The organism is Vibrio sp. 10N.222.55.B11 (assembly GCF_041473705.1).
Lineage (GTDB): Bacteria > Pseudomonadota > Gammaproteobacteria > Enterobacterales > Vibrionaceae > Vibrio > Vibrio crassostreae_C.
Window position 1 is genome coordinate 52218 of the sequence record NZ_JBFRST010000018.1, and the last position, 57671, is coordinate 109888.

The following is a 57671-nucleotide window of genomic DNA, read 5'->3' on the forward strand; positions in this document are numbered from 1 at the left end:
TAGAGCTTAGAGCTTAGAGCGATGAAGGCCATAAATAGCGTGATCAATGATGCGACCATTCAAGTTTTCGTTACGCGTGATGATACCTTCTAACGTGAAATGTAAGCGCTCACAAACCTTACGGCTGCTTTGGTTACCGGTTGCGGCTGATATCTCTACCTTTTCCATATCTAACTCATTGAAAGCAATATCAATCAGCTTCTGGACAACGCGCGTCACAATCCCCTTTCCTTGGTATGTCTCAGATAACCAATAACCTATCGTCACCTTTTGCTTATCATGATCAATAGTATTGAAACTGCAGTTACCGACGACCTTGTCTTGATACACGATCGCACAGGTCATGCTTTTCCCTTCCGCATAATCGTGTAGCGAGCGTTGGATGAAGATCCTAAAGTCTTGCTCGGTTTTACAATGTGGCGGCCACACGAGCCATTGACTTAGGTACTCATTCTGGCTTTGTGAGATTTCCGCGTAGTGAGAAGCGAAGCTCTCTTCAACCAATGCGATGGAGAGTGCGTTGTCGATAACCGTTTTAAACATGTCTTTCCTTTTCTTATGGCTGCTTATTTAAGCGAATCTTAGTCGGCAGGCTATAATGTCGCATGATTTTTAATATGCAACCATTTGTATCACGGGTTTTTCGTGATACGTTGGTTCTATCACGAAACTCATTAAACCATACAATAGTTGTGTATATGATCATTAGCTATGCATTAGTATTAGCGGCCTAAATATATAAAAAATATAAAAATGCTAGGCTTAAATAATGAATCAACATTGCCAGGACGTGACCGTGGACTTAAGGAAGGCTCTATTCGGTATTGCTAAGGCGCTTGATAACGTCGGTTTCGAAAGTAAAAATCATGGACAGAGAGTGGGCTATATCGCGTATCGATGTGCTCTGAGTGTGGGGTGGGAAGAAGAGCAAGCGCAGCTCGCGTTTTCGTTAGGCTTGATTCACGACTGTGGTGTCTCGCAAATTGATGAACAGCTCAGTTTAACGTCTGGGTTTGTACCTGACTCAAGCTATCACCATTGTCAAAAGGGCTACCAAATCTTAAAAGAGTGCCCAGTTCTTTCTATATTTGCTAAGCCGGTTCTTTATCACCATACTCCGTGGTCTGAGCTAAGGGCTATTCATATCAGCGAGTTAGAAAGAGAACTAGCTGCCATCGTGATGCTTGCCGATAGAGTCGATTATCTATACGGCATAACCTCTTCTGATCGTTATGGAAACCTAACACCAGATGGCAAAGCGAGCATCATTGAACGTTTGACTGAACAAGCGGATGAGATGTTCGAAACCAACCTTGTGCAACACATGTGCGAGTTGGTTGATTTGGATGACTTCTGGTTTTCTATGGAGATTCCATACATCGAGAACATGAGGGATAACTTTGAACCTGTGCCATTTTTCTCCCAGCAAATGTCGCTGGATGAGACGGTGGCCTTTGCCGAGTTTATCGCCAATGTTGTTGATACCAAAAGTTCGTTTACCTTTAAGCACTCTTTAAAGGTTGGGCAGCTTTCAGAATACCTCGCCAAACAGCTGGGTTATTCCTACACCACTCAGCGCAAACTCTATCTGGCTGGGTTAGTCCATGATATCGGTAAACTGCAAACCCCTAATGACATTCTGCATAAGCCGGATTTACTCACTGAAGAAGAGTATTGCTGTATTAAACGCCATGCAACGGACACTCGATTCGCATTGCAGGAGTTGTTCAGTTCACCTCAGGTTTGTCAGTGGGCATCTAATCATCATGAAAGGTTAGATGGTTCGGGTTACCCAATGGGAAAAACGGCGGAAGAGTTGGATCAACCCAGTCGAATTGTTGCTGTGGTGGATGTGTTTCAAGCGCTAACTCAGTCTCGACCTTATCGTGGAGGCATGACGTTAGAAGAGACTCTCGCTATTTTGACGGACCACGTTGATAACTTTAAGTTGGATCGAGAAGTGTTTGAGTGCCTTAATAAACACGCGCAATATTGCTTTGAATTATCAACAGATAAAAGAATGTACGCGTTTTAACGCCACTGAATGCTTTAGAGGTGTGATGCCTAAACTCATACTCGGTCGAAATGACTAAACACCAGAAACAGAAAAGCGATAGCCGAGGCTCTCGCTTTTTTAATGGGGGCTTATCAGGATCTTTAGATCGAGATTAGTATCGCTTTAAGATCTCGATGATCGCTTGCTCAGTTTCCGCTGCGATGATGGCATCAATGTCATCATCATTTTGGAGCAACTCTGATAGCGCCATAATCGTATGGATGTGGCTATCTGAGTCCATCGCCGCCAGAGTAATCGAAAGGTAAACGTCACCGTTGTCTTCTGACTCTAAATCAACACCCTTTTTGAATACCGTTACTTGCAGTGATGCTTCGTTCACACCATCTTCAGGGCGAGCATGAGGCATCGCAATTTTTGGTGCCAGAACATAGTACGCGCCGATGTCCTTGTGCTTTTGCTTGATAGCTTGAACATAATCTGTTCATTTCATAACGTTCCGTTACAAACCCTTTTTATTGACTGATGACTCAATAAATTTAACCCGATGTGTGAGCGAATTTATATAAATAACAATTATGTAAAATATTGATTTTATGAATGTTTACTCATTAAGTCGATTTTTGTTAGAACAGCCTATTCAAAACAATAAGATAGGTAAATCTATGAAAAAACTCGTCAGTTTACTGCTCGCTGCAGTATCGTTAGGGCTTTCTGGTTGTGCAACGGTATTAACAGCAGAACAAAGTGCGCCTCAACTCAATGAAGTTCCACAGGAAAAAGCGTTGACCGTCGCTGTAATCGATAAGAGACCATACGTTCTCGATCATGATAAAGAGCCAAAATTTGAGGGAATTATTCGCAGTTCGTTAGGTATTCCTTATACCTACAACACGGCGACACAGCAGCCAATGTCTCAATTTTTGACTGACAGATTGGTCGCAGGCTTGAAAAAACAGCAAGTAGCTGTTGAGTCGGTTGAGACGACGCCTGAAGAGGATATCACCAAGGTTGCTGAGCAGATGAAAGCATTCGACAACAAATCGATGATGTTTGTCTTGAATGAGTGGAAGTATGACTTCCACGCATTTACGGATAACTCTTGGTACAACGTTAATGTGATTATCTATGATGAAGCTGGTAATAAGCTACTCAGCAAAAATTTCCAAGGCGAGAATGATGTACCTGATGGTGGTGCAATCATCAATGAGATGCAACTGATCTACAAACAGCGTTTTGAAGAGATATTCCGAGATGCTGAAGTGAAAAGTGCCCTGCTAAACTAGTTATTCCCACTTTGATCTCATATTTTGAAAAAGCCACACTCTGTGGCTTTTTATTTTAATGATGGTTTTTTTTTGCATTATTTCTTGCTGGAAAAATTAATTATTGCGAGAAGTAGTTCGATTTGTACGCTTTATGACCGCGCGATCGTTTGCGTCAAAAAATGTGATGAAAGTCTCACTTAACTGTTTATACTTCTTTTCCGGTTTTAAGCCGGTGCTTAGCCAATACAAGCCGTCACATGGATATGTGAATGACCCCACGGACCGGACCAGCTACGTTCCACTGCTTGTATAAGGTGATTTTTTACATGAACAACTCGTTGTTACATTCGCTAACCCTGTTAGCTCCTTCATCGCGTAGCGTTTTGCTTGCGGTTCTTTGTCCTGTTCCTTTGATGTCATTTGCTTGGCTCATGTTCACTCTTTAAGGATTACTAGGACACATTATGAATATTCTATTTGGTTTTGTCGGTGTTCTTGCACTGATTGCTTGCGCGTACCTGTTATCTGAAAGTCGTTCTTCAATTAACTGGAAAACGGTCTCTCGTGCACTATTACTTCAAATCGGTTTTGCAGCCTTAGTATTGTATTTCCCTTGGGGACAACTGGCGTTAACAAGCCTAAGCAATGGCGTTTCGAGTTTGCTTGGTTTTGCAGACGTTGGTATCGCTTTCCTATTTGGTGATCTGGCTACTGAAGGTTTCATTTTCGCGATTCGCGTACTTCCAATCATTATCTTCTTCAGTGCTTTGATCTCTGCGCTCTATTATTTAGGCGTTATGCAGAAAGTGATTCAAATCTTGGGCGGAGCGGTGCAAAAACTGCTGGGTACAAGTAAAGCTGAATCTCTGGTTGCTACAGGTAATATCTTCCTTTCTCAGGGTGAGTCTCCTCTTCTTATTCGTCCCTTTTTAAAGTCTATGACTCGTTCGGAACTGTTTGCTGTAATGGCAGGTGGTATGGCGTCGGTAGCGGGTAGTGTACTTGGTGGTTATGCTGGCCTTGGTGTTGAGCTTAAATACCTTATCGCTGCAAGCTTTATGGCGGCTCCGGGCAGTCTGTTAATGGCGAAGATCATTGTTCCTGAGCGCAGCACACCAAGTGATTACGACCATATCGAACTAGATAAAGCTGACCAAAGCAACGTGATTGATGCATTGGCAAGCGGCGCGATGAACGGTATGAAGGTTGCGGTAGCGGTTGGTACTATGTTGGTTGCATTCGTGAGTGTGATTGCGATGGTCAACACTGGCCTAGAAAGCCTAGGTGAAACGTTCGGTTTTGCGGGTATTACGCTACAAGCTATCTTTGGTTACCTGTTCTCGCCTCTTGCATGGCTGATCGGTATCCCAAGTGACGAAGTATTGATGGCGGGTTCTTACATCGGTCAGAAGATCGTTATGAACGAGTTTGTTGCTTTCATCGACTTCGTTGAGAACAAAGCTCTGTTATCTGAACACAGCCAAGTGATCGTGACTTTTGCTCTATGTGGCTTTGCTAACATTGGTTCTATCGCGATTCAGTTAGGTTCAATCGGTGTTATGGCACCAGAGCGCCGTGCTGAAGTTGCAAACTTAGGTTTGAAAGCTGTAGCTGCTGGTACGCTAGCAAACCTAATGAGTGCATGCTTAGCGGGTATTTTCATCCTGCTTTAAGCTATATTCAGTTAAAGCGGACACTTTACTTACGGAGTTAACGTAAGGAGGGTGTCCGCTTTTTTGTGCCTGTTAATCAGGCGAAATCAGGTTTTGGCCGTCGACTGTGATTTGTCTATCGTGAGTAAAAGCTCACTCGGAAGAGTAATAGAGCCAGTTCCTTTTATCCGATATACTTGAATATCATCAGGTTGCGATTAATAACATTCGGCTTCGATTAAGAACATTCGATTTCGATTGAGAATATTCGGTTCCGACTAAGCATATCCGCTTTCGATTAGGAACAATGGCAACCAAGCTAAATTAATCAAGGGTCTCTCCATGAACATTCGCGTTCTCATCGGTCTTATTGTTACCTTCATTGGCTTGTTTGCGATGGTTTACCTAATTGCTGGCGGCGCTCAGTTTCCTATCTACCAGTGGCCAAAAGAGGCTTATCTCGGTTTGGTGTTCAGCGTGGTGTGGGGGGCTGGTGTCGCAGCGTCTGTAGCGTATTTCTTCTCGGCATTGGTGTTTGTTACTGTCGCCGTGGTTTGCTATGCGATCGGTTATAAAATCGGTGGGCTCTTTTCTTCAAGTTCTAAAGCTTAATCTTATCAAGGTGTGCTGATGTTCATTGAAGTAGGGCTGATTTGAATGCACTGGCTCGATCGTTGGAAGGTGTATCGCTATCATCGGAAACAAACTAACCGCTCGAATGGCGACAAGGCTAAAGCTTTAGGTTGGACTAGCGAAGAGAGTCAATTGTGTCGCTTTGAAGTAATCGCTCGTGCGGCGGACTTCGAAAAGAAGAGTGTTTTAGATTTGGGTTGCGGCTATGGCGAGCTGTTTGAACTGCTCGACAGCATCTATCGTATTCAATCTTATACCGGCGTTGACCAACACGCAGGCTTTCTTAAGAAGGCGAAGCAAAACTACACAGAAGATCGTTGTCAGTTTTTGGCGGGTGATATGAGCAAAATGAACCTTGAGGCGCACGACATTGTCATCGCTAGTGGTTCACTGAACTACATCTCTCGTGATTCTGATTATCTGACAAACATGATTACTCGCATGTATGAACTGGCGAATCAGACGGTGATTTTTAATCTTCTCAACTCAAGCCAGTATCCTTCGCGTAATACCTTGATGAGTTATCACCCTCAAGGTGTCTATCGTTTCTGTAAAACGCTCTGCGATGATGTCTCTTTAACGGAGGGCTACGCAGAAGGGGATTTTACGATAGTGATGAACAAAGCCGTGTCAGGAGCTTGATGTCGTCTTTGTTTTTATCTTTACGCAGGTTTTGATATTAACAACTTTTGATACGAGTACTGACGTAGTAAACAGCAAAAAGCCGCAGCCTTGAAAGGTATGAGGCTTTTTGGGTTCTATGATGAACCTAGGCTAGGTATGTTGCTAGTTCTTCGGTGGTTGGTTTTTAATGAGTCCGTAAGGGATGTTAGTAAACACCTTAGGGTTGCCTTCATAAGTCGGCGCTTCATTCACTTGCTGCCAATCGAGTAGCATGATTGCTAACACGTTGCGGTGTTCACCGTACTCAAGATCAAAATCACCAGTGATAGAAGGGATCATGCCTTGTTTCTCATCGATTGAAGCTTGAATCGCGAGTCGAGTTTTCTCTAGAACTGGGTCATCTTCTAAACCTGCCAATAAGAAGGTTAATCCAACCTCAGCAATCACATCTTCTTTCGCACGCAGCAGAATCGTATCGATGTTTTCTCTGAAGTAATCGTAGATCCATTGATGGTCTTGTTCGCTTACTTGATGTTGGTAATATTCTGAATCACCAAAGATCACATGGGTCATACCATAGATCTTATTGCCGTATTGCTGGCTTGAAAGCTTCCTGTCTTGCGAATCTGGGTAGGCTTTTTTGAAGGTATCGACAAACTCATCAACGACATCCTGCTCACCCAGTTGGCGCAACCAGTAAACCTGATTCGCTAATTGAGCGGCCCACGCTTTCACCATGTCTTCATTGGTCACGTATCGTGAGAAGTCATAGCGACGAATGATTTCGCGTAGCTTGGCATCGTTCTTGTGTTCTAAACCGTATTCGTTAGCACGAGCCATAGAGCCTAGAAGGTCAACACCAAGGTAAAGGTATTCAGGCATGTGCTTGGTGATGTTGTAGCGTCGAATACTGCGCTCATCGTTATCACCAATATAAGATGCAACTCGCTTCTCTGAGTAGAGTACGATTTGTTCCATGGTTTGAACGTCATTCGACAGGGTGCTGAGCTTGCTTGCCACTCGAGCCATGTCGCTCCACACCGCCGCTGAATACTTATCGTCTAATGTTTGACGATACATGCGCAGCCCGTAGTGACCTTCTTTGAATGCAGGCAGGGTGTAAAGCTGGCTTTCGTAGGTGGTGCGAATTAGGTCTGCAGATTGCTTGAAAGATTGTTCTTGAGAATTGAGCGAATCTGCTTGGGATTGAACGTTCACTGCGGTTGGCGCTTGAACGTTTTCTTGTGCGTGAACGGCAACCGAGGCTGATAGCAATGTACACAGTGTGATAGTTTTTAACTTCATGTCGTGAGGTACCAAGCTGATTATTAGTCTATGTAAAATAACATTGATGAATCCTTCAATGTAAGCGTTGAGTCAATACAATGTAAGCTTTATAAGGTTCACTAACCCTTTTTGATTAAACCATTCGTTTAGTAAAGAAGTTTGAAGTGATGGATCACTCAATATTTGATAGATAGTCGACGTCAGTATGGATTTTTAATGACTTAGCGGCATACTGGGGCAATAAGCCAGAAATGAGCCGTTATAAGGCAGTATATAGAACAATAGTGTTAGAGGTTCGTAAATGCCAAGTGGTTCTAGCAAGCAGTGGTCTGCCAGAGTAGTAGCTTTTCTTTTTTTTCTTGCGATAGTAAGCGCAATTGAGTTCTTTCATGCCAAGCAATTAACTTTTCTTAAAAACGAATCGTATTCAGAGGCAAAAAAGCAACTATCCATTATTCGTTCTCGGATCGAAGCCGCGATCGTGTCAGATATGTATATCCTCAATAATTTCTCGACCTTAGTGACCATCAACCCCGATGGAGAGGTAAAAAATTGGGATAAGATTGCAGAGAATATCATTCAAGATGGCTTCCATATTCGACTTATCGGACTCGCCAAAGACGACATTCTAAATTTTGTTTACCCGATGGAAGGTAATGAGCAGATTCTCGGTATTAATTATCGTGATCACCCAAATCAATGGGAGTCTGTTGAGATAGCCCGTAATTTTGGCAACACCTTTATTGCTGGTCCTTTTGAGCTGTTTCAAGGTGGGCAAGCCCTTATTACACGTACTCCGATCTTCCGAGATCCGCCTTTTAATCAAGATTATTGGGGTGTCTCCAGTGCTGTTATCGGTTTAGATGAGCTGTTTGAAGATGTTGGAATCGGCAAGATAGAGAACAAGTATGAATTAGCAATTCGTGGTGCAAACAGTTCAGGGAAAGATGGCGCTGTCTTTTATGGTACTCAGGATGTGTTCGATAATGCGTTTGCCACTGAACAGGTGAGTTTTCCATGCGGGGGTTGGTACCTTGCTCTCTCCGGTAACGAACATGTATTGATGGATGAGCCTTGGTATCGCATCCAAGCGGTAAGGCTGGTGGGCTACTCCATAATATTAGTGCTGGCGTTTGCTTTCTTTACTATTTATCGCCTTTACCGCATTGCAGATAGCCGCTCTATGCATGATGAGTTAACGATGTTGCCGAATCGTCGATACTTCATGTATAGCCTCAAGCAGGCCTTCAAAACCACTCAAAAACAGAGAGCGAGAACCTTTGCTGTTGTAAATATCGACCTCGATGGGTTTAAAGCAATCAACGACACTTATGGTCACGCGGCAGGCGATCAGGTATTGATCGAGTGTGCTAACCGCATAAGAAGTGAGCTGCGTGTTTCAGATATCGTTGCAAGGATAGGCGGTGATGAGTTCTTGGTCTTGTTGCCACGCATCATCGATGATCAACACGTATCTTCAATCGTGACTAAACTACGAAAGGCGATATGCTCGGCGCCAGTTGTGTACGAAGCGCACTCTATTTATCTCAGAATCAGTGTGGGTTGGGTTATTCACAATAGTAACTACAATGATGTCGATGCGCTCTTGAAAGCCGCTGATGAAAAAATGTACGAACAGAAGCGACAAGTTATCTAGGTTGAATTTTAGCTGCGATTAGAATTTAGTTGCTGAATGGGGGGAAAAGCCTCAGAATACCGCGCTTTGCTCCGTATCAATGTATTTGATGAGCAAAAGCTGAAGCAACGCACTTTTTAACGTGTTGCTCATACTAAATGTTATTCAACTGAGAAAATAATCTATGAGTTTTACCTCCCTTGGCCTTTCTGAACCGATCCTTAAAGCTATTGAAGCACAAGGTTACGATAAGCCATCACCAATACAAGAGAAAGCCGTGCCAGCTGTCCTAACGGGCAAAGATGTTATGGCCGCTGCTCAAACAGGTACAGGTAAAACTGCAGGCTTCACGCTACCTATTCTTGAAATGTTATCGAAAGGTACTCGCGTACGTCAGAACCAAGTTCGTGCGCTCGTGCTAACGCCAACTCGTGAGCTTGCTGCGCAAGTGAATGGCAGCGTAGTGAAGTACGGTATTAACTTACCGCTGACTTCGACGGTAGTGTTTGGTGGTGTGAAGATTAACCCTCAGATGCAAAAACTGCGTAAAGGTAGTGACGTGTTGGTGGCAACACCTGGTCGTCTACTTGACCTATACAACCAAAATGCAGTGCGTTTTGACCAACTAGAAATCCTAGTGCTAGATGAAGCGGACCGCATGCTAGACATGGGTTTCATCCGCGATATTCGTAAGATCTTAGCTTTCTTGCCTAAGAAGCGTCAGAACCTACTGTTCTCAGCGACGTTCTCTGATGATATCCGCAGCTTAGCGAAAGGCTTAGTGAACAATCCTGTTGAGATTTCAGTAAGCCCTGCAAACTCGACGGCAAAAACGGTTGAGCAAAGCATCTACCCAGTAGACAAAAAGAAAAAGAGCGCAATGCTAGCGAAGCTAATCAAAGATAACGATTGGCAACAAGTGTTGGTGTTCAGCAAGACGAAACATGGTGCGAACAAGCTTGCTCGCTTCCTTGAAGAGCAAGACATCACTGCTGCACCTATCCATGGTAACAAGAGCCAAGGTGCACGTACTAAAGCCTTAGAGAACTTCAAAACAGGTAAGGTACGAGTACTTGTTGCAACTGATATCGCCGCTCGTGGTATCGATATCCCGCAACTGCCTCAAGTAGTTAACTTCGATCTTCCTCATGTATCAGAAGACTATGTACACCGTATCGGTCGTACTGGCCGTGCAGGTGAAGTAGGTAAAGCGATTTCATTGGTTTGTGCTGATGAAGTGGGTGAGCTGTTCGGTATTGAACGCCTGATTCAACAAGTGCTAGAGCGTCGTGAACTGGAAGGTTTCTCTCCAGTAAATAAGTTACCTGAGTCTCGCTTGGATTCACGTCCAATCAAGCCTAAGAAACCGAAGAAAGCAAAACAGCCACGTGAACATGCTGATGGTCAACGCTCTGGTGATAACGCTCGCGGGCACAAGCCAGCAGGTAAGAACAAGCGTCATGTAGCTGGTAATGGTTCGGCTCCAAAGCGTAAGCCGACATCTGGTAAGAAACCTGCTGAAAACAACTCAGCTGCGACAACTGAAGATAAATCAGTAAGAAACAACGGCAGCAACTTTAAACGCGGTAGTGCGGGCAATAAACCTGCTGCAAATAACGCAGGTGCTCAGAACACTCTGAGCAAACCAAGCGGTGCGGGTAAATCTAACGGTACTGGTAAGCCAAACAACGCAGGTAAACCTGCAGGCAAACCTAAGAAGTCTGGTTACGGCGGTAGCTACGGCCCAAGCAAGTCGTCAAATAAGCCGACAAGCAACAAACCTTCGACAAACAAACCGTCTCGAAGCCGTTCTAAGCCAGCTCCTCAGAAGTAATCTTTTCTGAGATATTGAAAGAGCAACGAACATGAGTCGCTTTATAAAAAGGCGTCTCGTGGGTTAAGTTCTTTCTGTCATAGAAATCGAATAAGCGCGAATATTGAATCTCAATGTTCGCGTTTTTTTATGGGCGTTGTTTATGTTGAGTAACCGTATAGCTTGAGTAAGCTAGGGGAGGTTTATTGCTGTTTAAAGTGATTGAATCTAAGGGAAATATGATATTTTTGGGAAGGGTAATGAATCTCTAATTAGTCATTAATAATAACATAATCACTAGCGTTTTTGTTGAATTTTGCAATTTGCAATTCCAGTTTGCAAAACAAACAAGGATATCCGGCCAATACGTGTCCAGATGCGTAGTAAATGCGTGTTTTAAAAGTTGGCACGCATGCTGCATTAGTAATGGTGACCCTTCTTAAGCCGAGGGTCACCTAGCCAACTGACGTTGTTAGTGAACCTTTTTTGTTCACACAAAATATATGACCAATCACCCTTATTGTGATTGGTTTTTTTTGCCTGAAATTTAGGTTCTATTTTTTGTTATTACTTTTTTACTCACCACACTTAGAGTAACAGCTTGGTTGGCGTGGGCATTCTCCACCTCTGGAGCAGATAAGCCTCGCCTCTGTCTCAATCCCACGTTCAATCCAATTTATATTTAGAATCTTGGCTATTGTCGTGAGATCTTTTTTGATGTTACGCGGAATTGCCACAGAGCCACCATTGTTAACGCATGACGCTTTAAGCTGCTCTGCTATGTCTCTTGAATTACCGCCTTGAGCATCAATCGCAGGGTTGAGATCTATACCAGCACACAACACACGATTGTTACCCGCAGGATCCGTCATATTGATGGATTCACAGCAGTAGATTCTTGGCTCATCACCCACGTTCAAAATGGAGATTTGAGCCGAGCTTCCCGCTCGAGGTTCTGATAATCGACGGAACACCGCCCAATGTTGACATGGGTCAGCGACCGTTCTCATATTTCCCCAAGGTAGCGGAATCCCGTTCCCGCGATATACCGCCTTGAGTTTCCCCGGCCCATAAGCATCAAAGTAGTGCCAGTGAGGGTAGGGCGATACTACAGTCATTCGACGCATCGCAACAGAGGGGGAAACCCCTGCTCTTTTGTGAACGTCGATTTCGTAACCAGTGCGGTCAAGTAGCTGCCTAAACGGGACTTTCGGGCACAGAAGTGCGCCAGCAAAGAAGCTGGATTCAAAGTCTCGCCATGCTTGAAGAATATCTTGGGAGTTGAGCTGTGAAGAGCCTGATACCTGGTTGTCGTCCCACGTGTTGTTGTTACCGACCGACAACACACTCTTTAGGCCTTCTTTGCTGTGCAGAATGCAATGACCGATATAAACCGAAAGGTCGTATTTCAGACGAGTTGGATACTCTTTAAGAATCTCGTTTAAGAAGATAGTACCGGGAGGCTCAAAGAAGGAGGTCACTAACTGCTTAGCGTTAATTCCGAGCTCATCGACGACGTCTTGCGGCGTGCGCGTCACCCAGCGGATGTTGATTCCTAGGCTTCTAGCGATGTCTATCAGGTCTTCTACGCTGAGGTTAAGACGTTTTAAGCCTACTTCTTCCGCAGCGCGCTCAAGGTCAGGGAAGTGGTTCTGGTTGCTCTCTTGGTGTGCTCGAATCAAGAGGTGCGCAAACTGGCGGCCTGAAATGCCCGTTTGTGACAGCATCTCAGGAATCGCAATTTGCAGGATGTCGTTTGAGAATAGGAAGCTCGGCTCGAGCGCCATGCCACTTATCCCACCACGATTCCCCTTATCAGGAGCAATGGCTTGTTGTTCAGATTCGTCGTCGAGGAACCACGTCGGATTCTTCTGAAAGACCTGTGCAATCACTTCCAGCATATCGATGCTCGGAACCCGCTTTCCACGTTCAATCATTGAAAGGTAAGAAACGGAAGGAGCACATTCTGGGTCGATTCTAATACAACGCGCAGACAGGTCTTCCATCGTTAAATGGTTACGTTTTCTTAGGTTACGTATTTTCGTACCTAGGAAATGTGACTGACGAACTAAACTTTTTGACAAGGCCATATTTGTAAAATTCACATTGTAAAATTTTTGTTGTGAAATTGTATGTAAAAAAGCGCTAATCTACAAACTAAGCAATTCACAAAATGACAAATAAATTAAACGTTAGTTTGGAATAATTGCTCTAGGACACATTTTTGCTGTAGAAATCGGTGGTTATCACCGGACTGGTCAAGAGGGAAAGACTATGAATATGCTTACATTCGATAAAACAGAAATCCAAAAACAATCAAAGCCATTTATCGCTGAAGCTGTCTTTGCCGTGGAGACAATCAATGCTAATCAGCAAACTGAAAAGCAAGTGAAAGCAAAGCAGCTGCTTGATCGACTATTCCCACTAGAGAATGGCTCACATCAAGACGTAACCAGCTACGTAGTCGATTACCGCCATATTATGGCTTACTTTAAAGACGGTCAGCACAGCGGTCTGAAGCACCCTAAGCAGTTTGTAGCGTACATGGGTGAGAAGAACGACCCAGACTCTATCTTGTTTCGAGATGGCAGTGGCAGCCACCTAGAGGTGATGTTTGGTTGCCACAAAGGGACAGGTTGTATTGAGCTAGTAGAAATTGATGATATTCAGTTGGAATCATGCACCACGTTTGGCCAATCACCAATGGAAGCAACAACCACAATGCGTGAAGAGACCATTGCAGCGATGCGCCACTGGATCAGTTTGATTCAAGGTGACGCAAAGGGTAAACCAAAGGCATGCAGTGAAGATAAAGAGTTCAGAGCAAAGAGTGGTGAAGACTACTGCTTGAATTATTGCTTCCAGATCTAACGGTGAATCCTAGTTAGCTAAAGTAATTTATACAACTAAAGAAAAAAAGCCCCGAAGATAATGAACTTTGGGGCTTTCTAGTCTCAATACGAGCCGACTAATATGTCGATAAGAGCATTGTTGGTGTGTTTTACAAAGGCATGACTCGGTTACGGCCAAGTGATTTCGCTTCATAAAGTAGCTTATCAGCACGTTCAATCAGCGATTGAGCTGATTCGCCGGGTTCAAGTTCAGCGACACCAAACGATGCAGTGATACTGCCGACTTGTTGACCACTGCGGCGATCTTTAATCGACAGCTTTTCTAGAGAGCGACGATTGGTATCAGCGAGTTGACGAGCAATACGCAAAGACTTGTTAGGCACAATCAGCGCGAACTCTTCACCACCAAATCGATAGGCAGAAATACCTTCACGGCAACTTAACTTCAGCTTGCGAGCGATCGCTTTAAGCACCATATCGCCAAACAAGTGGCCATAGGTGTCGTTGAAATTTTTAAAGTGGTCGATATCGAGAAGAATCAGACACAAAGATTGTTGTGCTTCACACAGGGTTTCTATGTCACGGTCGAAAGAGCGACGGTTATAGAGTGTGGTTGTACTATCGAAAAGCGCATCTTTCTGAACTTCTACTAACTGGGTTTTTAGCTTGGTGATCTCTGAGGTTGCAGAGTTTAGCTGAGAGTTTAAAAACTGAGTAGAGTGACGAATATGACGGGATTCAGACACCAGCTGTCGAACTAAGGACATGACTTCATCAATAGATAGGCTTTCATTATCAACACGAGCCAAGTCCTCGAAGCTTTTATCGATCATGTCAGAAAAAGCGGAGGTGTCGGTCAGGGTGTCATTCATTGAATTGGAAACTTCAGAAACTAACAGTTCCAAATTAGCGCGAAGGTCATTGATATTGGTTTCGGATTTGCTGGCAACATAATTGTTGTATAGCTGCTCACCAACGGCAGGAGGACAAATACCGTAGTGTTCTAAAACACCATCCATGTCTTGAGTTAGCTGGGGAATAGCGTTATCGACATAGGTGTACCAAAGTGCGTAATTTGCAGGTGTCGTTGACACCCTGTTCTTCATCATAAGAGGCACCGCTTTTTTTAGATTTGCGGTGGATTTCTGAAATTCGTCTTTGTTCATTATTTTTACTGCAGATACCAAAACAACTAAGCCACTTGCGAACAAGGTTAGCGGATTTCGAAGGTCTTTGCTTTAAAAATTATATAATTAGTGGATGAGGATTGGATAAATAACTCATTTTTATTATGAATATCGATTGCGTATTCATAAGTACAATCTAATGGATTGTTCTTTAACCATATTTGGGCTTATCAAACTTTCGGCGTAGCGTGAGTTAGTATCAAAAGATTGCTGAGAAATGAGTGTTGTTGTCTCTGGAAGTGCATACAAAAAGTGAAGTTATTTGGGCGTCGAGCTTTAACTGAGAGTGGTTAGATTGGGAGGCTTGGCTGGTGATTTGTATTTGTTCAGAGTTAACGGGTGAAGCTTGCATCAAGAGGGGAAATGTTTATGAGCAGGCATAAAAAAGCGCCGATAAAAATCAGCGCTTTAAAATTCTTTTTAGCTATAAGAGCTAATTATTGAGCAACAACGTTTGCTGCTTGTAGGCCTTTTTGACCGTTTTCAACTTCGAAAGAAACCTTTTGGCCTTCTTTCAGAGTTTTGAAGCCTTCAGAAACGATTGCACGGAAGTGTACGAATACGTCAGCGCCGCCGTTGTCTTGAGAAATGAAGCCGAAACCTTTCTCTTCGTTAAACCATTTTACAGTGCCAGTATTTGTGTTAGACATAATTTGTCCCTTATTCATAAATTTTCTAAGTTGTTGATTGCATTTAATGCAATGCGCTGATAATTGAATTATTTAATATTGCTAAGAAATAAGGAAAAACTACTTACAAAAACGGGTAACGATTTTACATGTCAATTTTTTACTATTCATCTAACTTAAATAACTCCGGCTAACAGAGCGAAAGCATGTTAACACAGTCTTTTGAGATGTACACGCATTGCTTAAGAAATTTGTGCTTTTTTTGTCATACCGTGCGAATGTACAAGATTTACACTGATTTAGTGATAGTTTTGTCGCTTCGTCCAACACAACAAAAGGAAGCATCTCAGCTTCCTTTTGATCATTAGTATAGACGATATTAACGCTTAAAGTTGATATCTTCAGTTTGATCTAAATTTATTTTTGTTTTCGCTGGTTGAGTCTCTGCAATCACCTTACCGTGTCGTATTGAGTACTGCACTGGTACTTGGCGGCGCACTGCATCAAAGCCATTGTCAGCAGGAAGAATCAGTAAGCTACCTGGCTTACCTTCTTCGATGCCGAAGTTGTCTTGTATGTTCAATGTGCGAGCAGAGTTCTTGCTGATCAAATCAAGTGAGTTGTTGATTTGATCGTAGCCCATAACCTGTGTCACATGCAGCCCCATGTGCAGAACTTGAAGCATGTTCGCTGTGCCCAGTGGGTACCATGGGTCAAACACATCATCGTGGCCAAAACAAACGTTGATGTTTGCTGCTAGCATCTCTTTAACGCGCGTTACACCGCGGCGTTTCGGGTAATCGTCGAAACGGCCCTGTAAGTGAATGTTCACTAACGGGTTTGCCACGAAGTTGATACCAGACATCTTCAATAGACGGAATAGGCGAGATGCGTAAGCACCGTTGTAAGAGCCCATTGCAGTCGTGTGGCTAGCGGTTACTTTCTCGCCCATTTCAAACTTATGAGCAAGAGCTGCTAATGTTTCCACAAAGCGAGACTGTTCGTCGTCGATTTCATCACAGTGAACGTCGATCAGACAGTCGTACTTACGTGCAAGCTCGAACACGTAATGCAGAGATTCAACACCGTATTCACGAGTGAATTCGAAGTGAGGGATAGCACCGATAACGTCAGCGCCGATCTTCACTGCTTCTTCAAGCAACTCTTTGCCGTTAGGGTATGAAAGGATGCCTTCTTGAGGGAATGCAACGATCTGGATGTCGACCCACTCTTTCATCTCTTCACGAACTTCAACCATCGCTCTTAACGCAACGAGTGTTGGGTCTGACACATCAACGTGCGTACGAACGTGTTGAACACCGTTAGCTATCTGCCATTTCAGTGTTTGCTTAGCACGAGACTTTACGTCTTCGATTGATAGCAGTTCTTTACGCTCAGCCCAACGCTCAATACCTTCAAACAAAGTGCCAGAGATGTTCCAGTTAGGCTCACCAGCAGTTTGAGTAGTATCTAGGTGGATGTGCGGTTCACAGAAAGGAGTAACTGCAATGCCACCTTCAGCATCAAGGATGTCGCCTTGATGATTGATTTGCGCGTCATTATCGAGAATGCGAGAAAATTGACCATTTTCAATCAGAATCTGTTTCAAGCCCTCTTGGTCTTGAAGTTTCGCGTTCTTGATTAATAAGGTTGTCATAGTGTGTCCTTAAGCGGCCTGAGATTTCAGAGCTTTTTTGTTCAATAGAGGATTAAGCACGAGGTAACTGATTGCACCACCTAACACTGCGTTCAAAGGAACAACGCCAGGTAGGAAGTGACCAGCGGCTACGCCTGTTGCTACCGCGATAATGCCAGCCCAGTTAACGGTTTGGAACTCTGCATTTGCAAAATCTTTGTAACGTTTACGGTTCGCGAAGAAGTCGGCGATGATTACACCACCAATTGGTGGAATCGCCAGCGAAAGGAAGGTTAACCAACCAACGAAGTTGTTGTATAACCAAAGTGCGAAAATCGTACCGATAATGCCGTTAATGATTGACATTGTAGTACTTGAGCGACCAGTGATGTTAGATAAACCCAAACCGGATGCATAAAGTGCATTTTCATTGGTTGTCCAGATATTCAAGCCAAGCACGATGATGGCTGGAAGCAGCAGACCTTGCGCGATCATCACATCTGAAATATCAGCCTGACCGGTTGCTGCTGCGCCTGCTGCGCCGAAGATAAACATCAGCGAGTTACCGATGAAGAATGCAACCATAGTAATCAATACTGCGCTTGCTGGCTTTTTACCAAAGCGAACGAAATCGGCAGTTAACGTCCCCGCACTTACAAACGAACCTACAACCATTGCTAGCGCCATTGAGAAGTCCATTGGCGTCTCCGGTTTAATTAGTTGCAGTTGCTCTAGTCCACCAACACTGTCTACGGCAGTCAGTACTGAGTAACCACCCAAAATCGCAATCGCAGGTACTGCAATCGCTGAAAGTACCATTAGTGCTTTAATGCCGAAGTACACTGTCCCCGTCATCAACAAGCCAGATACGATAATCAAGGTGTTGGTATCAATGCCCGTTGCTTTTTGTACTGGAATAGCAAACATCGCAACACCCACACCAAACCAACCGACTTGTGTACCACCAAGTAAAGCAGAAGGAAGCCATGAGCCTTTAGTACCGAAAGAGAAACGAGCAAGAAGGTGGGTAGAGAGGCCAGTAGATGAGCCGATGTAGCCAAGAAAAGAAGTGTAAATACCGAGGATTAGGTTACCGATGAGAACGGCGAGGAAGAAATCGTTGAATGAAAGACCTGTCCCGAGTGAACCACCTGTCCACATACTTGCAGAGAAGAAAGTGAGTCCAAGCATTACCATGGTGAGTGAAGCGACTCCTTTCCTAGCCGATGTAGGAACCGGCCCTAGACTGTAGTTATTATCAGCAGCCATTTTTTACCTCCGCAAATGATCAAAATTAAAATTAACGGTCGCCGTATTACAGGCAAACTTGCGCATTATGGTGATATAAATCACATAGTCAATGCTAATTTTGTTAATAATTGCCCATAAAAACCAGTTATTGCAGTAATTATCTTGTAAAACATAGGGTTATTTTCTGTCTTTATTTAAAAAAACAAATAGAAAACGTTTTCTATAATGCGTTGGTTATCTGCTGTTCTTGGTTGGCTATGAATGCTTATTATTATACGTCTGAATGGGTGTCTGTATCGAAAAAGAGGGCGGTTGGCCAAACTGCAGGCAAAAAAATAGCCAATCGCAATAATCGCAATTGGCCTATATATTTTGTGAACAAGAATAGGTTCACTAACAACGTCAGTTGGCTAGGTGACCCTCGGCTTAAGAAGGGTCAATATATACATTGCAGTTAGTGTGCCAACTTTTAAAACCACGTAAAACGGCAGTTTTATAGCAATCTGGTGCGTATTTGAGCGTTTAATTTGCGTTTTTGAAATATCCAATTGCAAAATGCAATTGCGATTTGCAACTTTAGCGTGTTTATTCGTTTTTCGGGTTTGTGTTCTTTCTGGCGACGAATGGTGAAATAAACAAAAAGCCCGTGCGATCTAAGAGCGCACGGGCTTGGGTATTGTTTCACCAATAGGAAGTATTAGATGGAGTAGAAGAAGTACAGTTGAGACTTCATTCTAATGATGATCCCGCGTATTACGTCTAGGAACGCCATAAAGCTGATAGGCTTCTCACCGCTTACCCACGCTAATCCGACAGAGCCAACAGGAATATCGTAACCCTCTGCCTCATCAATTTTTAAACGAACAAAGTGGTGCTTGTTCTGAAGGTTTTTGCCTGTGGTAACACGAACCTGCTCATCGATACCCAGCAAACTTGCTTGCGCTTCACCAGTGGCTTCTACAATGCCTTCTACGGTTGCAGAGAACACTTTTCCTGGGTATACCGCTGTCGCAAATTCCGCAGGTTGACCGACCTTAATATTACGAATCGCTTGGTGGTTAACTCGCATCAGCACGTACTTCTCTTCGGTATACATCTGGATACGAGGCATCATTGAAACACGCTGACCTTCACGAAGAATAAAGTTCGTTACAAAGCCGTCAGTCGGTGCCGTGACTTTGGTGCTGTTCAAGTCCCATTGTGCTTGTGCCAGTGTTGCCTTTGCTGAATCGACCTCAGTTTGCTTCTTGCTCACATTGGTTTCAGCTTTGTGGATGTTCAACTTCGCATTCTCGGCATCGACTTCTTTCTTGCTAAGCTGAGATTCCAATGTCGTAACGTTATACGTCGCTAAGTCTACCTTTGCTGTTTGTTGGTCGATGTCAGTTTCAGTGATCGTATGTTCTACCACTTTGTTTTGCTTCTGGTAACGATCAAGCGTCTTTGACTGCAGTACTAAGTCTGTTTTAGCCGAATCTATTTGTGCGACTGAAGCTTTGATGTCTTCAAGCGCCGATTGATAGCTGACTTTTGCAATGCTCACTTCTTGACGAGCTGTGTCTAAAGCGACCTCTGTAGACTCAAGTTGAACACTGGCTTTGTCTCTTGCGATGACATATTTGGTGTCATCAATTTCGTAAATTAGTTGTCCTTCAGTCACATCCTGGTTCGGGTGGATGTAGACTTTAGAAGTTTTTCCCGACACATTAGTTGAATCGGGACGCAGCTGAATATGTGGAGACTGAACCACTGAGCCTCCCGATAGATCCATCGGAGTAAAATTGAGTAGGCCAACCCATACAAACAGCAACCAAGATGTACCCCCTAGGTACGCAAACGCCTTGGTGCCTTTGTTCCAAGGCATACCAACAAGTCTGAGTAAGTAAATGAACAGTGCCCAAATTGCCAAGCCTTCTAACATGTTTGGCTCTCCTCATCTTGCTTGTCGGAAGTTGTTTGCTCCTTGGTTGTGGTCGGTGACTTCCATGTGTCTCTTAGATTGATGATGGCTTTTTCCATATCAACGAAGGCCAAAATTACTGCTAGTACCCATACCCAGTGCCATACAAAACCAATCCATGTTAATGCGGTGATCAAACCGAGTTGTTGATGCTCTTTACTGTGAGCCTTGTTGATTGGTAATTCATGCACACGCCAGAAGCCGTAACATGCAGCAGCGATGGTTGCGACTAACACTACGCCTGCAACTACGTGTAGTGCGGTATCTGCGCCGGTTCCGACAAATGGGACACTAACTAAACTCATTGATATACCCTAGGTTAAATTGAGCACCGAGTGTTATTGATATCAGATTTAGAAGTTGATAATTTACCAATTACTTTAATAATGATGTCATTATGATTTGATCTGTAATAGTGACTTCTAAGTATGGTGGCTAATGAACAATTGTAACTTCTTAAGAGCATTGGGTATTTTGGGTATTTACCAATACGCAACGACTAATAAGGCTGTGAATACTGAGCAATTAGGTATTCCTAAATCGGTGTTTAATAACCCGATGAACCTTATCCCCGTAAGTGAAGTGGACAAATGGTATGGCTTACTTGAACAACAAACCGGTGATTCCGATATTATCTTGAAGCTGGCTGATAGAGTGGATATTGAAAGGCTAGGTCCTCTCTCTAACTGGTTTTTCTCGGGGCACGATCTGGCGTCGTCTATACGCCGAGTTAACATCGGGTTGCACTGTTTGCAGTCCGGGGCTTTTCTATATGGCGCTCAAGTCGGTAATTTCATCAAATGGTGCTACGACAATCCTGCTTATACTGAGGTGGGTAAAGTTCATGACTCAATTCGAGTTGCCATCTTTATGATGAAGATATTAAGGCGTTACTTGGGAGACGACTTTACTCCCGCAGCCGTCTCTATCGCAGGTTATCGCGAGAACACTCAACTCTATCAAGAGTATTTTGGGTGCAATATTCAGTGGGGCCAGCCACGAACTGAAATCTGGATACCAAGCCAGTCGAGGTTATCGAGCAATCAAGCCCCTTCTAGCGGCAAGATGAGCTTGGCAATGAACTTTCATGACTTAGATAATTACCTCAACATGCCTGATGCCGCGGATGAGCATAAGGTGACCTATGAGATGATCAATTACAGTCGCCATTTCGGCCTGCCAACACTGCATAAAGTGTCGAGTTTGCTTGGGTTATCTGAACAGCAATTTCAACGTCGATTGCATAACTTAGGCATCAACTTTTCTACCATTATGGGCTATGCGTTAAGTAATGTGGCGGTGGAGTTGTTGATGTATTCAGTGCCAATAGATAAAGTCGCGACGAGGCTCGGCTATACCAATGTCGCGAGCTTTAATCGGATGTTTAAGAAACATCGAGGTTTGACACCCAAGCAATATGTTGAGCGCCTAAAAACTGGCCTGTAACTATTCAGAGCTAACTTATGGTTCGTTTATGGATCAGGCTGGACAAGTAAACCATCCCCCAAGTACTCAAAATGAAAGGGGCGGTGAGTGGTAACAGTGACAGTTCATGAAAACCAAGTGTGATGAGACAGCTTAACAGCATGCCTAATAGGATTAACGGCCAACGGATTCGCGGATAGGGCACAAGTGCTAAAGTGGCAAGAATGGCGTTGTACCCGTAAAGACCTTGGGCTACCAGTTCGTTAGAAGCGCCAATCAACCCGCTAAATACGGTGCTAATTATTACTGCGAGCATAACCCAAATGGCATGCTTGATATTGTTGAGTGCGATGGCGACTAAGATAACGAGCCCCGACAACGCATTTTCGATGAAGCTGACTTGGCTTATCCCTTTTAACAACGGGATCACCACTGTCGGCAGGTTGAACCACGAGTTAGCCTCAATACTGATGAGTGGCATCAGTGCGGAATCAGGTGCAGAAAACGCTGACAGCTCAAAGGTTGATTGGATAATATAAATCAGCCAAGTGGTGAGGATAAAGGCGCTAGTGTAACCGCGATATTTCTCAAAACTGAATACGATGTGGGCAATCGGCACCGTGAGTAATGCACCTAACGCAGTCACTAAAGCCAATAATGGTGTCACACCAAAAAAGTTACCGATAAATAAACCAATCAAAGCGCCATTTAGCGCGTACATTCCACTATCAATGTCGTCAACTGACTTGTTGGTGTTGGTGTTGGTGTACATATAGCCATAGAAAGCTAATGCATAGCTGCAACTGGCGCCAAGTAAGGTAAGAAAAGCCAGCGCCAGTGACTCAATAGAAATGGCAAGCAACAGCAAAGTCGACGTCATGATAGACGGTGTGAAATAGACTTGCCCAATGCCATTGAGCAAGCCTTGAAACGGCAGAATATCCTTGTTCGTTTTCATCGTCTGATTACATTATTGAGTCATGTTAAATTTTTGTAATTCAGATTGTATACAATTTTATCAAGTTCACCATCTTCGAGTGTTAATTCTGATACCAGCGTTCACCATAAGCTTGTTGGTAATCTGGTGTTTCAATGATGCCTTCTTGTTCTGGAACGGTTTCTAACGGCCCAACAACAGTTCTATAGGGTAATACGCCAGCCCAAACTGGAATGCCCATATCGGCTTTATCATCATTCACTCCATGTTTACCAATCTTCACGGAAGCTTCTGTTAAAGGTATCGCCAACAACTCGGTCGCAGTGAGTTCTTTTTCATTACTGAGCCTCACTTCATCGGTTCTGCCCGGTGCGATTTGCTCAATAAAGATATTCAACAAGCGATCCTTTTCTTGATTGTCATCGATGACTGAAAATGACCCCAATACCACAGCAGAACGATAATGCGCACTATGATGAAATGCCGAACGAGCCAGCACCCAACCATCGAACAAGGTGAACGTTAAACAGGTTGGTTCTCCCTTTTTTAGTCCTTTTAGTAGGCGACTGTTTTTAGCTCCATGAATGTAGACTATATCACCCACTCGCCACGCGAGCATCGGGATGACCATTGGTCCTTGTTCGCCCTGCAATGCAATGTGTGCGATTAAGCTCTCATCAATAATTTGGTGCAGTTTCTCTTGTTCAAATACGGCTTTGTGAGCCCCTTTTTTAATCGTGGTTCTTTTCGTGTTAGATAACATAATCGCTCCTTAATCATTGCCTTTTGATTAATGTAGCGATTAACTGGTCTATTAAATAGGGCCACTTTTAAACACTATTTGGATCCAGTTATGCAGCCTATCGATGTCGGTGATCTACAGTTAGACGAACAACACGGCACGCGTCAAACCGCCTTGTTCCACGCGATAAGAGAGAAGATCGTTCAAGATTTATGGAGCAAGGGAAGTAAGTTACCTTCAACACGTAAGTTGGCTGTCGAGTTATCGGTGAGTCGAAATACGGTGATTTATGCGTACGAACAACTGGTTACTGAAGGCTATATCGAGAGTAAGCAAGGCTCAGGGTTTTATGTCTCGGTTGAACAACCAGAACACTTTCTAAGTTTGTCTAAGCCAAACAGTGTTCAGGATCCGAAGGTCAAACAAACAGTCAGTAAACCGAGTACAAACATAGCGACACCTAACGACATTAACCGCAGCTTTGCCCCAGGAGTTCCTGACTTAGATGCGTTCCCTTTTGCGAAATGGCAGAGGTTGCTGCAACGTCACTCTACACGTCAGAACATTGCGGGCAATCAAGAGGTTCAGGGAAGCTCAGCCTTGAGGGAAGCGTTGAGTGGGTATCTTGCAAGCAGTCGTTCCGTTCATTGTAATGCCGACAGAATCATCATCACCGCAGGTGCGCAGCAAGCCATCTCAATCGGATTAATGGCAACTTTAGCGATGGGCGACAAAATCCTCGTGGAAGAGCCCGGTTATCGACAAGTACATAAAATTATCGATCTGTTGAGACTAGAGTTAGAAGGTGTAAGTGTGCGTGAAAAGGTGGGGTTGGATATTGAGAAAGTGTTGGCCAGTAATGCTAAGGCTCTGTATGTCACACCGAGTAACCAATACCCAATGGGCACGACTTTAAATACTGAGCAACGCCTTAAACTGATCGACTGGGCCAATCAACATCAGTCATGGATCATTGAAGATGACTATGACAGTGAGTTCCAGTTTGCTCATCGCCCTTACACCAGTATGCAAGGCTTAGCGGGTAAACTCGGGTTTGATGAACGAATCATTTATGTTGGTTCGCTGAGTAAAGTCATGTTCAACGGACTCCGCTTAGGTTACTTAGTGGTGCCAGAAAGTCTGGTGGCGAAGTGTCTTGAGATCAAAGACGCGCTCACTGGAGACACGGCGTCCCACACACAGGAAGCTTTGGCGGATTTTGTTCGAGAAGGCGACTTGCTGCGTCATATTAGAAAGATGCGTCGGTCATACAAACTCAAGTATGAAGCGATGATAGAAGCGATTGAAAGCGAGTTTAACGGTGATCTTGAAGTGATCAGTCAGGCGGCAGGGCTACATGTGACCGTGAAGTGGTATCAAGGTATATCTGAACATGAGTGGAGCCGACGAGCTGATCTTCAAAATATCATCATTCGTCCGTTTGATTTTTATGAGTACGGTTCGAGTGATGCTCGTGATTGGAGTGGGGCGGTGCTAGGGTTTGGAAATATCCGTCTGGCTGAGATAAAGCCGAAGATCAAACAGATCGCTCGGCTTTTTTATCAGTAATATTGGTAGGGCTTGTTTACCATTTTCTGATTCATCACGAATCGAGTTACAACTTGTCGATAGAGACGGTGGGTTTACCTTTACCTAGCCACTTCCGCCAAGGGAGTGACAATGTCACAAAAACAGTCACAGCATAGAGCATCGACCAACTTAAACAGATAAACACCAAGGTACAGATGACCAATGAAAGCATGGCAGTGTATCTAGATGCGCCTGTTAGTAATCGGCAAGCGGCTAACATTGCGAGCAGATAAACCAGAACAAAAATACCGTTGGCGAGCTTGAGAAAGAACTCAAGGTCTAAATTAGACAGCTCACCAATCACACACGAAATAAGCACGACAAAGCCAATTGCTAACGTTGGGTAGAGCGGTACGCCGCGGCTGTTCAGTTGAGCCATTCGACTTGCAGGGCTGTGTTGGCGGGCCTGAGCCCAGATCATCCGAGACAGGCTTTGTGTGTAAAGGTTTAGGCTGGCAAAGCAAGCAAAGAACCCCAGCACGCTGATGACGGTTTTGAAGCCATTACCAAACAGTTGTTCTGTTACCCAAGGGATGGATGCGGCATCGAATTCAGATGAACCGAAAGCACCCAGCTTAAGAATCACTACTGAACAAGCCCAGTACACTAGCCCCGCAACAAAACAGCCTGCAATGATGGCGATTGGGAAGTCACGTTGTGGATTTTTGAATTCCTCTCCCATGTGAGCAAAAGCTTCTATTCCGACAAAGCACCAAAACATGACAGCTAAAGCAGCGCCGATAGACCACATTGAATTGGATGAGATGGCAGGAAGAGCAACATCGGTTGCCGTGATGTCGGCTTTCCAAACAAAAGCGCTGACTAAGGCAAAAATCGACAATGCGATCACGGTTTGCAGTCGGCCAGAAGATTTACTGCCCATCAAATTGACGGCAATAAGCAGGGCGACGGTAAAGGATTGAGCACCAAGTGGTGTATCGAGAGGTGCGGGTAACAATTGTTGAGCAAAACCACCAGCCAGTGCAATGGCCGCTGGAATACCGACAGGAATAACACTCACAAACAACCACGCCACGCTTGTTTCTAATCGCTCGCTAAACGCCTGGCGCACAAAATAGGCAGTACCACCTGCATTCGGGTAGCGTTTTCCTAATGATGCGAAGGTCAGTGCAATCGGGCAAATAGCGATAAACAGGATTAACCAAGCGAGAAGAGACAACTGTCCTGCAATGCCTGCTGCGATCGCAGGGATCATAAATAATCCAGTGCCTAGCAAGGTCGTCGAGAGTTGTCCGATTCCTGAAATAAGCGTGATTTCTTGTTTGAGTTGTGTCATTCGCTCTCCTAGCTATTTGATTCTGGTCACGGTCTTCCAGTAACTTTCTTCTGGTGTGTGAGAAGTTATGATTGAGAGCATACATTGTTGACATCAATAATACAGCTAGCGAAACGTCGTAAGACACCGTCATTTTAACGGTATTAATCCGATTCAGTGTGAAAGTGTCGGCTGTCAGAATGGCTGTTATAAGTAGGAAAGTTGTGTCAAATTAGGCGTTATAAATAGAACAATAAATGAAAAGAATCAGAAGCATGGATAAATTTGATCGCCAGATTTTGGATATTCTCAAAACCAATGCACGATGCTCAGTGAGCGATATCGCCCGAGATGTCAGCCTCTCGCGCTCAGCGGTGAACGCCAGAATCAAGAAACTGGAAAGCGACAAAGTGATTACGGGCTACTGCGCTCAAGTGGCAGAACCCAACCAAACGAAGAATGTGTGCGCTTATATCTTGTTGAAGTTCGACATGTCGAGTAGTGACCATAGTTGTGAGTCTTACGCGAAACAAATCCAGAGTATTGATGAGGTGCAATGGTGCCACTCTATTAGCGGTGAGACAGATATGATGTTGTACGTGGAAGTGGAAAGCATGGAGAGCTTGAACCGAGTTCGCGATCAGCTGCAAAGTTACCCGGATCTTCGCCACTTAATGACTCATACGGTTTTGACCGAGTTTTTCAACAAACAGAATGCGACGGTGCATTCATGTTAGGCAATATCAACTTAAACCTACTGCGTTCACTGCATGTACTTCTTGAAGAGTGTCATGTGAGCCGTGCCGCCCAACGTTTGCATATCACACAATCCGCGGTGAGCCGTCAGCTCAGCCAGTTACGTGATTTGTGTGGCGACCCTTTGCTGGTCCGTGACGGCAACAAACTGGTGCCGACCAACCGTGCATTGCTACTCAAAGGTAAACTCGACGACCTGCTTGGCGAGTTTGACCACCTGTTAGATGATAAACCCTTCGAGCCGCAAGACTGGCAGGGTGAATTGGTGTTGTCTTCGAGTGATTATGTCGCTCAGTATATTCTTCCTGTGATTGTGGCAGAGGTGTCTGCTGAAGCGCCGAACATTAATTTGGCTTATCGATTGTGGCAGCCAAACTACCTTGAAGCACTGAACGAGTCTGGGATTCATTTGGCTTCCAGTATGTTTCCCACAAAGCCAGAACATGTCTCAAGTATCAAACTTGGTGAAGATAAGTCGGTGTGTTTGATGCGAAAGTCGCACCCGCTGGCTCAACAAGCGGTTTTGAGTGCAGAAGATATTGTTCACTACTCTCACATCAAAGTGACGGGTGGTGGAGATAAAGACAGTTACGCGGACATAGCATTGAAGAAGCAAGGGCTGAAGCGAAGAGTGGCTTTACAGGTTCCGTTCTTTTCATCTGCTGGTACTGTGTTATTGCAAGACGACTATCTGATGATCGTGCCAGAACATATCGCCTATAACCTAGGTCGACACCTCGATACTACCTACTTTTCTTTGCCGTTTGATACGGAAATGCATACCTATTGGTTAATGTGGCACCCTAAATATGACAACGACTCTGCCCACAAATGGGCGCGAGAAAAGGCATTCCAAGCCATGAAAAAGTCGAGTTACAATATCAGTATGATTTGAAATCATAAGTGTAATGATAACCTTTGATTTCAAATGATACGTTCTGCGGATTATGGTAAGTGCCAAGTATTGAGTATTAAGCGTAGAGTGTTCAGCTGGAACGCTTTATTTTACTAGGAATGGAATGATGACAGTAACAATTTGGTTTTCTTTATTAGCGATTTGCTTGTTGGGTGCAATGTCTCCGGGCCCGAGTTTGGCGATGATCGCTAAGCACAGCTTGGCTGGTGGCCGCATGAACGGACTTATCGCAGCTTGGTCGCATGCTGCTGGTATCGGTATTTATGCGTTCGCAACCATTGTTGGTTTGGCCGTTGTGCTTGAGCAATCACCCATGTTGTTCAAAGGTATTAGTTTAGCGGGTGCTGCGTATCTGCTTTATCTCGGCGTAAACGCGTTACGTTCGAAAGGTGGTGTTGCCGCGAAATTAGAGGCGGGGGAAAAGATGAGTTACATGCAGTCTGCTCGCGAGGCTTTCTTGATCTCTATCTTAAGCCCAAAGATTGCGCTGTTCTTCATCGCTCTGTTCAGCCAATTTGTTGCATTAGGTAATGAACTGACCAATCAAGTGATCATTGTCTCAACGCCGTTGATTGTCGACGGCCTTTGGTACACTTTTATCACCTTGGTGCTATCTAGCCCGTTGATTGTTGAACGTATTCGCTCAAAGGCGCAGCTGATTGACCGACTATCAGGTTTGGTGTTGATCCTGCTTGCTGTTCGTGTGGTGTGGACGATATAGCAGTAAGCGATAAGAGTTAGTTACGAGAAACGATACTCATTAAAAAAGGCTCACTAGACGTTATCTAGTGAGCCTTTTTGATTTCTATGGATTGGCTTCGACAGGTTTGAGCTTGTTAGCCTTCAGAATTCAGCACGGCATCTAACTTCGCCATAGAATCTGAGAAGTAGGGGTTGTAGGTCAAACGCGCATGGTTCTTCCCTTCCTCGCGATAGCCCCATGCTGAGTACCAAACTTCACTGGTTGCATTGCATTGTTCTTCAAAGCCTTCAGCCTGACCATTAGAGCAGATCTTCTCGCTACCATTGATTCCGTAGTAAGGGTTGCTTGGTGAGAACAGTAAGCCCATGTGAGAGCCGTTCGAGATACGCTGATCTGGAATTTTCATGCTGTACTGAACAGCGCGAGGATCCTCGAGTGTCGTTTCTCCTTGCCAAACCAACACATTGTTTGGATTCGGCATCGATGCAGTAAATGCTTGCTGAACGTAGTTGGTGTCAATCACGCTGTCGCCTTCACTCATCATAATAAACACCGGCTTATCGAAGTGCTTATCTTCCAAGTCATTGCGAACGACTTCTGATGTCTCGTAGTAAACTGAAGCACCGTTCATTGGCAGTGAGTTGTAACGCAGCACACTATCTTCAGGATCTTGATCGGCCCAAGTAACAAAGTAGCTCGCTAGCTTTGCATATTGAACGGCTGACGAGCTCGGTTGAAACGCAGGAGAGAACAGCAGTAACCCAGAGATTTTTGGATCATGCATCGCCTGTGAAGTCACGAGGTTCGCACCGGTTGAATAGCCGCCTAGCCAAACAGAATCATACTCTTGCTCAAGTAACTTCGTATGATGAGCTACCACACCTTGCCAATCTTCTAGGCTCGGCTGCATTAAGTCACCCACGCGACTACCGTGACCCGGCAGTAACACGGTTCTCACTAAGTAACCTTGCTCAGCCAAATGGGTAGCGATGTCTTTAAATGAGTAGGGTGAGTCACCTAATCCATGAACCAGTAACACTGCCTTGCCGTTTGGCGAGGTTGGTTGATACTCGGTTGGCGAATTGAGTTGGATCTCGAGTTGTTTGTCTTCCGTCATGAACACACGGTTTTTCAATAACCAATCTTGGGTGTCATTGACGTAGGCATCAAAGCTGTCTTGCTGATAGCTAGGCAAATCTGGAGAAGTTTCGTAAGCGGGTATTGATGTCTCGTTGGAGCAACCAACGAGACTTAAAGTCGTTAAGGCCAGCAGTGCTAGGAGGGGCTTTCTTTGCATTATGTAATCTTGTCTCTGTTGTGCTTTCACTATGTCTGAAACTGAAGTTTAGATTATTTTCTGCTTGAAAGGTCTTCGTACTCACCTTCAATAACTCCGGCATCATGGGTTGATGACTGACGAGTGTTCATATGAGCTGCGAAACCTTGTTTCTTCATTTGATTCTGAATGCGCTTGCCAGTGATTAAAGCTGCAATAGCCAAAGGAATAGCAAGGATCAAGCTTGTGAATAGTGCCAAAAGGCCAGTAAATAATGCAACAATCGTAACTAATATATTTTTCATATTCATTCCTCTTTTTCTATGTTGTTACTTTATCGCTTCTATTCTGAACGAAACATGAACGCCGTTAATTAATCTCGGAGAGTCACTATGACACGGATGTGTGCTCTTGGGGAGTTTATATGTAGTCATAATCACGCACTAAAAACATGGAATACAGGTAAGTCTAATAAAATCAATGAGTTAAAAGTTGGCACGGTTGATGCTCTATAGGGGTTGGAATAAGTCACTGTAAGCAAAGCACTTACAGCTAATAAAAATTACTGGAGCCCCTATATGTTCTGTATTCAATGTGAACAAACAATTCAAACCCCAACCGTAAAAGGCTGTTCTTTCGCACAAGGTATGTGTGGTAAAACTTCGGAAGTATCCGACCTTCAAGACGTGTTGGTGCATTCTCTTCAAGGTGTTTCTTTCTGGGCTAATTTAGGCCGTGCTTGTGATGTTATTGATACTGAAATTGATGAATGGGCACCAAAAGCATTTTTCGCAACATTAACGAACGTTAACTTCGATCCTGCTCGCATCATCGAATTTGCTCAGCAATCTCACGAGTTTAAGCAGCGTTTAGAACAACAAGTTCGAGCGGCAGCTACGTTGACCGGTTTTGAGATCCCTGTGCTTTCTGCTGCTGCTCAATTCGATCTTCCAACAGATTCTTCAGAGTTATTGGCGCTTGCCCCTCAAGCGGCGGTAAACCGCGGTCACGACTCTCAACACGAAGATGTGATTGGTCTTCGCCTTCTTTGCCTATACGGCTTAAAAGGTGCGGCAGCGTACATGGAGCACGCACGTGTTCTTGGTCAAACTGACAATGCTATTTTTGCTGAATACCACGAAATCATGGCGTTCCTAGGTACAGACCCATCAGACCTAAAACAACTGTTAGATACGTCTATGCAGATTGGCTTGATGAACTACAAAGTAATGGAAATGCTGGATAAGGGCGAGACAGATACATTTGGTCACCCTCAACCAACAACCGTGAATGTGAAGACGAAGAAAGGTCACTGTATCCTTGTTTCTGGTCACGACCTGCATGACCTAGAAAAGATCCTTCAACAAACAGAAGGCAAGGGCATTAACGTTTACACCAACGGTGAGATGCTACCTGCACACGGTTACCCTGAACTGAACAAGTACCCACACCTTGCGGGTAACTACGGCAGCGCTTGGCAGAATCAGCAAAAAGAATTTGCGAACTTCCCTGGTGCGATCGTAATGACATCTAACTGTTTGCTTAACCCTGATGTAGGCTCATACGCTGACCGTCTATTTACGCGTAGCATCGTAGGCTGGCCGGGTGTTGCTCACCTTGAAGGTGACGATTTCAGCGCTGTGATCGATTGTGCTCTTGCACAAGAAGGCTTCAAGCATGACGAGATCGAGCAAATGATCACTGTTGGTTTTGGTCGTAACGCACTGATGGAAGCAGCGCCTGCGGTTGTTGAGCAAGTGAAAGAAGGCAACATTAAGCACTTCTTCTTAGTCGGTGGTTGTGACGGCGACAAATCTGAGCGTAGTTACTACACAGATTTCACAGCTCAAGCACCAGAAGATTCAGTAATCCTGACCTTGGCATGTGGTAAATTCCGTTTTAATAAGAACCAATTTGGCGATATTAACGGTATCCCACGTCTGTTAGATGTTGGTCAATGTAACGATGCTTACTCTGCTATTCAGCTTGCTTTAGCACTGTCTAAAGAGTTTGACTGCGGCATCAACGAACTGCCTCTAACACTTGTTCTTTCTTGGTTCGAGCAAAAAGCGATCGTTATCCTGCTTACTCTGTTTGCTCTTGGTGTGAAAGGCATCTACACAGGCCCAACAGCGCCAGCGTTCCTAACAGAAAACCTACTAAAGATTATTCAAGACGAGTTCGATATGCGTTCTATCTCAACGCCAGAGCAAGATCTTAAAACAATCTTAGCGGCTTAATCTAAGCCAACTCCTAAGCCCCGTTGTTGTGACGTTTTTCAAAAACAGACAACGGCGGGGCTTTTTCGATTTAAATCCTTAGTCATTTTAATCATCTAGTCATTAGCAAGGTACACGAACTATGTATGCATGGTCGGATAGCGATTCAATCAATTTAGTGTGTTTAAAGAAATGGCATGAGACGCCAGACACGGTCAGCTTTGAGCTTGGCAGTATTCCACAAGACTTACATTTTAATTTTAAGCCAGGGCAATTTATTACTCTGGGTTTAGATATGCCGACGAAAACGGATTACCGTGCTTATTCAGTGGCTTCTTGCCCGGAAGATAACCGTCTGAAGTTGACGGTCAAGCGTGTGGAAGGTGGCTTGGTTTCGAACTTTATTGTTGATGAGCTTGATGAAGGTGATGAGGTTTCAGTGTTGAAGCCGGCAGGCGCGTTTAACTGTATTGATTGTATGCCAACGGCGACAAAGAAAGTAACGCTAGTGAGTGCAGGCTGTGGTATCACACCAGTAATGGCGATGGTCAAGTATTGGCTGTCTCAAGGCAGTGACATCGAGATTGATTTCGTCCACATGGCACGCAACAAGCTTGAGACTATCTACTTTCAAGAACTTCATCAGCTCGATGAATTACATGCGAGCTTTAACTTAAAACTGCTGCTAAAAGACAACGAAGGAACAACGGCTCCTCAAGGTCGTTTAGATAAAAACTGGTTGGTGAAACTGAGCCCAGATATCTTAGAGAGAACGGTTTACCTGTGTGGGCCCGTAGGCTTCATGCAAGACATTGAAAGTTATCTGAAAGAACTTGAGTTCAACATGGATAACTTCTATCAAGAAAGCTTCACTCCTGCTACTCAGAATGCTCAATCAGAAGCGTCAAAAGCCGAAGTTGCTGACGGTACGAATAGTGCTGTTAAGGTATTTGTGCCTGCGTTCGGAGCTGAAGTTGAAGCGGAAACTGGTACACCATTGGCGGATTCATTAGAAAAAGCAGGCGTTCCAATTATTATCGCTTGTCGCAGCGGGATTTGTGGCTCGTGTAAATGCAAAGTGACCAAAGGGTCTGTGGAATCAAGCAGCCAAGAGACATTGACGCCAGAACAGATTGAGCAGGGGTACGTGCTTGCATGTTCAAGCTCGATTCAGTCAGATGTTGAGGTTGAGTTATAACAGACGTGAAGCTGTGCAAGGGTGATGAAGACAAGGTCTTGTCATAGCGATAAAAGTTAGGGCGCTAGATGTAAAAAGGCCACCTAGATCAGTTAGAGAGAGCAGATCTAAGTGGCAACCCTCTTGTTTATACGGGGGAGTAAAACAAAAGGGGTTGCGAAGCCCATACAGACTTCGCAGATATAGTTATTATGTTGTGGAGCTTGTTGCGATGGACGTATCTACAAGAGCGAAGTTGATTAAACTTCAGGGTATGTCTTGTAGCGTACACCCATCATCTGTTCCATACAGTGAACAACTTGGCAGCTGTAGCCAAACTCGTTATCGTACCAAATGTACAGCACGGCACGGTTGTCTTGTGCGATAGTCGCCACACCGTCAACCACACCTGGGTGACGAGAGCCAACCAAGTCTGTAGATACAATCTCAGTTGAGTCTGTGTAATCGATTTGTGCAGACAAAGCAGAAGACAGCGCCATTTCACGTAGGTACTCGTTCAACTCTTCTTTGTTTGTGCCTTTCTCAAGGTTTAGGTTTGCTACTGCCATTGATACGTTTGGCGTAGGTACGCGAATCGCATTACCTGTTAGCTTTCCTTCCATTTCTGGCATTGCTTTTGATACCGCTTTAGCAGCACCAGTCGATGTCAGTACCATGTTCAATGACGCAGCACGGCCACGACGATCACCTGAGTGGAAGTTATCGATTAGGTTTTGGTCATTGGTAAATGAGTGAACCGTTTCGATGTGACCAGACAGTACGCCAAACTTGTCGTGAACTGCTTTCAATACTGGCGTGATTGCGTTGGTGGTACAACTTGCTGCAGAGATGATGGTGTCTTCTGGTTGAATAACATTTTCATTCACACCAAATACAACATTCTTGATGTCGCCTTTACCTGGCGCAGTTAGTAGAACCTTCTTCGCACCGTTACATGCTACGTGTTGGCTTAGGCCTTCCGCGTCACGCCATACACCTGTGTTATCAACCACAAGTGCGTTTTCAATACCGTAAGCCGTGTAATCCACTTCTTCTGGTTTGTTTGCGTAGATAACTTGGATGAAGTTGCCGTTTACGATGATTGCTTTACGTTCTTGGTCTACAACAATGCTGCCGTTGAACTGGCCGTGAACAGAGTCACGACGGAGTAAGCTAGCACGTTTTTCTAGGTCGCCATCTTTGCCGCCACGTACAACGATTGCGCGTAAACGAAGTGGGTAACCTGGGCCGCTTTTCTCTACAAGAATACGAGTTAGCAAACGACCGATACGACCGAAGCCGTACAACACGACGTCACGAGGTTCTGTCATTGCATCGCCTTCAAGCGATTCGATAAGTGCAGTTTGTAGGAAATCATCCAACCCATGTGTGTCTTCGCGATCTTGCCAGAATGAATGCGCAAGGCGACCAACATCAATACGACATGGAGATAAGTCCATAGAGAGAAGGTGTTGAATAATAGGTTGAGTCTGTTCTGCTGTAAGAGGAGAACCAGTGTAACGTTTTGCGATGCGGTGAGCTTTGATGATGTCGATAGTTGTCGCGTTAACTAAGGTCTTACCAAAGAGGATAACTTCTACGCCTTTTTGACGGTATAACTGACCTAAAGTTGGAGCGATGGATTCAGCAATGGTTTGACTAGTTTGCCAATCTAGGAGGTGCTTTTCGGGACTCATCTTTACTCGGGACCTTTCACGTTAAGTTTCTGCATTCATGGCGGTTGTAGGGAAGCCAATCAGCATAGGGGATTTGAGGCATCAGTCTGTGGTCTTTATTGCCACTTAAATGTGCTGATATACCTTGTGTGTAACTTGTAATTTTTATGTGGCAGGATTGTAAGGTACGACGGGTTATTCTGCTAGGAAAAATAAATGCAGACAAAATATCTGCAAATTGGCTTTATATTAGCCATAAATCAAGATTTGAACGTCGATAAAGACTATTGACTTTAATAATCTGTAGCACTTATTTTTCGTCAAAAAATACTCAATTCAAAGGATAATATGTAATACAGGTCATATTGAACATTAAAGGTGTGATCGCTAACTCAAGTTACACGTAAACAGTAAACGATAAATAAGGGAATTAACGAGTATTGATGTTTGACCTTTGAATAAGCCTAGCTTGAGTGTGAAAAGTGCATCACGCAAACGATTGGATGTCACAATTTTAACCTAACTATCCACTTTGTTAGCACGCAGAGTCATTATTCACAGTCTAGTTGAGCCGCAGAATGTGGATGTGTACTTGTTATGCCGGTGATAATAACTGGAGAAAACGTCTTTTGTTTACCTTTTGCTCACTAAAACCTCGCTTGCTTACATCTCATTTGTAGAAACCTCCTCGAGTAGACCTCTCTCACGTAACGTTCACTTGTCTAAAATCGGCTTGTCTCAATCTCACTTAGTAAAGCAGACTCCTCCGCTTTAAAGCCCTGTTTTGGATGCCTGTTGATTCTAATTTTTCGTTCTGGGCTCAGAGTATCATTTGTTCATATCCAATTTGATCAATAACCCCCTGTTAATGTCCTATTCTTAATTTGGGCTAGGTAAATTACTTTCGGGAAGGGAGTCGTTATAAAAATGATAAATATGTCAATTAGATGGCGTCTTATTTTTCTTTCCACGGTTTCTGTACTCATTATGTTCGGGTTTACAGTGAATGAAGTGCTTAAGAACGATGAGAAGATGAATCACCTTGAAACAACGCGTATTAAGGTCGAAGCGCTTCAATTTTTTAATACGGTTTCAAGTGATGCTTATCGATGGTTGGTGCTGTCTAATGATTCCCCTGAGAAAGGTCAGTTGCTTTTAACACTGCAATCAGAACTGGATAGACTGACTCAGTATGGAATGCGACTTCAACGGTTCGACAGCAATTGGAGTATTGACCCTCAGTTAGCTGAATTGAAAAAGTTGTTGATGATCCTAGCTAGTACACCTGAAACGACAGACAGCAGAAAATTGACAGAGCGCGCTTTCGACTTGTTAAAAGACGTGCTGATGGAGCTGTCTGAATATCGTATGGCCTTAGTCGATGAAAATATCGGTCAAGCTGAAGCGATGTTTATCAATCTTACGCATTATGTGTTTTGGACTCAGAGAGAAGCGTGGTTAAGCTTCAGTTTGAATCGCTCCCCAGAGTTTAAAAACCAATACTTGCTTAGCTATGTCGCTGCTCTAGAGAGGCAGCAACAGCTATTAGATACATTTTTCCGTTCGGATACGCGTTCTCCAAACATTAGACAGTTGCTAAACGCTGTCGCCAAAGATGAATTCCAAGACAAATTTACATCTCGAATCCTCAAAGGGGACTTTTCATCACCCGAAATATATCAACACTTGAAAAGCTTAGAGGTTAAAAAACGGGCTATTTCAAACGCGATTGGCGCTTACACCAATCAAATACAGTTTGAACTGACCAAGAATATCGCGTTGCAGAAAAGGCAAACCTTGGTCATGACGTTGCTTATACTCATCGCTTCTGGTGTTTTGATGTGGCTTGGGGTTGCGACATCTCTGCGCTTAAACAGAAACCTGTCGATTATCTTGAAAGGTGTGTCGGAATGCGCTGATAGCTACGGCCAGCCAAAGGTGATTCGTATCCAAGGGAACGATGAGCTTGCCGAGTTCACTGAAACCCTAAATCGAGTGATGGAACGCAACTATCTGCACAACAAAGAGTTGATAACAGCAAAAGAAGACGCGATTTCGGCTAACAAAGCCAAAAGCGCATTCTTAGCAAATATGTCACATGAAATACGCACGCCACTTAACGGGATCATTGGCATGGCTGAGATCTTATCTCAAAGCCAACTGAGCCCAAATCAACAAGAAGTACTGGGGGATATCGAATCGTCTTCTCACTCTTTACTGGTGCTGCTGAATGACATACTCGACCTGTCTAAAATCGAGTCGGGTAACTTGATGTTGTCACCACACAATGCTGATTTGCGAGAAGCGGTTTATGACTCTGTGAGTGTGATTCAGTCGAAAGCGATAAGTAAGGATATTGAGCTCGACATCAATATCGATTATCAAACGCCGTCACAACTGTTTTTCGATGAGTACCGCGTGAGACAGGTGCTGACCAATCTGCTTTCTAATGCCATCAAATTTACGTCTAAGGGCACAATTACAACTGACATTGCTTATACACCTATGTCTATGGGCAGGGGCAAGCTTGAATGCAGCGTGTCTGATACCGGGATTGGGATTGAGCCCGAGAAGTTAGAGTCCATATTTGAACCTTTCCCTCAAGAAGATGGCAGCATTACCCGTCAATTTGGCGGTACGGGGTTAGGGCTTGCGATTTGTCGACAGCTTGTTGATTTGATGGGTGGTTACATTACCGCGCGTTCAGTGAAAGGAGAGGGCTCTACATTCACTTTTTGTTTGTATGTCGATGTTGTAGAAGCGCCTGTTCAAACTTTCGATAACCTGAGCCGAGCGACCATCATCTCGAACTCTTTCAATTACCTCGATCAGCTCGTTAAAGAGTGTGAGCGTTTGAATGTTCGAGCCAATGTGGTGTCATCCATTGCTGCTCTTAGTGAAAGTGTAAAAGAAAGTGACTTCATACTTTATTGTCATACCTTGCACCACTCTATGGAAAAAGATCTTGCGACGTTGAAGGTGATATATCCTCTTGCTCGCGTCATCGTTTGTCAGCATCACCTATTTAAAACCAACCTAATCAGAGAAACGGTCCACTCGACTCATACTTTGCCATTCTTGGGCCGACGTTTCTTAACCAGCTTACAATCTCTCGATGTGGGCGAAGAGCAAACGCCTCAAGTGGAAGCAAAAGATGAAGAAGTTCGCTCTCTGAATCGACGCATTTTGATCGTTGAAGACAATCTGATGAATCAAAAAATAGCGAGCTTCTTCCTTGAGCAAGCGGGTTATGAATATTTGATTGCCAGTAATGGCCAAGAAGCGGTGGATGTCATCACCCAGGGTGCTCAGTTTGATGCAGTCTTAATGGACTGCATGATGCCTGTTATGGATGGCATAACGGCGACTCGTGCGATACGTCAGTGGGAAGCCGATCAACAAGTCACACCATTACCCATCATAGCTTTAACCGCCAGTGTTCTAGAAGAAGACATCAAAGATTGTTTTGAAGCCGGTATGAACGCCTACTTACCTAAACCCTATAAATCTCACCAGCTGTACGATCTTTTCAGTAGCCTTGATATTGTCTAGGGCTCCCGTATCAAGGCTAGCGCGGCGCTACTTAACGAACTTCCAATCCAAGGTTGTATTGTGCAAGGCAACGACCGACATAGCTGATGTTCAGCAAGGCTGCGACTAAGATGGTGCTGATGTGGGCGACGATTTGAATTGGCAGTGAGAAGTGATCGGCCATTGGATAAGCAACAATAATACTGAGAAGCATAAGCAAGGTTGTGATAGCTAGACTGAAGTTTGAAACAGAAAGCAGAGTTTGAAAGCGTTGAGTCATCGTCTTCATATTGAATTCCTAATTGCTATTAATAATTATGATACTTGTTATTAATATCAATTAGCGTTCCAGTTTTAATTTACATTTAAAATCATAATCTTATGTAATTTCGCTTGTTTTTAGAGTCTAAGTGACACGTGCGAATTGCAGGTCTTTATGACTTGATCGTGTTTCTTTACCATTGTCTAAACCCACAAGTATCGATGTGGAATCGAACACCTGAATATAAACCAAGCCCAACATTATTTTTTTGCCCGAATTCCGAATGAATCTTTTTAAGTTTCACGTGTAGATCTTCGCGAGTAATGTCATTTGCAGGCACTAGGTCTAAGGCACAAAACTCTAAGTGCTTACTTCGCAGTGCACCACCAGCTTGTTGATTGTAGATATCGGTTCGCTCTCCAGATACTGGTATAACAACACCGATTTCAGGCTCAATATATTGTTGTATGTACTTCAGGGTATTGATCATGTTTGGCACATGTTTCTTATTTGGGAGGGTAAACAAGGTTGTATTACTCATTGCCCAATCCGTCCCTTGCAATAGAACGAGATGCAGAGGCATGCTCTGAGTAACGCCATTGTCCTTGAGTTGTTGTCCGATTGCTCTCACTTGGTCTTGAGCGTGATTGAGGAGCATCCAACCTCGAAATGCTGATCGGGTCGGAACCTTGTAGCCATGAACATCGACCACGAGATCGTCATAAGTGATTTCGGTTTCTTCGGTATAAAGTTTCTCAAATTTTTCAGGGTAAGGTTGTGTCGTTGATAACGCCAAGGTTATCAGAATACTTCCGTACATAAAGTCTCTCCATCGCTAGTGTACACTCGTTATTTAGTTTGATACTGCTGTTGAGTTTCATTCATTTTGCTTAGGTACGCTTAAGCCTAGACGGTTAGGTTTAGATGCTTAAGTATAGACGCTGGAGTTTAGGTAAAAAAAACCCACTACTAAGAGTGGGTTACTAACATTGTTACAAGTAAATTAGCGAGGTTAGATTACTTCTTACCTTGGATTTGCTTGTCTTCTTCTGTCAGTTCACGAATGCGACGGCTGATGTCACGGCGAGCTTTAGAAATCTCAGCGCTCTTGATGATGTGGTCATCAACACGGTCTTCGTAGTCAGCTTTCATATTTTTGATAATGCCTAGGATCTCGTCGTGGGTCATCTCTGGCTTGATGTAATCAAGTAGGTTATCAAGAAGGTCGACACGCTTACGGTTGTCACGAACTTTCTTTTCGTTGTCTAAAAGTTCACGCTTAAGTTTGTTCTTACGTCGTGCTTGGTTAACAATTTCAAATACGCTGCTCATAGATTCCTTTTCCTATTCGTCAAATACGTTGTCTGCTTCTGATTAAAGCACATCAATTGATGATGTAACAGTCTTTAGATCAAAGCAAAAGTAAGGTTGTTTAATTATTCGTCACTCTCGCTGATGTGTGATTGTTTTTATCTTACCGTTCAAGTTAGTATCCCATGTAGATACTGCATTGATACGAAATGTGAAATGAATCAACAACAATTGGAAAACGAAGAATTGGACGAGAATGTCACTGAATCTTCAGCAGAACAAAACAAGCTTCGTGATGCGTATGTACAAGAGCGTACTTATTTGGAAGTCGTGGAAATAGAGCTAAACCGTTCTAAGATCATAATGATTGATGAACAGGGCAGAAAGAAACGAGTACCAATTTTGTCTGAACACTAGTTACTGCATTGTTAGGTGTTGAGATGGAATTATCAAAATAATAAAAAGGAAAAACGATGAACACAGTACTTTCCCCAATTGAAGCGAGAATTATCGGTTGTTTGATCGAGAAAGAAGTCACTACTCCCGATCATTACCCACTGACACTGAACAGTTTAACCACGGCATGCAATCAAAAGAGTAACCGTGAACCTGTTCTCTCTCTTTCTGAGTCAGATGTTTTAGATGCAGTTGATGGTTTAATCGGACGTCGCATGGTGAGTGATGAGAGCAGCTTCAATAGCCGTGTTAATAAGTATCAGCATCGTTTCTGCAACACTGAGTTCGGCGATCTGCAATTTACAGAGCAAGAGCGTGCAATCATCTGCTGTATGTTACTGCGCGGTGCGCAAACACCCGGTGAACTTCGTACTCGAACGGGTCGCCTTGCAAACTTTAGTGATGTGAAAGAAGTAGAAGCAACATTAGACAAACTCGCTGCAAGAGAAGCAGGTGCCTTGGTTGTGAAGCTGCCACGCGAAGCGGGTAAACGTGAATCACGCTACCAGCATTTGTTGAGCGGTGAAGTGGACGTTGAAGCGTTTGCGATGGCATCAGTAAGCGCGGCTGCCCCCTCTGCAACGAGTGAAAAGTTTGAAGAGCTTGAGTCTGAAGTTGCAAGCCTACGAGCAGAAGTGGCAGAGCTTAAGGCTCTGGTTGAATCACTGCTTTAAATGTCAGATGCTGATAAAAATGCGGATTGGGTCGTGTACTTGATCCGCAATCGTCACAATGCCCTTTATTGTGGCGTGACGAACAATCTAGAACGTCGATTTGAACAACATCAAACCGGTAAAGGCGCCAAAGCTTTAAAAGGTAAAGGCCCACTTAAGCTGGTTTGGAGCTTTGGTGTTGGCTCAAAAAGTGAGGCGTTGAAAACCGAATACGCGATCAAGCAGTTGCCCAAATCCCGCAAAGAAAAACTGGTATCACTCAAACTGATTATTGAGTGGCAAAAAGACAAAATTCAATATATCGAAGTCTCATAATTCATAGCTAAAATGTTTGTTATTGATTAAATCTTAATAGTGTAAGGAGCTATATCGGCTCTAGCTAAGCTTATGAATTTAAATGGTAATTACTCTTACCGTGAATGGGCTGAAATCATAATTTAACTCGTTGTTCTTAATCTCCATTCCAAATTAACATATTGCTCATTTAGAATGTCGTTCTAATTAGTGTTAGACGCTATCATTTATCATCGTTGTCCTACATAATATCCATTAGCCATACAAAGAGATGGTGTCATGCTAGGTTAAAAAATGAGCCAAAGTAGCTCATATAAAACGAGAAAAATATGAAACGTTTACTGATGTTGTTTGGACTTGCCGTATTTTCTGCGTCCGCTCTTTCCCATGGTACTCATGTCCTCAATAGGTACTGGGAATACCAAGATTATCTTTCCACTTTTCCAGAACAAAGAGCATTGACCGATAAAATGGTCGAGGCTGTACAAAATCACCCTGTGCCACTGAGAAGAATCCAAGACGAACCAATTACGATTTCCGTGGTGTATCCGGGCCAACAGATCTCGGATTACTGGGTTCGTAATATTCAAGCTTTTGAGAAGCGTCTCGATAGGCTGAAGATCCGCTACCAAATAAATCAAGTATTTACCCGTATTAATGCCGATCTCGCGCAGCAGAGTATTTCGTTGCAAGAAGCGATTGAAAACAAGACGGATTATTTGATTTTCACGCTAGATACCACGCGCCACCGCAAGTTTATCGAGCACGTGTTGACCTCTACAGACACCAAACTGATTCTTCAAAATATCACGACGCCAGTGCGAGCTTGGGCAGATAGACAGCCATTTATGTATGTGGGTTTTGACCATGCGACAGGCAGCTTAAAACTGGCGGACTATTTTAAACAAGTAAGTCCGCCAGACAGTAAGTATTCTGTTTTGTATTACTCACAAGGCTATATCAGTGATGCGCGTGGAGATACTTTTATCCATGAAGTGAATACGGTTACCAACTTTACCCTTAAGTCTTCGTTTTACACAAAATCAAACAAAGACAGTGGCTACCAAGCGGCTAAAATCAGCATAGAGAACGATAAGGATCTAGACTTTATCTATGCATGTTCAACGGATGTCGCTCTCGGTGCAATGGAAGCGATTCGTGAATCGGGCCAAGACATCTTAGTGAATGGTTGGGGAGGCGGCTCTGCTGAACTTGAAGCCATTGCAAGGGGCGACCTAGATGTTACTGTCATGCGTATGAACGACGATACAGGCATTGCAATGGCAGAGGCGATCAAGTGGGATCTAGCCGGTTTGGAAGTGCCTACCGTTTACTCTGGTGAATTTGAAATTGTCACCAAGGAAGATTCCCCAGAACGTATTTCAGAACTTAAACAGCGAGCATTTAGGTACTCAGGTCACTAATGAAGAAAAGTTACGCCAGTACACCTAGAAACACTTTAGCTAGACTCATTACGCGTATCGTTATTTTGGTGATAGGCGTGATGGCACTTGGCGTGCTTATTCATAATTATGAAACCAGCAGTAATATCGTACAGCAAGAGACGAATCGAACGGTACAGCAAACCTCAAGCCTGATCCAAAACATGTTTGATTATCGTTTGTCGGTGCTGCAAATCCATCAAGACAGTAGCTCACACAGTGAAACTCTCAGAGAGTACTTTGATACGGGTAATGACGAGACTCTGAGCTACTTTTTCTTTGGTGTTGACCAACGTGAACCGGATCATGCACCAGATTTACGCTTTGTCTCAACCCACGATGGTTTGGCTTGGGAAGACGGCAACAGTCAATTTTATGGTTTGGATGAGTCCAACTTAAAGCATATTTCTGATGAGGTTTCGTTCAGCAGTAATTGGCATTTTATTAAACTGAGGACAGATATAGGTAAGCGTCACTTGTTGGCTCGCCGTACCCCTATTGTTGATAACGCTACTGGGGAAGTCCTTGGTCAACTCTATATCGCCATTGTGCTTGACAACAACTTCTCTTTGGCTGAGTCAATCCAACAGGGCAGTAATAGCGAAAATATCGTGATTGAAGCGCACGGTACACCGGTGACATCGACATTCAGTGGTGATGAAAGCTACACCATTACTGACATCCTCAATTACCAAATGTACGAACAGTTGCCGCGTCATTTCGTTACCATCGCAACCATTAAGATTAATGCTGTTGAAACTCCTTTAATCATTCGAGCTGTTCAAAAAAATAATAATTTCATTGCGTTAGAAGAGAATTATCAGCGTGCGATCATCGTGGTGATTGTGGTGATCATATTGATGTCTTTTTTTGCTCGAACTTGGATTCAAAAGAGAGTCTCAGCCGAGCTTGATAAGCTAATGGACTTTACTCGTTCGGCAAGTGCTAGCGAAAAGTACAACAAGTTCGATGGCTCTAACATTTTCGAATTTCATCATATTGGTTGTACTCTTGAAGACACCTTTGAGCGCTTATCTGAACAGAATCAAAAATTCCAAGATCTCTTTAACTTTGCTCATTCGCCTATCTTAGTTTGGTCTGAAAAAGGCGATTTGATTCAGATGAACCCCGCCGCTCGCATGGCGTTGTTCGATGCTGATGACAATTATGGTCCAATTGCCCAAGAGTTTGAGCAGCGAATGCTGCCTAATATTCAAATGGTGGTTCAGGGTTCTAAACTGACGGGTATTAACGTACCCATTGGTGAAAAGGTGTTTCGTTGGAACATGTCTGCTATTCGCGTGGAACACGGCATCACAGGAGTGGTGGTACAAGGGCAAGATATTACTAAGCTTATCGAGGCGGAAAGACAGGCTGATCGAGCAAGAGAAGAAGCTGAGCATCTTGCGAATGTGCGAGCAGACTTCTTAGCTAAGATGAGTCATGAGATTCGCACGCCGCTCAACGGTATTCTCGGTGTGTCTCAGCTGCTCAAGCGCTCTATGCACAATGAAGATAATCGCGAGCAGGTGGATGTACTGTGTAATAGTGCGGAACATTTACTGGCGGTACTTAACGATATCTTGGACTTCTCAAAGATTGAGCAAGGGCAGTTTAATATTCAAAAGAAAGACTTCCGTTTAGGGGAGTTAGTTAATACCTTAGACAGCATCTATCGACCGCTGTGTGAAGATAAATCCGTCGAATTTACCATTGTGAATCACTTGGTTGATGACATTGAAATCAATACCGACCAAGTACGCCTCAATCAGATCATGTTTAATCTGTTGAGTAATGCTTTTAAATTCACTCATCAAGGCGGTATCTCCGTCAGCTTTGAGATCGAGAGTATCTTTAACTCCGATCACGCCAGCTTGATCGTTCGAGTGAAAGATTCTGGCATTGGTATTGATGAAAGCAAAATTGATGCTGTTTTTGAACCCTTTGTTCAAGCCGAAGAGACCACCACTCGTGAATATGGTGGCACTGGTTTAGGACTTACAATTGTAAAAAATCTGGTCGATATGCTGGAAGGGGACATTCAAGTCCGCAGCGTGATAGGTCAAGGCTCAGAGTTCACGATAGAAATTCCTGTAGTCGTACACGCCAAGCCGCTATTAGTCGATGCTAAGCAACAAGCTGAGGTTGAGCCAGAGGCGTTGTTTAGTCGACCTTTGAATGTGTTGCTGGTGGAAGACAATCACACCAACGCCTTTATTGCTCAGGCTTTCTGTAAGAAATATGGCATGGTCGTCACCTGGGCAAAAGATGGCTTAGAAGCGATTGAGATGGCTAAGACGATTACCTATGACTTGATCTTGATGGATAACCAACTCCCTAATCTCGGTGGTGTTGAAACCACTCAGCAGCTAAGAGGTGAGATTGGTGTGTCAGCCCCTATTTATGCGTGTACCGCTGATGCTCAAGAGTCAACTAGAGACAGCTTTATGGCCGCAGGGGCGAATTACGTGATTGTAAAGCCGATTAAAGAAGAGTCGCTCCACCAAGCGTTTGTTCATTTCAAAAACTCATACTGGAATGACACAGAGCACTAGGCTTTAACTTAGTGCTCTTTAATGGAGTCTGTTGAAGAGAAGTAACTAATTTTCTGCCTTTATATCGAGCCAGCGACAAAGGCTTGTTCCAATAGCAGCGTTTTCAACTCATCACTCATATCTAGGTGTTCAGGGAATTGGATACCTAGCAACCGGCCTTGTCTTTGCCTTTTCTTACTTACCACCTTGTAGACAAGATCGTCATCTAAGTACTCATTTAAGTCAGAATTGACTTTTATCTTCCAGCCGACATCAATATCTGATTGCTGGGTAAGATAGATACCGCACCCTGACGCTGAAAAGTCGACTAGTGTGGCATCCAGCGACAAGGTATCAAAAGTGACTTCACAGCTGAGACGTACTTTATACCTTTCGTGTTCACGAATAGGCTTGGTTGCAAAGTTTGAGGGTGGGCGAAGGAAGATTAGATGTGCTGGAGAGGTGATATGAGCCAGTACATTGGTTTTGAACGCGACAATGTGCCCAAGTTCGGTGTCGGTAATCGCACGAACAATAATATCAACGTTTGTGAGCTTTCTCAGCGTCAGTGCTTCTGTCGCTTTTTGCGTAAGCTCTAGGATGAGGTACTGATCTTCTTTGTGTCCGATATAAAGTGTACTGATCTGGATTGAGTCGTCTGGGCCAAATTCCAATACACCTGCTGTTTTTGTACCTGGCTTTAGGTATCTGAACAGTTCTAAGTTTTTATCTTTATGCATATTCGTTACTGAACAATGTTAATCGTTTGATAAAATAATATAACGCCCTGATAAAACTATGTCATTAGTTTCATTGAAGTAATTAGCAGCGTACAACAAAAAAGTGAATCGCTATCTCAAGTAAACAACGGCTTACTCTTGTCTTAAAACAAGATACACTGCTGACAGATATATACTTGATGGAGAAATAGTAAATGGAACTGGAAACCTTATTGAATACTCTGGCTGAAACCCCAGAGGCCGTGCAATTTGAAGATACAATGCAAGTGATCGAAGCTCACTATGATTTTTCTGAGCGCGAATTTCGCAATGGTGAGGTAGTGAACGCTGCAGGGCAGAATAATGGTTCGTGTAAGATTTTTGCTTTTGGTTTAGAGCAAGGCCTATCAGCAGAGCAAACACTTGCTTGTTTTGGTCAATTTTATCGTAACGACGTGCTCGGTTTTCCTGAGAACAGCGACCATCAAAATATTCGTAACTTTATGGTTCATGGCTGGAATGGTATCCAGTTTTCTCAGCCTGCGCTGGTTGCAAAAGTGAAGTAGACACTAACCAGGTAACGATTAGGTCGAAATTTAATCTCAGTATTTTGAAGCGAGAAAACAACCTCTCGCTTTTTTTGTCTATGTTGAACTGGCTAGTAACTTGCTATCCAGTAACTTACTAAATGGGCTCTAAACTACTGAACGGGCAGACAAGCACTTACGACACATACAAACTCCAGCCTTTGGAATATCGCTAGTATCTCGTTTTTCTAACTCAAAACACCAACACGTCTCTTTGCCCGCACTGATATCGCATTGAGCTGGCTCATTACACTGTGGACATTGGTGAGTCGAACTCGCGCCACTAAGATTATCCATAACCGACGTTTGCTCTTCTTCAGATAAGCCTTTCCAACCTATAATTTCATCCATTGTTCGAAAGCAGCCACTACACATTCCGCCATTATTTTTACAAGCCGCTCGGCAAGGTGTTTTCATTTCTCTAACCTGTGATTCATTTGGGCTGAAATGTAGCATATTTGTTTCTTCTTGAAGAGCCGTTAAGCTAAGAAATTACTCAGTTAAATTTAGAAATGACCTCGTAATTTTTAGGCTTTTCATGTAGCATCTCGCCCCTTTTGTTGAGTGGGGGGATATTATGTTTATTGGATTTGATTATGGAACAGCGAACTGTTCTGTCGCGGCGATGGTTAATGGAGAGCCAAGCCTGTTACCGCTAGAAGGTAACAACCACTATATTCCCTCAACCGTGTTTGCGCCTACTCGTGAGAGTGTTTCTGAACATCTATTCCGCCACTTGAATATCAAGCCGAGTGATGCGATCGGTGAGCAAGTACTACGACGTGCGATTGCGCTGAACAGAGAAGAGAGTATCGACTTAGTGCCAGAAGACATGGCATTTGGTCAGGCTGCGTTGGACTTATATATAGAAGACCCTCGCGATGTTTATTATGTTAAGTCCCCTAAATCTTTCCTTGGCGCGAGTGGACTGCATGATGTGCAGGTGAGCTTTTTCGAAGATTTAGTGTGCGCCATGATGGCAAATATCAAGAATCAAGCCGAACTCACGACTCAAGAGCAGATCAAGCAAGCTGTTATCGGCCGACCAATTAACTTCCACGGTCGAGGTGGTGAAGAGGCGAACAGACAAGCTGAAGACATACTGTCTCGCGCAGCTAAGCGTGCCGGTTTCCTTGATATCGCTTTTCAATTTGAGCCCGTAGCCGCAGGCCTTGATTACGAAAGCACATTAACTGAAAACCAAACAGTATTGGTTGTTGATATTGGCGGTGGTACCACCGATTGCTCACTATTAGAAATGGGACCAACTTGGTCGGGTAAAGCGGATCGTACCCAGAGTTTGCTCGCACACAGTGGACAAAGGGTAGGGGGGAATGACCTCGATATCTATCTTGCGTTCAAACAACTGATGTCACCTTTTGGTATGGGTAGCAAAGGTATTTCGGGTATCGATATGCCATTGACGCAATTCTGGAATCCAATTGCGATTAATAATGTTGAAGCTCAAAAGAATTTCTATTCAAGAGAAAACCTAGCGGCACTAAAACTACTTCGCAAAGAAGCGTCAGAGCCTCAAAAGCTAGAACGTTTGATGAAGGTTTATCACGACACCTTGGGCTACGGTATTGTGCGTAGAGCGGAAGAGGCCAAGATTGCGCTGGCAGAATCCCCTCAATATCGTGCTGCGATTAATGTTGCCTCTGAACTGGTCGAGGTAGATATCTCAGTCGAACAGATGGTTGAAGCGATTGAAACACCAAAGTCTAAGATGATTGAGTTGGTTAAAGAAGCGATTCAACAAGGCCAGAAAAAGCCAGACGTAATCTACATGACGGGTGGTTCCGCTCGTTCACCGATACTTCGTGAAGCCGTACAACAAGCTGTGCCGAATGTACCGATTGTGAGTGGTAATTACTTCGGTTCAGTAACTGCAGGTTTAGCTCGTTGGGCTGAGGTTTGCTTCAAATAAGAGTTCAATGATGAGTTATGAAGGGCAACCAGTCGCTGATTGGTTGCCCTTTTTTTGTTTTTCTCTAATGAACTTTCTATTGAACGATTTTTCCTAGCTCATATTGGGATTTGTTTCACAAAGCTAAATATTTCAGCTGAGCTCTACGTGTTACAAAATGTTTCAAAGGCAAAGGCGAGCCTCTCGATGGTCTGATGAGTTACCTTGGGTTTAGATTTTTAATGCTTTTTTAGTGATTATAAAATCAAAAATAATCAAAGTATTTATCTCAAAGAATGAAAGGAGATCCCAGTAATTTTCGTGTTAATCAACTGTTTTAAAAGGTATTTTTGTTTTTTATAGTGCGATTTTTTTTATTTTATATATTTTAATGCAACTTTTTTGTCATTCGTATATTAGTGTTTGCCTACTTGTTAAATGCAGGTAACAACTTCTCCGTAAGCACGAGGTTGTTAGTGAATAACTCACCCAGTTACATAATGGATATGACAATGAATAAGAAACTTTTAGCGCTAGCAATTTCTGGTGCAGTATTTGGTACACAGGCAGTTGCTGTAGAACTTTACAACGAAGACGGCACAACATTCTCTGTTGGTGGTCACGTATCAGTTGCAGTTGGTGACGTAAACAGCGATGACCGTATCAGCGAAGACGATATCGGTGTTGAGTCAGTTTCTCCACGTATCAACTTCGGCGCAACTCACGATCTTGGTAATGGCTTTACAGCTGATGCTAAAGGCGAATGGGCGCTAAACATGCTTGACGGCGGCGACGAGTCATTCACAACTCGTCTTGGCTACATTGGTCTAACTCATGAAGACTTCGGTCGTGGTGTTGTTGGTACTCAATGGGCGCCATACTACAACGTTGCTGGTGTTGCAGATATGCCAATCGCATTCGCGAATGACTTCATCTACGACGATCACGGTAACCTAGGTACTGGTCGTGGCGAAGAGATGGTGAGTTACGGCAATGCTATCGATTTTGGTAACGCTGGTTCTCTAAACGTAGGTGTTGCATGGCAAGGCCGCAAGACTGATAAAGTTTCAGATACAAACACAAACAAATACGGTAACCGTGCTCAAATTGCATTGAACTACGCAATTGCTGATTTCACAGCAAACTACGCATACAACACTGGTGACGTTACATTTGGTAACATTGGCGGTGGTTCTAAAACTGCTGATTCTAACGTAGTGAGTGCTACTTACGGTTCTTACGGTTCTGAAGGTCTATTCTTAGCTGGTGTTTATGCTATGAATAACTACATGAACTCAAGCTCTGGTGTTGCTTTAGAAGAGACAGTTGCAGTTGAATTACTTGCTTCTTACGCACTTTCTAACAGTCTGAACTTAAGCGTTAACTACGAAGCGGTAGAAGACGACAAGAACAGCGAAACTGTATACAGCACTTCAGCTCTACAAGCTGAATACAACTTCACATCTCAGTTCGTAGGCTTTGCTGGTTACCAGTTCGACCTACAAGGTTCTGGCGTGTACAAAGAAAAAGCTGATGACCAGTGGCTACTTGGTGCTCGTTACTACCTATAAGTCGCAGACTTATTTAGCATAGTGTTGACTCCTTAAGTTTACCTTTTAGGATACTGTCCTAGACACCATGCTAAGCCCTCTCAAGCCTTTGGTTTGAGAGGGCTTCTTTCGTTTTAATGCTCTTCAAATTTAACTGCCTACTTTAGTTTCATTTTCTCTAATTTATGTAAGCCGATGACTCTATTCCTGCTGGGTCGGTCGAGGTATACACCGATATTTACCTAAAAGTATTCAAATCAATGAATTGAGCTCAAGATCAGAATTTAGAGATCGGTAATCATCTTGTCGAAGACTCTCATTTTATGATGCGCTAAACTCTGCTCTCTAAAAATAGTTCAGGGATAAACTATGAGCAGCGTTGTAGATCAGAAACAATTGATGAAGTCGAAACGAACAGCAACCCCAACAAAAGTACTGTGTGTTGGGCGTAACTATGTCGATCACATTGAAGAACTTAACAATGCGATTCCTGACTCTATGGTGGTGTTTAATAAACCAAGCACCAGCGTGACTTCCTCTCTTTCTTCGTTTCATCAAGAAGCACTGCACTATGAAGCTGAAATCTGCTTTATCGTTGAAAATGGCCAATACTCAGCCGTGGGCTTAGGGTTAGACCTCACCAAGCGTGAGTTGCAAAGTAGCTTAAAAGCGAAAGGCTTACCTTGGGAACGCGCCAAAGCTTTTGATGGCTCAGCCGTATTTAGTCGCTTTGTTCCAATTGATAACTTAGACCTTGCAGACTTAAACCTAGAGTTGTTTATTAACTGTGTTCGTGTTCAGAAAGGACATGTTGAGCAGATGCTTTACTCTCCAAAAACTATCCTAGAAGAGCTGTCTTCTTATACCACCTTACTAGACGGCGATGTTGTGATGACAGGTACGCCAAAAGGTGTTGGGGCCGTACATCGAGGCGATATCTTCCTTGGTCGCCTAAAGTGTGGCGATACGACATTGATTGAGATCGAATGGGTAGCAAGTTAATTAGTCTTTTCTATTTAGTTAATAAATTGGCTTTGTCGCTTAATGTTGGTTTTTAATTCGATTAAATAAACGTCGAACAACTGATTGCATCTGGAAGGGTGTTGGTAATTGATATAAAATCCGCCTCCGTTTTTATCAATGCTGACCCTCATGATCGACTTAACCATTTTACCTGTCTACCTGACTGCCGTTGTTGCACTTCTTCTTTTACCTGGCCCTGATATGTTACTGATTGCGAGTTCAAGCATGAGCTATGGCCGTAAGGTCGGCGTGTTTGCAAGCCTAGGTAATGCGACTTCTGGAATCATTCTGACAGTATTAGCGGCTATGGGTGTATCAGCGTTGATCGCAATGAGCCCAATAGCGCTTAAAGCTCTACATTTGTTAGGCGGCGCGTACTTGTTGAAGATGGGATGGGACTGCCTGCGAACAGAGCTGGGTAACGCGCCTGAGTTAAGCGATAACTTTGCAGCAAAAGCCTACTATCAAAGAGCGCTAATCAGTAACCTGCTTAATCCTAAAGCCTTGGTTTTCTTTGTGATGTTTCTGCCTCAGTTTGTGTCGACGAATATTGAAGCGACTTCCGGTCAGCAGATGCTTGTTCTGGGTTTATTACTGAATGTTCTCGGCTTAACGTTTAACTTTTTGCTGGTGGCGTTAGTGGGTACGATTGGTAAATCTCTCGTAGAAAACGCGAAGTTTCGTACCTATCAACAGAAAGTCATGGGCGGAGTTTTCATCGTGTTAGCTATCTGGATGTTGTCTTCTTTCTTTACTTCGTAGACGAATCAAATCAGACATCTTCTCGTGGTTAGCCGCTGAGACAAAAATGGACGCTACGAGCGTCCATTTTTTATATTTAACCGTTACATGTTGAACGCGCTAAATCGCTATGAATTCAACTCTTGTTGGTGTTGTTCAATCAGTTTCTCCATGTACTTCTCACCGCGCAGGCGAGTGTCTTCGTAGGTTTCTGTCCCTTCAAATTTTGTCACCGTCTCATAGTAGATCTTAACTTTTGGCTCAGTACCGGAAGGTCTTACGATAATGCGTGAACCATCTTCGAGATGATAGATGAGTACGTCACTTGCAGGCAGGTTAATGGCTTCAGTATTGCCTCCAATGACGAAGCGTAAAGAAGACTGCAAATCTTCAATTACAGAGATAGCGACACCGTTGATTGCTTTAGGCTGTGCCGAGCGGAGCTTAGAACCAATCGATGGTGAATCTGGGTCTAGTGCAATACTTCGCTGAGCGTTGGTATGAACCCCATGTTCAAATGAAATTTGAGCGAGAAGATCCCAAACTGTTCGACCTTGAGATTTTAACTCCTCAACCAATTGAGCAAACACGACAATAGCAGACAGCCCATCTTTGTCTCGTACTTGAGTACCAATTGTGTAGCCTAATGCTTCTTCATAGGCGAACAAGAAGTCGTCCTGATCATTTTCCAATTGCATGCCAATATTCGCTAACCATTTAAAACCTGTCAGCGTTTGGAAATAAGTCGCCCCGTGGGATTGAGCTACTTTTTCAAGCAATGTTGAAGATACGATACTGTTACCAACTAATTGGTTTTTGGTATGTGGCTTTGAGAGTAGATAATGAGCGAATAGCACGCCGACTTGGTCACCTGTTAGCATTTTGTATGAGCCATCATCTGTTCTCACTGCAACCGCAAATCGGTCTGCATCTGGATCGTTGGCACAAGCAATGTCGGCATCGACACTTTTTGCTAAGTTAACCACCAGATCCATCGCGCCTTTTTCTTCCGGATTCGGGAAGTTGACGGTCGGGAAGTTACCATCGGGCTCTCTTTGCTCGGCGACGCTGAACACCTTATGGAAACCAGAATCGTGAAGTAGATCCTCGGCCATTTGTGCGCCGACACCATGCATTGCGGTATAGGTGATGGTGGTGTTCGCCGATTCGATCTCGTCACTCACGTATGGGCTCTGATTGATCGCAGCGCGGTACGTTTGATAATAGCCTTCAGTTAACCACACCAACTTACCTTGCGTCTCAGCGTCACTTAGGCTCATTAAAGGGAGCGGCTTGGTCGATGCGATATCGATTTCAGCGGCAATACCCGCATCGTGAGGAGGAATGATTTGAGCGCCATTCTCCCAGTACACTTTGAAACCATTGTATTCCGGTGGGTTGTGGCTGGCCGTCACCACAACGGCAGCTGCGGCGTTGAAGTGCTCAATACCAAAGGCAACGATAGGGGTCGCCGCGACGTTCGAGGTTAGATAAACCTTAATGCCTAAAGCCGTGAGTACGGAAGCGGTATCAATCGCGAACTGCTTTGAATCTAAACGGCCGTCATAACCGACGACCACACCGCGAATGGTCGCATTAGCGACATGTTCGATTAAGTAGTGGCCGAGCCCGGTTGCTGTTTCCTGTATGACTAAACGGTTCATTCGATTTGGGCCGCATCCAACTTTGCCTCTAAGTCCTGCCGTTCCGAACTCTAATCGTTGAGTAAAGCGGTCTTCAAGTTCGTCGTGCATTCCCTCATCGATGAGGTGTTGAAGTTCTTCACGAGTTCTTGGATCTGGGTCTCTCGCTAACCAATTCATTGCATCTTGCATAATCACTAAACCTATTAATGTCTGTATGACTTACCGTTGATTTAATTTAAGTGATATTAATTCTCATTTCCATGAAAGCAATCGTAAAACTCGATATAAAATAAATTCCAACGGCAAGAGGGCACGTAGATTAAGCCACTTCAAATAATTGACTGTTTAGTAAGTAAACTTACCTTGAATAATTGGATATCACTAACTAGCCTTTTACATAAATATAACAAAATTTAACAAATTCGCCGTTTTTGAATCTTTCATGGAAACCTTCAACGCTTTTGAACCGTATTACTTCTTAGGTTATATGAGGTCAATAGCCCGTTCACAGGCTAGTTCCATGTGAGTTGTAGATTGAGATTCAGCCTTTTCATGTGTAGCCGGAATAACAATGAATGTTGTCCAGCTCGCAACGACATTTAGGTCGCAAGTATCCAATTAGGAAGGATAAGGAGAGATCTTTTGAAGAGATTACTGGTTAGGCTAGCGTGGCTTTTGAAGAGTTTTGTTGTGCTTTTAGTATCGCCTTTAGTGCACGCAAGCAGTGATTACAACATGACTCAAGGCGTCACTGAGATCAGTGGTAAGGTGTATGAACTTCATATGCTGATCTTCTACATCTGTTGTGCGATTGCCTTTGTTGTTTTTGGTGTGATGTTTTATTCGATTTTGAGGCACAGGAAATCGAAGGGCGCAGTTGCTGCCCATTTTCATGAAAGCACGAAAGTCGAAATTCTTTGGACCATCATCCCTATCATCATCCTCATCGCTATGGCGATACCTGCCACCAAAACCTTGATCGCGATGGAAGATACCTCCCAATCAGATCTGACCGTTAAAATCACTGGTTCACAATGGAAATGGCATTACAGCTATTTTGGTGAAGACGTCGAATTTTTCAGCCTTCTAGCGACCAGTGACAAAGAGATTGAAGGCCTCGAAGTGAAAGGCGCGCATTACTTGCTAGAAGTTGATAAGCCACTTGTACTGCCTGTTGATCGTAAAGTCCGTTTCTTGATGACTTCCGACGATGTGATTCACTCATGGTGGGTGCCAGCATTCGCCGTTAAGAAAGATACCATTCCGGGTTTTATTAACGAGGCTTGGACAAAGATAGATGAGCCCGGTGTCTACCGCGGGCAGTGTGCAGAGTTGTGTGGCCGCGCTCATGGTTTCATGCCGATAGTGGTACATGCCATGGCAGAAGACGAGTTTGACGCATGGCTAGCAGAACAGAAAGAGTTAGCGATAGCTGAACAACAAGCCGCGAAAGATGCATTAGATGCGTCACTTTCCTTGGCGGAGTTGAATACCATCGGTGAAGAGGTTTACAAAACTCGATGTGCGGTTTGTCACCAAGCAAACGGTGAGGGCATTCCTGGAGCATTCCCTGCCATCAAAGGAAGTCCTATTGCCCTTGGTGATGTGGATGTTCATATCGACACAATTGTTTATGGTCGTGGCGGTACGGCGATGCAAGCATTCGATAATCAGTTAACCGAGAAAGAGATCGCAGCGGTAGTAACTTATCAACGAAACGCTTGGGGTAATGATACCGGCGATATTGTTCAGGCCTCAGATATCAACGCTTATAAGGCGAAGCAAGAAGGCAGTTCTGAAAGCTCAACGGATGATGCACAAAATGATGCTAAGGATCAGTTATGAGTTCACCAATCAATAAGCCGGTGAAATCGGCTCCAGCAGAAGATCAAGTACTGAGCCATTCTGCGGAAGGCACCTTGGGCAATAATGATTTGCCTGTTGATGATCACGATTCACATGCGGCACCTAAAGGCTGGGCTCGTTGGCTGTATTCAACCAATCATAAAGACATTGGTACACTTTATTTGTGGTTCAGCTTTGCAATGTTCTTAACGGGCGGCGCAATGGCGATGGTGATCCGTGCGGAGCTGTTCCAACCGGGTTTGCAACTCGTTGAGCCAGATTTCTTCAATCAGATGACTACAGTCCATGGTTTAATCATGGTATTCGGTGCCGTAATGCCTGCATTTACGGGTTTGGCTAACTGGATGATTCCGATGATGATCGGTGCACCAGATATGGCGCTGCCGAGAATGAACAACCTCAGTTTCTGGATCTTGCCTTTTGCGTTTCTAATCTTAATCGGATCTTTGTTTACAGAGGGTGGCGGCCCGAGCTTTGGTTGGACCTTCTACGCGCCACTCTCGACAACTTATGGCCCAGACAGTACCGCGCTATTCGTATTCTCAGTTCATATTATGGGGATCAGTTCGATCATGGGGGCGATTAACGTGATCGTAACCATAGTGAACATGCGCGCACCGGGCATGACTTGGTTCAAGCTACCGATGTTCGTATGGACTTGGTTAATTACCGCTTTCTTGCTGATAGCCGTGATGCCCGTGCTCGCGGGTGCGGTGACCATGGTACTGACTGACAAATATTTTGGGACTAGTTTCTTTGATGCCGCTGGTGGTGGTGATCCCGTCATGTTCCAGCACATATTCTGGTTCTTTGGGCACCCCGAAGTGTACATCATGATCTTGCCGTCTTTTGGTATTGTCTCAGCCATCATCCCTGCATTCAGTGGTAAGCGCCTGTTTGGTTATCACTCGATGGTTTATGCGACCTGTAGTATCGCACTGTTGTCATTTTTGGTTTGGGCACACCACATGTTCACCACGGGTATGCCAGTATTTGCCGAACTGTTCTTCATGTATTGCACCATGTTGATAGCGGTGCCGACCGGTGTGAAAGTCTTCAACTGGGTGGCGACCATGTGGCGCGGTGCTTTGACCTTTGAAACACCAATGCTGTTTGCGATTGCCTTCATTGTTTTGTTTACGATTGGCGGGTTATCTGGATTGATGCTCGCTATCGTGCCAGCTGATTTCCAATACCACGATACTTATTTTGTTGTGGCTCACTTCCATTATGTTCTGGTAACCGGTGCCGTGTTCTCGATTATGGCTGCTGCCTATTATTGGCTGCCTAAGTGGACCGGACATATGTACGACCACAAGCTCAGCCTGTGGCATTTCTGGACGTCGGTGATTTCAGTTAATGTACTGTTTTTCCCGATGCACTTTTTAGGGTTAGCGGGTATGCCGCGTCGTATTCCTGATTATGCGATTCAGTTTGCTGACGTTAACCAAGTCGTGTCGATTGGTGGTTTTGCGTTTGGGTTGTCTCAGCTAATTTTCTTATGGCTAGCGATTAAGTGCGTAAGAGGGGGAGAGCCTGCGCCAAGTAAGCCTTGGGATAGAGCTGAAGGTCTTGAATGGACAGTACCAAGCCCTGCGCCTCACCACACCTTTACCCATCCGCCGAAAGTGGATTAGAGGGCAGAACCATGAGTGATAAGCAAAGCGATCCCAATCAAGATAAAAAACAACCTAAGCGCCTGTCTAATAAGCGATCGACCAAAAAGCTGACGGGCTACTTGGTGTTGAGCGTGGTTGCGATGTTTTGCTTCGGTTTCGCTTTGGTGCCGCTCTACGATGTCATGTGTGAGGCCTTAGGCATCAATGGCAAAACTAATACTGTTTCAGCGGTGCAACCTCAGGGAATGCAGCCAGACTACTCTCGTACGGTTCGAGTCGAATTCATGTCCCACATCAAGCCAGATATGCCATGGCAGTTTTCGCCTGAAGTTCGAGTGTTAGAGGTTCATCCTGGTGAGGTGGTTCAAACTA

The 57671-nt window shown here is 44.0% G+C and carries 50 protein-coding genes and 1 pseudogene (1 of these 51 only partly in view); 29 read left to right on the plus strand and 22 right to left on the minus strand.

All coding sequences use genetic code 11. The annotated features are described in order from the left end of the window. Positions 1-6: 6 nt before the first annotated feature. On the minus strand, positions 7-543 hold the full coding sequence (locus AB4503_RS07230; protein WP_372114116.1) for a GNAT family N-acetyltransferase: 537 nt from the start codon (positions 541-543) through the stop codon (positions 7-9). A gap of 226 nt (positions 544-769) precedes the next feature. Between AB4503_RS07230 and AB4503_RS07235 the strand changes: the two genes are divergently transcribed. Then, entirely contained in the window at positions 770-2035 is a 1266-nt protein-coding gene (locus tag AB4503_RS07235; protein ID WP_372114118.1) for an HD-GYP domain-containing protein, read from the plus strand. A 133-nt stretch (positions 2036-2168) separates the two neighbouring features. Here the strand turns inward: AB4503_RS07235 and AB4503_RS07240 are convergent. Beyond that, positions 2169-2492: pseudogene (locus AB4503_RS07240) on the minus strand (PTS sugar transporter subunit IIA); the annotation flags it as partial. A 187-nt stretch (positions 2493-2679) separates the two neighbouring features. Here AB4503_RS07240 and AB4503_RS07245 point away from each other — a divergent pair. The 4 genes from AB4503_RS07245 (at position 2680) to AB4503_RS07260 (ending at position 6209) form a co-directional block, all read left to right on the plus strand. Beyond that, a complete protein-coding gene (locus tag AB4503_RS07245; protein ID WP_017060596.1) occupies positions 2680-3300 on the plus strand; it encodes a hypothetical protein in 621 nt (206 codons plus the stop codon). 446 nt (positions 3301-3746) lie between these two features. Then, on the plus strand, positions 3747-4955 hold the full coding sequence (locus AB4503_RS07250; protein ID WP_102320600.1) for a NupC/NupG family nucleoside CNT transporter: 1209 nt from the start codon (positions 3747-3749) through the stop codon (positions 4953-4955). Positions 4956-5276: 321 nt separating this feature from the next. Further along, positions 5277-5546 carry a hypothetical protein gene (locus tag AB4503_RS07255; RefSeq protein WP_017064869.1) on the plus strand — a complete coding sequence of 90 codons (270 nt, stop codon included), beginning with the start codon at positions 5277-5279 and terminating at the stop codon, positions 5544-5546. Positions 5547-5591: 45 nt separating this feature from the next. Next, positions 5592-6209, plus strand: a complete 618-nt coding sequence (locus AB4503_RS07260; RefSeq protein WP_017064868.1) for a class I SAM-dependent methyltransferase — start codon at positions 5592-5594, stop codon at positions 6207-6209. A 144-nt stretch (positions 6210-6353) separates the two neighbouring features. Here the strand turns inward: AB4503_RS07260 and AB4503_RS07265 are convergent, their stop codons facing one another. Then, positions 6354-7496: a DUF3541 domain-containing protein gene (locus AB4503_RS07265; protein ID WP_371720943.1), complete on the minus strand. Its 1143-nt coding sequence runs from the start codon at positions 7494-7496 to the stop codon at positions 6354-6356. A gap of 283 nt (positions 7497-7779) precedes the next feature. Between AB4503_RS07265 and AB4503_RS07270 the strand changes: the two genes are divergently transcribed. Continuing rightward, a complete protein-coding gene (locus AB4503_RS07270) occupies positions 7780-9135 on the plus strand; it encodes a diguanylate cyclase (RefSeq protein ID WP_372114120.1) in 1356 nt (451 codons plus the stop codon). Between the two features lie 163 nt (positions 9136-9298). After that, positions 9299-10948, plus strand: a complete 1650-nt coding sequence (locus AB4503_RS07275) for a DEAD/DEAH box helicase (protein WP_017060608.1) — start codon at positions 9299-9301, stop codon at positions 10946-10948. A 554-nt stretch (positions 10949-11502) separates the two neighbouring features. Here AB4503_RS07275 and AB4503_RS07280 read toward each other — a convergent pair. Beyond that, positions 11503-13032 (minus strand): DUF3612 domain-containing protein, encoded by a 1530-nt coding sequence (locus tag AB4503_RS07280; protein WP_081090203.1) that lies wholly within the window; start codon positions 13030-13032, stop codon positions 11503-11505. Positions 13033-13201: 169 nt separating this feature from the next. Here AB4503_RS07280 and AB4503_RS07285 point away from each other — a divergent pair, with 169 nt between their 5' ends. Next, a complete protein-coding gene (locus AB4503_RS07285) occupies positions 13202-13798 on the plus strand; it encodes a malate synthase (protein WP_017060610.1) in 597 nt (198 codons plus the stop codon). Between the two features lie 130 nt (positions 13799-13928). Here the strand turns inward: AB4503_RS07285 and AB4503_RS07290 are convergent, their stop codons facing one another. The 6 genes from AB4503_RS07290 to AB4503_RS07315 form a co-directional block, all read right to left on the minus strand. Further along, positions 13929-14945, minus strand: coding sequence for a GGDEF domain-containing protein (locus AB4503_RS07290; RefSeq protein ID WP_017060611.1), 1017 nt, complete (start codon positions 14943-14945; stop codon positions 13929-13931). Between the two features lie 458 nt (positions 14946-15403). Then, positions 15404-15616: a cold-shock protein gene (locus tag AB4503_RS07295; protein WP_004740083.1), complete on the minus strand. Its 213-nt coding sequence runs from the start codon at positions 15614-15616 to the stop codon at positions 15404-15406. Between the two features lie 358 nt (positions 15617-15974). After that, positions 15975-17252, minus strand: a complete 1278-nt coding sequence (locus AB4503_RS07300) for a cytosine deaminase (RefSeq protein ID WP_017064864.1) — start codon at positions 17250-17252, stop codon at positions 15975-15977. Between the two features lie 9 nt (positions 17253-17261). Further along, on the minus strand, positions 17262-18500 hold the full coding sequence (gene codB / locus AB4503_RS07305) for a cytosine permease (RefSeq protein ID WP_032546874.1): 1239 nt from the start codon (positions 18498-18500) through the stop codon (positions 17262-17264). A 679-nt stretch (positions 18501-19179) separates the two neighbouring features. Further along, positions 19180-20403, minus strand: coding sequence for an HlyD family secretion protein (locus AB4503_RS07310; protein ID WP_372114122.1), 1224 nt, complete (start codon positions 20401-20403; stop codon positions 19180-19182). After that, on the minus strand, positions 20397-20747 hold the full coding sequence (locus tag AB4503_RS07315) for an MFS transporter (protein WP_017066493.1): 351 nt from the start codon (positions 20745-20747) through the stop codon (positions 20397-20399). Before AB4503_RS07315 ends, AB4503_RS07310 begins: the two co-directional genes overlap by 7 nt. A 133-nt stretch (positions 20748-20880) precedes the next feature. Here AB4503_RS07315 and AB4503_RS07320 point away from each other — a divergent pair, with 133 nt between their 5' ends. Further along, the gene (locus AB4503_RS07320) at positions 20881-21888 is read left to right on the plus strand and encodes an AraC family transcriptional regulator (RefSeq protein WP_017061786.1); all 1008 of its coding nucleotides are present in this window, start codon (positions 20881-20883) and stop codon (positions 21886-21888) included. Between the two features lie 10 nt (positions 21889-21898). Here the strand turns inward: AB4503_RS07320 and AB4503_RS07325 are convergent, their stop codons facing one another. Then, a complete protein-coding gene (locus tag AB4503_RS07325; RefSeq protein ID WP_017061785.1) occupies positions 21899-22825 on the minus strand; it encodes an urea transporter in 927 nt (308 codons plus the stop codon). A gap of 82 nt (positions 22826-22907) precedes the next feature. After that, on the minus strand, positions 22908-23567 hold the full coding sequence (locus AB4503_RS07330) for a pyridoxamine 5'-phosphate oxidase family protein (RefSeq protein ID WP_017064859.1): 660 nt from the start codon (positions 23565-23567) through the stop codon (positions 22908-22910). A gap of 90 nt (positions 23568-23657) precedes the next feature. On the opposite strand from AB4503_RS07330, the gene AB4503_RS07335 reads away from it, so the two are divergent. Further along, positions 23658-25115 carry a PLP-dependent aminotransferase family protein gene (locus AB4503_RS07335; RefSeq protein WP_372103333.1) on the plus strand — a complete coding sequence of 486 codons (1458 nt, stop codon included), beginning with the start codon at positions 23658-23660 and terminating at the stop codon, positions 25113-25115. A gap of 46 nt (positions 25116-25161) precedes the next feature. On the opposite strand, the gene yjeH is transcribed toward AB4503_RS07335, so the two are convergent. Then, a complete protein-coding gene (gene yjeH, locus AB4503_RS07340; RefSeq protein ID WP_017066490.1) occupies positions 25162-26433 on the minus strand; it encodes an L-methionine/branched-chain amino acid transporter in 1272 nt (423 codons plus the stop codon). A gap of 254 nt (positions 26434-26687) precedes the next feature. Between yjeH and AB4503_RS07345 the strand changes: the two genes are divergently transcribed. The 3 genes from AB4503_RS07345 to AB4503_RS07355 all read left to right on the plus strand — a co-directional run bounded on the left by AB4503_RS07345 (position 26688) and on the right by AB4503_RS07355 (position 28805). After that, entirely contained in the window at positions 26688-27149 is a 462-nt protein-coding gene (locus tag AB4503_RS07345; RefSeq protein ID WP_017061781.1) for an Lrp/AsnC family transcriptional regulator, read from the plus strand. Further along, positions 27143-28063 carry a LysR family transcriptional regulator gene (locus tag AB4503_RS07350; RefSeq protein ID WP_372114125.1) on the plus strand — a complete coding sequence of 307 codons (921 nt, stop codon included), beginning with the start codon at positions 27143-27145 and terminating at the stop codon, positions 28061-28063. Before AB4503_RS07345 ends, AB4503_RS07350 begins: the two co-directional genes overlap by 7 nt. Before the next feature lie 127 nt (positions 28064-28190). Beyond that, positions 28191-28805 carry a LysE family translocator gene (locus AB4503_RS07355; RefSeq protein ID WP_048659058.1) on the plus strand — a complete coding sequence of 205 codons (615 nt, stop codon included), beginning with the start codon at positions 28191-28193 and terminating at the stop codon, positions 28803-28805. A gap of 115 nt (positions 28806-28920) precedes the next feature. Here AB4503_RS07355 and AB4503_RS07360 read toward each other — a convergent pair whose 3' ends face one another. Then, a complete protein-coding gene (locus AB4503_RS07360; RefSeq protein WP_372114126.1) occupies positions 28921-30084 on the minus strand; it encodes an alpha/beta hydrolase in 1164 nt (387 codons plus the stop codon). A gap of 53 nt (positions 30085-30137) precedes the next feature. Then, positions 30138-30368, minus strand: coding sequence for a hypothetical protein (locus tag AB4503_RS07365; protein WP_048659061.1), 231 nt, complete (start codon positions 30366-30368; stop codon positions 30138-30140). A gap of 273 nt (positions 30369-30641) precedes the next feature. Between AB4503_RS07365 and hcp the strand changes: the two genes are divergently transcribed. Both hcp and AB4503_RS07375 read left to right on the plus strand, forming a co-directional pair. Then, complete coding sequence (gene hcp, locus AB4503_RS07370) at positions 30642-32303, plus strand: hydroxylamine reductase (protein ID WP_372114128.1); 1662 nt, start codon at positions 30642-30644, stop codon at positions 32301-32303. A gap of 121 nt (positions 32304-32424) precedes the next feature. After that, positions 32425-33480, plus strand: a complete 1056-nt coding sequence (locus AB4503_RS07375; RefSeq protein ID WP_372114130.1) for a 2Fe-2S iron-sulfur cluster-binding protein — start codon at positions 32425-32427, stop codon at positions 33478-33480. Between the two features lie 239 nt (positions 33481-33719). Here the strand turns inward: AB4503_RS07375 and AB4503_RS07380 are convergent, their stop codons facing one another. Continuing rightward, a complete protein-coding gene (locus tag AB4503_RS07380; RefSeq protein ID WP_372114132.1) occupies positions 33720-35156 on the minus strand; it encodes a glyceraldehyde-3-phosphate dehydrogenase in 1437 nt (478 codons plus the stop codon). A gap of 966 nt (positions 35157-36122) precedes the next feature. Between AB4503_RS07380 and AB4503_RS07385 the strand changes: the two genes are divergently transcribed. After that, positions 36123-38687 (plus strand): ATP-binding protein, encoded by a 2565-nt coding sequence (locus tag AB4503_RS07385; RefSeq protein WP_372114200.1) that lies wholly within the window; start codon positions 36123-36125, stop codon positions 38685-38687. A 31-nt stretch (positions 38688-38718) separates the two neighbouring features. On the opposite strand, the gene AB4503_RS07390 is transcribed toward AB4503_RS07385, so the two are convergent. From AB4503_RS07390 to AB4503_RS07400, 3 genes are all read right to left on the minus strand, one after another. Then, the gene (locus AB4503_RS07390; RefSeq protein WP_017061772.1) at positions 38719-38955 is read right to left on the minus strand and encodes a hypothetical protein; all 237 of its coding nucleotides are present in this window, start codon (positions 38953-38955) and stop codon (positions 38719-38721) included. A 166-nt stretch (positions 38956-39121) separates the two neighbouring features. Then, positions 39122-39748: a D-Ala-D-Ala carboxypeptidase family metallohydrolase gene (locus AB4503_RS07395; RefSeq protein ID WP_017066096.1), complete on the minus strand. Its 627-nt coding sequence runs from the start codon at positions 39746-39748 to the stop codon at positions 39122-39124. 197 nt (positions 39749-39945) lie between these two features. After that, a complete protein-coding gene (locus AB4503_RS07400; RefSeq protein WP_004742367.1) occupies positions 39946-40260 on the minus strand; it encodes a DUF496 family protein in 315 nt (104 codons plus the stop codon). Positions 40261-40455: 195 nt separating this feature from the next. Between AB4503_RS07400 and AB4503_RS07405 the strand changes: the two genes are divergently transcribed. The 5 genes from AB4503_RS07405 to luxQ all read left to right on the plus strand — a co-directional run bounded on the left by AB4503_RS07405 (position 40456) and on the right by luxQ (position 45660). Continuing rightward, positions 40456-40656, plus strand: a complete 201-nt coding sequence (locus AB4503_RS07405; protein ID WP_017061770.1) for a hypothetical protein — start codon at positions 40456-40458, stop codon at positions 40654-40656. A gap of 56 nt (positions 40657-40712) precedes the next feature. Beyond that, the gene (locus tag AB4503_RS07410) at positions 40713-41369 is read left to right on the plus strand and encodes a YceH family protein (RefSeq protein ID WP_017061769.1); all 657 of its coding nucleotides are present in this window, start codon (positions 40713-40715) and stop codon (positions 41367-41369) included. Further along, positions 41370-41684: a GIY-YIG nuclease family protein gene (locus tag AB4503_RS07415; protein WP_017061768.1), complete on the plus strand. Its 315-nt coding sequence runs from the start codon at positions 41370-41372 to the stop codon at positions 41682-41684. 308 nt (positions 41685-41992) lie between these two features. Next, positions 41993-43087, plus strand: coding sequence for an autoinducer 2-binding periplasmic protein LuxP (locus tag AB4503_RS07420; protein ID WP_029235787.1), 1095 nt, complete (start codon positions 41993-41995; stop codon positions 43085-43087). Beyond that, positions 43087-45660 carry a quorum-sensing autoinducer 2 sensor kinase/phosphatase LuxQ gene (gene luxQ, locus AB4503_RS07425; RefSeq protein WP_372114134.1) on the plus strand — a complete coding sequence of 858 codons (2574 nt, stop codon included), beginning with the start codon at positions 43087-43089 and terminating at the stop codon, positions 45658-45660. Before AB4503_RS07420 ends, luxQ begins: the two co-directional genes overlap by 1 nt. Positions 45661-45719: 59 nt before the next feature. On the opposite strand, the gene AB4503_RS07430 is transcribed toward luxQ, so the two are convergent. Continuing rightward, positions 45720-46379, minus strand: a complete 660-nt coding sequence (locus tag AB4503_RS07430) for a PilZ domain-containing protein (protein WP_102332012.1) — start codon at positions 46377-46379, stop codon at positions 45720-45722. A 194-nt stretch (positions 46380-46573) separates the two neighbouring features. Here AB4503_RS07430 and AB4503_RS07435 point away from each other — a divergent pair, with 194 nt between their 5' ends. Next, a complete protein-coding gene (locus AB4503_RS07435; RefSeq protein WP_017061764.1) occupies positions 46574-46924 on the plus strand; it encodes a HopJ type III effector protein in 351 nt (116 codons plus the stop codon). A 129-nt stretch (positions 46925-47053) separates the two neighbouring features. On the opposite strand, the gene AB4503_RS07440 is transcribed toward AB4503_RS07435, so the two are convergent. Next, positions 47054-47362, minus strand: a complete 309-nt coding sequence (locus AB4503_RS07440) for a DUF1289 domain-containing protein (protein ID WP_372114136.1) — start codon at positions 47360-47362, stop codon at positions 47054-47056. 160 nt (positions 47363-47522) lie between these two features. On the opposite strand from AB4503_RS07440, the gene yegD reads away from it, so the two are divergent. The 4 genes from yegD to AB4503_RS07460 all read left to right on the plus strand — a co-directional run bounded on the left by yegD (position 47523) and on the right by AB4503_RS07460 (position 52189). Further along, a complete protein-coding gene (gene yegD, locus AB4503_RS07445; RefSeq protein ID WP_372114138.1) occupies positions 47523-48875 on the plus strand; it encodes a molecular chaperone in 1353 nt (450 codons plus the stop codon). A 491-nt stretch (positions 48876-49366) separates the two neighbouring features. Then, complete coding sequence (locus tag AB4503_RS07450) at positions 49367-50425, plus strand: porin (protein ID WP_017066091.1); 1059 nt, start codon at positions 49367-49369, stop codon at positions 50423-50425. A gap of 348 nt (positions 50426-50773) precedes the next feature. Beyond that, positions 50774-51406, plus strand: coding sequence for a fumarylacetoacetate hydrolase family protein (locus AB4503_RS07455; protein WP_065585012.1), 633 nt, complete (start codon positions 50774-50776; stop codon positions 51404-51406). 150 nt (positions 51407-51556) lie between these two features. After that, entirely contained in the window at positions 51557-52189 is a 633-nt protein-coding gene (locus AB4503_RS07460; protein ID WP_372114141.1) for a LysE family translocator, read from the plus strand. 107 nt (positions 52190-52296) lie between these two features. Here the strand turns inward: AB4503_RS07460 and AB4503_RS07465 are convergent, their stop codons facing one another. Continuing rightward, positions 52297-54003, minus strand: coding sequence for a phospho-sugar mutase (locus AB4503_RS07465; protein WP_372114142.1), 1707 nt, complete (start codon positions 54001-54003; stop codon positions 52297-52299). 453 nt (positions 54004-54456) lie between these two features. On the opposite strand from AB4503_RS07465, the gene coxB reads away from it, so the two are divergent. The 3 genes in view from coxB to AB4503_RS07480 are tightly spaced (at most 11 nt apart) and all read left to right on the plus strand, a layout consistent with a single transcriptional unit that may run on beyond the window. Further along, positions 54457-55659, plus strand: coding sequence for a cytochrome c oxidase subunit II (gene coxB, locus AB4503_RS07470; protein ID WP_048612909.1), 1203 nt, complete (start codon positions 54457-54459; stop codon positions 55657-55659). Continuing rightward, on the plus strand, positions 55656-57317 hold the full coding sequence (gene ctaD, locus AB4503_RS07475; RefSeq protein ID WP_017061756.1) for a cytochrome c oxidase subunit I: 1662 nt from the start codon (positions 55656-55658) through the stop codon (positions 57315-57317). The genes coxB and ctaD overlap by 4 nt, the downstream gene beginning before the upstream one ends. An 11-nt stretch (positions 57318-57328) precedes the next feature. Beyond that, on the plus strand, positions 57329-57671 hold the 5' portion of the coding sequence (locus AB4503_RS07480) for a cytochrome c oxidase assembly protein (protein WP_017064839.1). 287 nt of this gene lie beyond the right edge of the window; the window shows 343 of its 630 coding nt (coding positions 1-343); it begins with the start codon at positions 57329-57331; the stop codon falls past the right edge of the window.

Coding starts and splice junctions, on each gene's coding strand:
- AB4503_RS07410 (WP_017061769.1), top strand. CDS start 40,713: ATGAACACAGTACTTTCCCCAATTGAAGCGAGAATTATCGGTTGTTTG.
- AB4503_RS07250 (WP_102320600.1), top strand. CDS start 3,747: ATGAATATTCTATTTGGTTTTGTCGGTGTTCTTGCACTGATTGCTTGC.
- AB4503_RS07385 (WP_372114200.1), top strand. CDS start 36,123: ATGTTCGGGTTTACAGTGAATGAAGTGCTTAAGAACGATGAGAAGATG.
- AB4503_RS07230 (WP_372114116.1), bottom strand. CDS start 543: ATGTTTAAAACGGTTATCGACAACGCACTCTCCATCGCATTGGTTGAA.
- AB4503_RS07265 (WP_371720943.1), bottom strand. CDS start 7,496: ATGAAGTTAAAAACTATCACACTGTGTACATTGCTATCAGCCTCGGTT.
- AB4503_RS07320 (WP_017061786.1), top strand. CDS start 20,881: ATGAACAATTGTAACTTCTTAAGAGCATTGGGTATTTTGGGTATTTAC.
- AB4503_RS07335 (WP_372103333.1), top strand. CDS start 23,658: ATGCAGCCTATCGATGTCGGTGATCTACAGTTAGACGAACAACACGGC.
- AB4503_RS07405 (WP_017061770.1), top strand. CDS start 40,456: ATGAATCAACAACAATTGGAAAACGAAGAATTGGACGAGAATGTCACT.
- AB4503_RS07360 (WP_372114126.1), bottom strand. CDS start 30,084: ATGCAAAGAAAGCCCCTCCTAGCACTGCTGGCCTTAACGACTTTAAGT.
- AB4503_RS07325 (WP_017061785.1), bottom strand. CDS start 22,825: ATGAAAACGAACAAGGATATTCTGCCGTTTCAAGGCTTGCTCAATGGC.
- AB4503_RS07460 (WP_372114141.1), top strand. CDS start 51,557: ATGATCGACTTAACCATTTTACCTGTCTACCTGACTGCCGTTGTTGCA.
- AB4503_RS07430 (WP_102332012.1), bottom strand. CDS start 46,379: ATGCATAAAGATAAAAACTTAGAACTGTTCAGATACCTAAAGCCAGGT.
- AB4503_RS07260 (WP_017064868.1), top strand. CDS start 5,592: ATGCACTGGCTCGATCGTTGGAAGGTGTATCGCTATCATCGGAAACAA.
- AB4503_RS07450 (WP_017066091.1), top strand. CDS start 49,367: ATGAATAAGAAACTTTTAGCGCTAGCAATTTCTGGTGCAGTATTTGGT.
- AB4503_RS07395 (WP_017066096.1), bottom strand. CDS start 39,748: ATGTACGGAAGTATTCTGATAACCTTGGCGTTATCAACGACACAACCT.
- AB4503_RS07465 (WP_372114142.1), bottom strand. CDS start 54,003: ATGCAAGATGCAATGAATTGGTTAGCGAGAGACCCAGATCCAAGAACT.
- AB4503_RS07420 (WP_029235787.1), top strand. CDS start 41,993: ATGAAACGTTTACTGATGTTGTTTGGACTTGCCGTATTTTCTGCGTCC.
- hcp (WP_372114128.1), top strand. CDS start 30,642: ATGTTCTGTATTCAATGTGAACAAACAATTCAAACCCCAACCGTAAAA.
- AB4503_RS07285 (WP_017060610.1), top strand. CDS start 13,202: ATGAATATGCTTACATTCGATAAAACAGAAATCCAAAAACAATCAAAG.
- AB4503_RS07270 (WP_372114120.1), top strand. CDS start 7,780: ATGCCAAGTGGTTCTAGCAAGCAGTGGTCTGCCAGAGTAGTAGCTTTT.
- codB (WP_032546874.1), bottom strand. CDS start 18,500: ATGGCTGCTGATAATAACTACAGTCTAGGGCCGGTTCCTACATCGGCT.
- AB4503_RS07330 (WP_017064859.1), bottom strand. CDS start 23,567: ATGTTATCTAACACGAAAAGAACCACGATTAAAAAAGGGGCTCACAAA.
- AB4503_RS07345 (WP_017061781.1), top strand. CDS start 26,688: ATGGATAAATTTGATCGCCAGATTTTGGATATTCTCAAAACCAATGCA.
- AB4503_RS07295 (WP_004740083.1), bottom strand. CDS start 15,616: ATGTCTAACACAAATACTGGCACTGTAAAATGGTTTAACGAAGAGAAA.
- AB4503_RS07355 (WP_048659058.1), top strand. CDS start 28,191: ATGACAGTAACAATTTGGTTTTCTTTATTAGCGATTTGCTTGTTGGGT.
- AB4503_RS07255 (WP_017064869.1), top strand. CDS start 5,277: ATGAACATTCGCGTTCTCATCGGTCTTATTGTTACCTTCATTGGCTTG.
- AB4503_RS07400 (WP_004742367.1), bottom strand. CDS start 40,260: ATGAGCAGCGTATTTGAAATTGTTAACCAAGCACGACGTAAGAACAAA.
- AB4503_RS07300 (WP_017064864.1), bottom strand. CDS start 17,252: ATGACAACCTTATTAATCAAGAACGCGAAACTTCAAGACCAAGAGGGC.
- AB4503_RS07245 (WP_017060596.1), top strand. CDS start 2,680: ATGAAAAAACTCGTCAGTTTACTGCTCGCTGCAGTATCGTTAGGGCTT.
- AB4503_RS07435 (WP_017061764.1), top strand. CDS start 46,574: ATGGAACTGGAAACCTTATTGAATACTCTGGCTGAAACCCCAGAGGCC.
- AB4503_RS07315 (WP_017066493.1), bottom strand. CDS start 20,747: ATGAGTTTAGTTAGTGTCCCATTTGTCGGAACCGGCGCAGATACCGCA.
- AB4503_RS07390 (WP_017061772.1), bottom strand. CDS start 38,955: ATGAAGACGATGACTCAACGCTTTCAAACTCTGCTTTCTGTTTCAAAC.
- yjeH (WP_017066490.1), bottom strand. CDS start 26,433: ATGACACAACTCAAACAAGAAATCACGCTTATTTCAGGAATCGGACAA.
- ctaD (WP_017061756.1), top strand. CDS start 55,656: ATGAGTTCACCAATCAATAAGCCGGTGAAATCGGCTCCAGCAGAAGAT.
- yegD (WP_372114138.1), top strand. CDS start 47,523: ATGTTTATTGGATTTGATTATGGAACAGCGAACTGTTCTGTCGCGGCG.
- AB4503_RS07415 (WP_017061768.1), top strand. CDS start 41,370: ATGTCAGATGCTGATAAAAATGCGGATTGGGTCGTGTACTTGATCCGC.
- AB4503_RS07365 (WP_048659061.1), bottom strand. CDS start 30,368: ATGAAAAATATATTAGTTACGATTGTTGCATTATTTACTGGCCTTTTG.
- AB4503_RS07235 (WP_372114118.1), top strand. CDS start 770: ATGAATCAACATTGCCAGGACGTGACCGTGGACTTAAGGAAGGCTCTA.
- AB4503_RS07310 (WP_372114122.1), bottom strand. CDS start 20,403: ATGTTAGAAGGCTTGGCAATTTGGGCACTGTTCATTTACTTACTCAGA.
- AB4503_RS07350 (WP_372114125.1), top strand. CDS start 27,143: ATGTTAGGCAATATCAACTTAAACCTACTGCGTTCACTGCATGTACTT.
- AB4503_RS07455 (WP_065585012.1), top strand. CDS start 50,774: ATGAGCAGCGTTGTAGATCAGAAACAATTGATGAAGTCGAAACGAACA.
- AB4503_RS07275 (WP_017060608.1), top strand. CDS start 9,299: ATGAGTTTTACCTCCCTTGGCCTTTCTGAACCGATCCTTAAAGCTATT.
- AB4503_RS07440 (WP_372114136.1), bottom strand. CDS start 47,362: ATGAAAACACCTTGCCGAGCGGCTTGTAAAAATAATGGCGGAATGTGT.
- AB4503_RS07375 (WP_372114130.1), top strand. CDS start 32,425: ATGTATGCATGGTCGGATAGCGATTCAATCAATTTAGTGTGTTTAAAG.
- luxQ (WP_372114134.1), top strand. CDS start 43,087: ATGAAGAAAAGTTACGCCAGTACACCTAGAAACACTTTAGCTAGACTC.
- AB4503_RS07290 (WP_017060611.1), bottom strand. CDS start 14,945: ATGAACAAAGACGAATTTCAGAAATCCACCGCAAATCTAAAAAAAGCG.
- AB4503_RS07380 (WP_372114132.1), bottom strand. CDS start 35,156: ATGAGTCCCGAAAAGCACCTCCTAGATTGGCAAACTAGTCAAACCATT.